At 48.9% G+C, this 57,671-nt stretch carries 35 protein-coding genes (1 of these 35 running past the window's edge); 30 read left to right on the forward strand and 5 right to left on the reverse strand.

Features of this window, described 5'->3' with window-relative positions; genetic code table 11:
* Window positions 1–459: 459 nt before the first annotated feature.
* A complete protein-coding gene (mfd, locus tag ACG2F4_RS14030; protein ID WP_395261511.1) occupies window positions 460–3,816 on the reverse strand; it encodes a transcription-repair coupling factor in 3,357 nt (1,118 codons plus the stop codon).
* 339 nt (window positions 3,817–4,155) lie between these two features.
* Between mfd and ACG2F4_RS14035 the strand changes: the two genes are divergently transcribed.
* Complete coding sequence (locus ACG2F4_RS14035; RefSeq protein WP_395261512.1) at window positions 4,156–6,138, forward strand: GWxTD domain-containing protein; 1,983 nt, start codon at window positions 4,156–4,158, stop codon at window positions 6,136–6,138.
* On the opposite strand, the gene ACG2F4_RS14040 is transcribed toward ACG2F4_RS14035, so the two are convergent.
* The 3 genes from ACG2F4_RS14040 to ACG2F4_RS14050 form a co-directional block, all read right to left on the reverse strand.
* Window positions 6,135–7,127: a VWA domain-containing protein gene (locus tag ACG2F4_RS14040; protein ID WP_395261513.1), complete on the reverse strand. Its 993-nt coding sequence runs from the start codon at window positions 7,125–7,127 to the stop codon at window positions 6,135–6,137. The two genes, ACG2F4_RS14035 and ACG2F4_RS14040, sit on opposite strands and share 4 nt — an antisense overlap.
* The gene (locus ACG2F4_RS14045) at window positions 7,124–8,164 is read right to left on the reverse strand and encodes a hypothetical protein (protein WP_395261514.1); all 1,041 of its coding nucleotides are present in this window, start codon (window positions 8,162–8,164) and stop codon (window positions 7,124–7,126) included. The genes ACG2F4_RS14040 and ACG2F4_RS14045 overlap by 4 nt, the downstream gene beginning before the upstream one ends.
* Before the next feature lie 137 nt (window positions 8,165–8,301).
* A complete protein-coding gene (locus ACG2F4_RS14050; RefSeq protein ID WP_395261515.1) occupies window positions 8,302–9,177 on the reverse strand; it encodes a DUF58 domain-containing protein in 876 nt (291 codons plus the stop codon).
* Window positions 9,178–9,380: 203 nt separating this feature from the next.
* On the opposite strand from ACG2F4_RS14050, the gene ACG2F4_RS14055 reads away from it, so the two are divergent.
* The 8 genes from ACG2F4_RS14055 (at window position 9,381) to tkt (ending at window position 17,966) form a co-directional block, all read left to right on the forward strand.
* Window positions 9,381–9,647, forward strand: a complete 267-nt coding sequence (locus ACG2F4_RS14055; RefSeq protein ID WP_395261516.1) for a hypothetical protein — start codon at window positions 9,381–9,383, stop codon at window positions 9,645–9,647.
* A 113-nt stretch (window positions 9,648–9,760) separates the two neighbouring features.
* On the forward strand, window positions 9,761–10,876 hold the full coding sequence (ald, locus tag ACG2F4_RS14060) for an alanine dehydrogenase (RefSeq protein ID WP_395261517.1): 1,116 nt from the start codon (window positions 9,761–9,763) through the stop codon (window positions 10,874–10,876).
* Window positions 10,877–11,366: 490 nt separating this feature from the next.
* Window positions 11,367–12,164 carry a ParA family protein gene (locus ACG2F4_RS14065; protein ID WP_395261518.1) on the forward strand — a complete coding sequence of 266 codons (798 nt, stop codon included), beginning with the start codon at window positions 11,367–11,369 and terminating at the stop codon, window positions 12,162–12,164.
* A gap of 26 nt (window positions 12,165–12,190) precedes the next feature.
* A complete protein-coding gene (locus tag ACG2F4_RS14070) occupies window positions 12,191–13,114 on the forward strand; it encodes a ParB/RepB/Spo0J family partition protein (protein WP_395261519.1) in 924 nt (307 codons plus the stop codon).
* Window positions 13,038–13,787, forward strand: coding sequence for a DUF5683 domain-containing protein (locus tag ACG2F4_RS14075; protein WP_395261520.1), 750 nt, complete (start codon window positions 13,038–13,040; stop codon window positions 13,785–13,787). The genes ACG2F4_RS14070 and ACG2F4_RS14075 overlap by 77 nt, the downstream gene beginning before the upstream one ends.
* An 11-nt stretch (window positions 13,788–13,798) precedes the next feature.
* Window positions 13,799–14,518: a TIGR00730 family Rossman fold protein gene (locus ACG2F4_RS14080; protein ID WP_395261521.1), complete on the forward strand. Its 720-nt coding sequence runs from the start codon at window positions 13,799–13,801 to the stop codon at window positions 14,516–14,518.
* A gap of 264 nt (window positions 14,519–14,782) precedes the next feature.
* Window positions 14,783–15,811 (forward strand): tetratricopeptide repeat protein, encoded by a 1,029-nt coding sequence (locus tag ACG2F4_RS14085; protein ID WP_395261522.1) that lies wholly within the window; start codon window positions 14,783–14,785, stop codon window positions 15,809–15,811.
* Between the two features lie 154 nt (window positions 15,812–15,965).
* A complete protein-coding gene (gene tkt / locus ACG2F4_RS14090) occupies window positions 15,966–17,966 on the forward strand; it encodes a transketolase (RefSeq protein ID WP_395261523.1) in 2,001 nt (666 codons plus the stop codon).
* Between the two features lie 163 nt (window positions 17,967–18,129).
* Here the strand turns inward: tkt and ACG2F4_RS14095 are convergent, their stop codons facing one another.
* On the reverse strand, window positions 18,130–19,278 hold the full coding sequence (locus tag ACG2F4_RS14095; RefSeq protein ID WP_395261524.1) for a PP2C family protein-serine/threonine phosphatase: 1,149 nt from the start codon (window positions 19,276–19,278) through the stop codon (window positions 18,130–18,132).
* Window positions 19,279–19,561: 283 nt separating this feature from the next.
* Here ACG2F4_RS14095 and polA point away from each other — a divergent pair, with 283 nt between their 5' ends.
* From polA to ACG2F4_RS14200, 21 genes are all read left to right on the forward strand, one after another.
* Complete coding sequence (gene polA / locus ACG2F4_RS14100; RefSeq protein WP_395261525.1) at window positions 19,562–22,345, forward strand: DNA polymerase I; 2,784 nt, start codon at window positions 19,562–19,564, stop codon at window positions 22,343–22,345.
* Window positions 22,346–23,000: 655 nt separating this feature from the next.
* Window positions 23,001–23,330: a hypothetical protein gene (locus tag ACG2F4_RS14105; RefSeq protein WP_395261526.1), complete on the forward strand. Its 330-nt coding sequence runs from the start codon at window positions 23,001–23,003 to the stop codon at window positions 23,328–23,330.
* A gap of 274 nt (window positions 23,331–23,604) precedes the next feature.
* A complete protein-coding gene (gene guaB, locus ACG2F4_RS14110; protein WP_395261527.1) occupies window positions 23,605–25,083 on the forward strand; it encodes an IMP dehydrogenase in 1,479 nt (492 codons plus the stop codon).
* Window positions 25,084–25,672: 589 nt separating this feature from the next.
* Window positions 25,673–27,139, forward strand: a complete 1,467-nt coding sequence (locus ACG2F4_RS14115; RefSeq protein ID WP_395261528.1) for a sulfatase — start codon at window positions 25,673–25,675, stop codon at window positions 27,137–27,139.
* Window positions 27,140–27,278: 139 nt separating this feature from the next.
* Window positions 27,279–28,646 (forward strand): sulfatase, encoded by a 1,368-nt coding sequence (locus tag ACG2F4_RS14120; protein WP_395261529.1) that lies wholly within the window; start codon window positions 27,279–27,281, stop codon window positions 28,644–28,646.
* A gap of 88 nt (window positions 28,647–28,734) precedes the next feature.
* Window positions 28,735–30,120, forward strand: a complete 1,386-nt coding sequence (locus ACG2F4_RS14125) for a sulfatase (protein WP_395261530.1) — start codon at window positions 28,735–28,737, stop codon at window positions 30,118–30,120.
* A gap of 193 nt (window positions 30,121–30,313) precedes the next feature.
* Window positions 30,314–31,342, forward strand: a complete 1,029-nt coding sequence (locus tag ACG2F4_RS14130) for a zinc-binding dehydrogenase (RefSeq protein ID WP_395261531.1) — start codon at window positions 30,314–30,316, stop codon at window positions 31,340–31,342.
* A 2-nt stretch (window positions 31,343–31,344) separates the two neighbouring features.
* Window positions 31,345–32,148: an SDR family NAD(P)-dependent oxidoreductase gene (locus ACG2F4_RS14135; protein WP_395261532.1), complete on the forward strand. Its 804-nt coding sequence runs from the start codon at window positions 31,345–31,347 to the stop codon at window positions 32,146–32,148.
* Window positions 32,149–32,291: 143 nt separating this feature from the next.
* Window positions 32,292–33,176 carry a sugar phosphate isomerase/epimerase family protein gene (locus tag ACG2F4_RS14140; protein ID WP_395261533.1) on the forward strand — a complete coding sequence of 295 codons (885 nt, stop codon included), beginning with the start codon at window positions 32,292–32,294 and terminating at the stop codon, window positions 33,174–33,176.
* A 394-nt stretch (window positions 33,177–33,570) separates the two neighbouring features.
* Window positions 33,571–34,131 carry an RNA polymerase sigma factor gene (locus ACG2F4_RS14145; RefSeq protein WP_395261534.1) on the forward strand — a complete coding sequence of 187 codons (561 nt, stop codon included), beginning with the start codon at window positions 33,571–33,573 and terminating at the stop codon, window positions 34,129–34,131.
* An 87-nt stretch (window positions 34,132–34,218) separates the two neighbouring features.
* Window positions 34,219–34,944: a DUF1080 domain-containing protein gene (locus ACG2F4_RS14150; protein WP_395261535.1), complete on the forward strand. Its 726-nt coding sequence runs from the start codon at window positions 34,219–34,221 to the stop codon at window positions 34,942–34,944.
* Between the two features lie 91 nt (window positions 34,945–35,035).
* Entirely contained in the window at window positions 35,036–37,645 is a 2,610-nt protein-coding gene (locus ACG2F4_RS14155; RefSeq protein WP_395261536.1) for a c-type cytochrome, read from the forward strand.
* Between the two features lie 572 nt (window positions 37,646–38,217).
* Complete coding sequence (locus tag ACG2F4_RS14160; protein WP_395261537.1) at window positions 38,218–42,414, forward strand: glycosyl hydrolase; 4,197 nt, start codon at window positions 38,218–38,220, stop codon at window positions 42,412–42,414.
* A gap of 133 nt (window positions 42,415–42,547) precedes the next feature.
* Window positions 42,548–43,591 carry an L-rhamnose/proton symporter RhaT gene (rhaT, locus tag ACG2F4_RS14165; protein ID WP_395261538.1) on the forward strand — a complete coding sequence of 348 codons (1,044 nt, stop codon included), beginning with the start codon at window positions 42,548–42,550 and terminating at the stop codon, window positions 43,589–43,591.
* Window positions 43,592–43,623: 32 nt separating this feature from the next.
* Entirely contained in the window at window positions 43,624–45,054 is a 1,431-nt protein-coding gene (locus ACG2F4_RS14170) for an arabinose isomerase (RefSeq protein WP_395261539.1), read from the forward strand.
* 67 nt (window positions 45,055–45,121) lie between these two features.
* Complete coding sequence (locus ACG2F4_RS14175; protein WP_395261540.1) at window positions 45,122–48,139, forward strand: glycosyl hydrolase; 3,018 nt, start codon at window positions 45,122–45,124, stop codon at window positions 48,137–48,139.
* 166 nt (window positions 48,140–48,305) lie between these two features.
* Entirely contained in the window at window positions 48,306–49,346 is a 1,041-nt protein-coding gene (locus ACG2F4_RS14180; RefSeq protein ID WP_395261541.1) for a FecR family protein, read from the forward strand.
* A gap of 71 nt (window positions 49,347–49,417) precedes the next feature.
* Window positions 49,418–52,795 carry a SusC/RagA family TonB-linked outer membrane protein gene (locus ACG2F4_RS14185; RefSeq protein ID WP_395261542.1) on the forward strand — a complete coding sequence of 1,126 codons (3,378 nt, stop codon included), beginning with the start codon at window positions 49,418–49,420 and terminating at the stop codon, window positions 52,793–52,795.
* 18 nt (window positions 52,796–52,813) lie between these two features.
* Window positions 52,814–54,313, forward strand: a complete 1,500-nt coding sequence (locus ACG2F4_RS14190) for a RagB/SusD family nutrient uptake outer membrane protein (RefSeq protein WP_395261543.1) — start codon at window positions 52,814–52,816, stop codon at window positions 54,311–54,313.
* Window positions 54,314–54,558: 245 nt separating this feature from the next.
* Entirely contained in the window at window positions 54,559–57,453 is a 2,895-nt protein-coding gene (locus ACG2F4_RS14195) for a DUF1549 domain-containing protein (RefSeq protein ID WP_395261544.1), read from the forward strand.
* Window positions 57,454–57,528: 75 nt separating this feature from the next.
* Window positions 57,529–57,671: the start of a DUF1501 domain-containing protein gene (locus ACG2F4_RS14200; RefSeq protein WP_395261545.1), read on the forward strand. The gene runs 1,276 nt beyond the window's last position; only the first 143 of its 1,419 coding nucleotides appear in the window; it begins with the start codon at window positions 57,529–57,531; its stop codon lies off the right edge, out of view.

The raw sequence follows: 57,671 nt of genomic DNA on the forward strand, positions 1-57,671 counted from the left end.
TTGGTACGTTGAGCAGGTGATTTGTCCTTCAACGCAGCTGAAAGGCCCATTTCGCAGCCTGTTACAGACTGTAATGATAATTTGGCAGTAAAAATGGAATAAGTTATGGTCATCCATGAAGTTACATGATTTTATCCAACATACGCGTGAGAAATCCGGGCTAGTGTAGTTATCGGTTAATTAGCGTAGTAGTTATTAGCTCGTCATTATTCTGCATTTACAACCTTATGCTGCATGTTATCTGTGAAAATCTGTGGCTAATTACTTTACTAATATTAATTTTAGTGGTAGTGACACCCGCTGGTATTGTTTTAAAGGACCTTAGCAGAGCCTGATATTTTGTTGGTAGGCGGTTGTATCACCGACCTTGTTAATCTTGTAAACGGGAGTACAACTCCCTAAGAACGAGAATTTGAGGTTTTGCAAAGTCCTCTTTAAGATTGTACTCACCTGAAAACGTTAACCCACCGCAGCCGTTTCCGCCTTATCCACCGTTGCTTCTTTCAGTGCTTTCAGAAATTCGGCAGCCGCTTTGATATCCGCAATCTCATGGATCACAAAGCGCACCCGTTCATCTTTCTGAATCACCTTGAAGCGATCCTCGGAATATTCCTGCAGGGCCTTAAGCAGCGGTTGAAATTTTGTGCCGTAAAACTCTTCCCCAAGCTCGGAACTGTTTTTCGGACATTTCAGCCACATGCGGTCGGCGCGAACCGTCACTTTGGTGATGAAGTTATGCGAGGCGAAAAGCTTGATCCTGGCCCCTGTAATCAGGTGCTGCCCCTCGCTTGGTATCGGGCCAAACCGGTCGCGCACCTCCTCTTCCCAATCGTCGATCTCCTCTTCCGTGGTGGCCTGCGCCAGTTTTCGGTAGAGATTGAGGCGTTCAATGTTGTCGGAAACATATCGGCCGGGCAGGAGGGCGGCAACGTCAAATTCAACAGTGGTTTCGGGCAGATCGGTTTCAACTTCCACGTCCTCAAACACATCGCTGAACTCTTCCTTCTTGAGCTCCTTGATGGCGTCATTGAGAATTTTGTGGTATAGATCAAACCCGACGTCGTTGATGAACCCGCTTTGTTCCGCTCCCAGGATATCCCCGGCCCCGCGAATGTCGAGGTCGCGCATCGCCAGGCTGAAGCCGGAACCCAGGTCTGAAAACTCTTCGAGGGCCAGCAGCCGTTTACGAGCTTCGTTGGTCAGCGTTTCGACGGGTGGGGTGATCAGGTAGCAGAACGCCTTGCGGTTGGAGCGCCCCACGCGACCGCGCAGCTGATGCAGTTCCGCCATGCCGAAATGATCGGCCCGGTTGATAATCATGGTATTGGCGTTGGAGATATCGATGCCGTTTTCCACGATGTTGGTTGAGACCAGCACATCAAATTTATGGTTGTAAAAATCGGCAATTATCTTCTCCAGTTTCTTGGAACTCATCTGTCCGTGTGCAAAACGTACGCGCACATCCGGCACCAGCTGGCGGACCATAGATGCCACTTCTTCAATATTTTTCACCCGGTTGTGGATGAAAAATACCTGTCCGCCGCGCGCCATCTCCTGCCGGATGGCATCGCTGATAAGGTCTTTGTCAAAACTGTGAATTTCCGTACGAACCGGCTGGCGGTTGGGGGGCGGGGTATTGATGATGCTGAGGTCGCGGGCCCCCATCAGCGAAAATTGGAGTGTTCGCGGGATCGGGGTGGCCGTAAGCGTGAGTACATCCACCGTGGCGCGGTACTCCTTGAGTTTTTCCTTGGCAGAGACCCCGAAGCGCTGCTCCTCGTCCACAATCAACAGGCCCAGGTCGTTGAACTTGATATCTTTCGAGGTAAGCCGGTGGGTGCCGATGATGATGTCCACCTTGCCCTCTTCGAGTTTTTTGATTGTCTCTTTCTGCTCTTTGGAGGATCGGAAGCGGGAAATCATGTCGACATTGACGGGAAAATGTTTCATCCGCTCCCTGAACGTGTTGTAGTGCTGTTCGGCAAGGATTGTGGTCGGTACCAGTACCGCAACCTGTTTGTGATCATTGACCGCCTTGAAGGCCGCTCGCAGCGCTACTTCCGTTTTGCCAAAGCCGACATCCCCGCAGACCAGGCGGTCCATCGGCGTATCGGACTCCATATCCTGCTTTACAGCCCTGATCGCCTCCATCTGGTCGGGCGTTTCCTCGAACTCGAAGCGCGCTTCCAGCTCGGTCTGCCACGAGGTGTCTGCCGAAAATTCAAACCCGTCCTTCGATTTTCGTTCGGCATACAGCTTGATCAGGTCACGCGCGATATCCTTGACTTTTTTCTTTGTCTGCGCTTTTTTGCGGGCCCATTTGGCGGAGCCGATTTTTGAGATGCGGGGCTGTGTTCCCTCCTTGCCTGAATACTTCTGAACCTTGTGCAGGCTCGATACATTCACGTACAGCACCGAATCTTCCTGGTATTTAAGGACGACCGACTCCTGCTCCACCCCCTTGACTTTAATTTTCCTGAATCCGGCAAATTTACCGATCCCGTAGTCTACATGCACCACATAATCGCCAATACTCAGGTCCCGCAGCTCCTTGAAAGAGATTCCGCCGTGATAGCGCCGTTTCTTTGTTTTGGGCCGGTGGTAGCGGTTAAAGATCTGGTGGTCAGTGTAAACGGCTGTTTTTTGGTCTCTGAGGACAAATCCCTGGTGCAGGGTGTTCACAGCAAGGGTGTAGCGGTAGGTATCCGTCGGCTCGTCGAGAAGCTCCGCAAAACGGTCGCGCTGACCCTCATTGTCGCACAGGATATACGTTTGGCAGCCCTCGTTGCTGAGTTCCCGTATATTCTCTTTGAGCAACTTGATACTGCCGTTGAATTCCGGTTGCGGCTCTGCAGGCAGGCGGAAGGTCCAGTCGAACTGCTCGCTGGTGGAAAACCCCCCGAAATGAACGGCCGCCTTATCCCGAATTTGAGCTTCAAACTCCCCGATGGAGATAAAGGCTTCGTGCGGGGGAGGGGATTCCCCGGGCTCCTCGAGATCCTTGTATGCCTCCTCTGCCTTGTGGAAACGTTTTTCAATATCGGATTTTACCAGGCTTTGGTTGAAAAAGACAAAAAGGGTTTCATCGTCAAAATAGGTCAGCAGGCTCTCTTTTTCCCCGGTACTCAAATTTGTGGCATCCGGCACGATGCGCACACTGTTCAGGTAGGAGATGGAGCGCTGTGTATCGGTATCAAACTGGCGGATGGACTCGACCTCATCCCCGAAAAACTCCAGACGCACCGGGTATTCCCCGGAATAGGGGAAGATATCCAGGATGCCGCCCCGGGAGGCAAATTCGCCGGGTTCGTCCACAAATTTCACATTCTTGTATTCCTGGTCCACCAGCTCCTCCTTCAGTTTCTCAAAATCCACCTGATCTCCCTTGTCAATAGAGATGGAGGATGTTGAGAATGTCTCAGGTGCCGCAATTTTTTCAAAAAGCGCGCGCGACGATGTTACGGTGACAAATTGTTCGGAGGCTTGGATGCGCTCCAGTGCCTCCGACCGCTGAACCATCAGGCCGCTGTCAATGATCTGCTGCTGATCGTACGGCTTGTGATTGGTGGGAGGGAACAGCAGGGGATTTTCGGTGGCCAGTTCCTCCAGGTCCGACTTGAGAAACTGGGCCGATTCAAATTCAGCAGATATGGCCACTATTTTCTTATACTCCCTGGACAACAGATGAACCATCAGCGAGGAGGTGGATCCTACAAAATGGTCCAGGTAGATCGCGTTGCGTTGATTGAGCTGCTCCCGGAGTTGGTCCCACGGGATCGTCTTTTTAACCGTATCAGTAATGTTCTTTAAAACCATGAGCGAAATGTATTAGAAATAGAACCCAGCCAAAATAACGGTTCCTCTGCAAACAGGCCATTTTAACGCAATATTATTTGTCACCATTTCTAAAATAGTTGTGGAATTAATTACGTTATACTAAATCAATATATTTCAGGCAGATCTGCATAAAAATGCAATAATATTTGTAGTTATATGTAATTTGTTTTTATATGCAATATATGCCTTCGTGATAGATCATTCGCTATTTACTACTAAAGTTGACGTGCTATGTGGGGAAGAGGCTTCATACTGTTTCTCATGCTCCTCTCATTGTTGTGCAGTCCTGTACCGGCGCAAACCGTTGAGGACTTCACTGTGGCACTGGAACAGGGAGAAAAAGCGGTAGAGAATGGAGATCCTGAAAAAGCACTGGAGTTGTGGAGCACGGAGGCGGAACGTGCACCAGAGGGGATAACTGATCCCCGGATCGGCATTTCCTACATTGAACTGGTGACCGCCCTGCAAAAAAACGAGCTTTATGAACAAGCGGTAGATATTTACTACTGGGGACTCGAGAATCCGTCTGACCCGGTATTTGAGGAGGTGTTGTCAGCTGAAATCAAACGCCTGCAGCCCATTGCCAAGCGCAGCCAGTACAGGGCATGGAGAGGCCTGCTGAAAGATAAACAATTCACGGAACTGGGCCAGGAGCTGCTCCATTTTTGGAAACTGACGGATCCCACCATCACAACCCGGTACAATGAGCGGCTCGTAGAGCACTGGAAGCGGATAGCCTACGGGCGGGAGCAGTTTACGCGGAATGATGTTTCTGCCTACGATGCGGATGAGCGTGCGGAAATATATGTCAAATATGGTTCGCCCGACCTTGTCCGCGACGGAATGATCCATTTCAGCTCCGGGCTTGTCCAGTCGTGGATACAGCAGGCATTTGATATCAGAATGACGGACCTTGGTCCGCTGCCCAGTGGAACCGATTCGGTATCGAGAGCGATGGCCCAGCAAATCATGGCTGCTCGTATCATGCAAAAGCAGCAACAGATTATGAATTATGAGCGGCAGGTTCGGTTTGCTCACAACTATCCCCGTTATGAAATTTGGGTCTACAGGGATATCCTCGATAATAATTTTACTCCCCTCATTTTTATTTTCGGAAATGACGGGAACACCGGGCAGTTCAGCCTGTTGAGCTCGGTCGAGGAGATGATGCCCAACTCCGCATTTCGGAGCTCGGGGACCCAGATGAAGGTGCCCCCGTCCTTTTTCCTGCAGCTGATGTATTATCAAAACCTGGTTACCATCGACAACTATTTTGAACGCGCCTACCAGAAGCTGGAGTCCCGCCTGTACAATTTACAGGGAGTCAACCAGTGGGATTCGCGCCAGCTTTATTACCAAAACCGGAGTACTCTCACGCATGCACAGATGAGGGCGCCCGAGGAGCGTTCCACACTGGACAGGGAGTTCCCGTCTATCGACCTGGATGTACACCAGTACCGCCTGCTCAATGAGCAAAATGAGCCCTTTCTGGCCACCTACGTGTTGAGCAACCCGTACCGGGCGTACCTGTACGACCAGCTGCGGGAAGATGACTTTAGCCTGTCATCTTACATGCTGGCGGGATCGGTATTGGGCGTGGATAAAAGCAACCAGATCGCCTTTCAGCAGGCTACCGATAACCAGCCCCTGAAAGGATTAGACGGTTTCCGCGGCAATATTGACCGGGTACAGCCGGAGATCACCTATTTTGAAGTTCCGAACAAAGAGACGATAAACACCCAGCGTTTTTCCATCGAGCTGCGGCATAAAAATAAAGACAGCATGCGGGTCAGCGAAAATGTGTTTAAAGAGAATATTCGCGCCATCGGTAACGTATCGGTGGAACAGAAAGAGCCGATATTGATAACTAACGGGGAACTTCAAATGGGAGATCTCATTGTCGGGGTCAGAGAGAATGCCATGGATGAAAAACTGCCGTTTGGATTCCGGGTGGAACCGGACGCGACTATTGACCAGGGAGAGAACCTGATCGTACATTTTGAAGTGTACAATCTTGAAGGTGAGCCGACCAGCCCGAAGCCGTTTCAAATCGAATATGTAGCCGTGGAAAAAATGGGATTGCTAAAGCGTATTTTTACAAAAAGAGACAAGGTGAGGTTGTCGCTTAATTTCGAGTCTCGGGGCCCGCACTTCAGGGAAAATCTCGAAATTGATACTTCCCCGTTTGAAGCCGGGGACTACAAACTTGAACTTACGGCAACCGAACCCGGCAGTGGACGCGAAGTGGAGCGGTCGATTGAGTTTACCATTGAAGCCCCTGAAGATGGGGAGGAGGGTTAAGCCAGTTCAGTCCTGAAAAACACCTTTTCGCACAACAGTCCGAGTATCAGGAGTGCTAAGGCGGGGATTAGAAAGCGCAGGTACAGGTCTTGGTAATCGGTGTAGATAAGTTCTTCAACTTCAGTCTTTTCCAGTTCATCAATGCGGTCATAGATATCCTGGAGACGTTCAGTATTGGTGGCGCGAAAGTATTCGCCCTCCGTCATATTGGCGATCTCGGTCAGCATCTCCTCATCAATATCGACCTTCACATTTTGGTAGCGGGTCCCGAAAACCGGGTCTTGTACGGGGTAGGGGGCCGTACCGCGCGTTCCAGCCCCGATGGTATAGATTTTAATGCCATAGGTTACAGCCAGATCGGCGGCCGTGACGGGATCAATTTCGCCGGAATTGTTCTGCCCGTCAGTCAGCAGGATGATAACTTTGCTTTCGGCCTGACTCTCCTTCAGGCGATTGACCGCCGTGGCGATACCCATGCCGATTGCGGTTCCATCTTCCACTATCCCCATCTGTACATCATCGAGCAGGCGCTTGAGCAGATCGTAGTCGAGGGTGGGAGGCACCACTGTAAAACTTTTTCGAGCAAAGGCCACAAGCCCGATCCGGTCTGAGACCCGCTTGTCGATAAAGTCGCTTGCTACATTTCGAGCCGCTTCAAAACGATTTGGTTTCAGGTCTTCGGCCTTCATGGAGGTGGAGATATCCAGCACCAGCACAATGTCGATCCCTTCAGCATTTCGTTCTACGGTCGTATTTTGGAGCTGGGGACGCGCCAGGGCCATGACAATCAGCGCGAAAGCGATCCACTGGAGGGCCGGTGCGATCCATATCCCGTAGCTGCGCCAGTTGCCCGGCAGGTCTTTCAGGCCCGAAACATCGGAAAAGGTGATACTGGGCTGGCGTTTTTTAAGTCGCCTCCATACCTGGATCCCGATTAGCAGGGGGATCAGCGTCAACAGCCAGAACCATTCGGGATTTGCCCAACTCATGCGTTATGCAGCTCTTTTGTTTCGGATTCTTCTTCATACTTTCGGCGCTGTTCCTCAATCTCGGACTGGTGCTGGCGACGCATCTGCTCGATCCGGGGGCCGTCATTTTTTCGCGCAACCTCTACAAAATCCTGGGCAATAGACAGTGATATCCTGGTTTGCTCCTCGGAGGGTTTAAACTTGGCAAATTTCACCATGTCCGCCTGGCGAAGCACTTTGCGGGTCTGGGTGATCATCCGTTCGTCGACCATCCGCTTTTCCAGCTCCAGGATAATTTCCCGGCTGGTGGACTCAAGCGCCGGAATATGGTACAGGGTTTCAAAATAGGTGCGGATGGCATCCCCTAGGTTGATATAAAACTGCTTGACATCCTCTTCCTCCTCAAATGAAAAGCTGCGCAGTTGTTTCAGGGAGTTTTCCAGCTGAACCAGCGGGTCCATAAACGGGGCGGGAGAAAAATCGGCACGCGGCTCGACTTCCGGCTCGGCGGACTTCTGCTGGTACAGCCGGTATAGGTACCAACTCAGCAATGCCAGAAGAATAGCCCCGAGAATATAGGCCCACCAGGCACGGGCGAAGTCGAAGATCGGTTTCAAGGGGCGGAACTCCTCATTTTCGGACTGCAGGACGGAGCTAAAATACACTGGAACCGGGTTGGTTCGGACGGTGGTGGTATCGGTGCCGGAGATCAGCCTGATCGGAAGAGCGGGGATGCGGGTGTCGGCCGTACCGAAATACTGCACGCGGTAGACCAGGCTGTCCTTGAAGTTGGTTTCCCTGTAATGCTGCCGGGAACGGATCTCAAACATCTCCCCGAAATGGGTGGAGTCCGGGAAGAGAATGCTGTCGTACTCCCGGTTTTTGCGAAGCGTTATGTTGTAGGTAAAGGTGTCTCCGACCCTGAGAGAGTCTACCGTCACATATTCGGTTACATCCTGCGCCTGTGCGGTGGGGTTCTCCGCGAAAGCTACCAGAAGAAGCAGCAGAAGGGGTGTTGTACTCCAGGTTGACCAGGTTGAGAATGTAGATTTCGTCATCTAAAAAAGGTTGCCTGCACTTGCTACTTACGTGAAATATTGTTGGATCTATGCTGAAACACCAAATTTGTTTGCCTGAAAGTATGGAAATTGTAAACCAAAAACAGGAATACTGTGATGCGTTCCCAGTCCCTCGATCAGTAGCGCTGCATTCGCCGGTGAAAGAAGTTCATCAGGGGCTGAATGTAGGAACGGTTGGTTTGCAGATCGATTGTGTCGATTTTTAATCGGCGAAACTTGTCTTTTAGTGCGAGCTTTTCCTTGATCTTTTTCTTGCGAAATGCCTGGCGCACTTTCTTGCTGGAGGTGTCTATGAGTACTTCATCCCCGGTTTCAGCATCCCTGAGGGGAACAATACCCAGGTCAGGCAGCTCTTCCTCCAGATCATCATTGATCATGATATTGACAAGATCGTGCTTGCGGCTGGTGATCTTGATCTGTTTTTCAAAATTGCGATCCTGGAAGTCGCTTGCCAGCACCACGATGGACCTGCGATTCAACAGCCGGTTGACATAGGAGAGGGCTTCGCTCAGGTCGGTGCCGGTGCCTTCCGGTTCAGTCGTATAGAGTTCCCGGATCAGCCGAAGCACGTGCAGGCGGCCTTTTTTGGGGGGCACAACTTTCTCAATAACATCGCTGAAAAGCACAATCCCCACCTTGTCATTATTTTTAATGGCGCTGAAGGCCAGTACCGCACAGATCTCAATAGCCAGGTCCATCTTCCGCTGGTCGTGGCTGCCGAACAGACCGCTCGGCGATATGTCCACGCAAAGCATCAGGGTCTGCTCGCGCTCTTCTTCGAAAAGCTTGATAAACGGGTCGCCGGTACGCGCCGTTACATTCCAGTCGATCTGCCGGATGTCATCCCCGTAGGTGTAGGCGCGGACTTCGGAAAATTCCATTCCCCGACCCTTGAATACCGACTGGTATTCACCGCCAAAAATATTGTTCACCATACCCTTGGTACGGATCTCCAGCTTGCGGATTTTTTTGAGTATCTCTTTTGAAATCATGAAACAGAAAGTGGGAGTGTTGACATTTCACAGACCCTAAGAAAAGGAATTTACAGAGAAGTTAAAATGAAAATGCACGAATTGATCCGGCAGAGAGGACCTGTATTTAACAATTCGTTAACATTTCGGTAACGGTTTGTTCAGATCTGTTTGTTCTATTGTTGTCCAGCGATTTTCAGGCTAATTAATTTGATCGGCACGTTATGATCATCGGCAGTGAATTCAGTGACAAAAGCAAGCTTCTGCTCGAACGAATTGGGCAGGTTGCAGGAGGCGAAGCGGGAAAAAAACTGTCTGTTCAAAAAATAAACGAAGAGTTGGAGCTGGATCGCACTGAAATAAAAAACTTCCTGGAATACCTGCAGGAGCTTGGCTACGTGGATATTGTGACAATTGGCGGACCGTTGCTGTATGGTCATATTAAAATAACCGAGAAGGGCCTCAAAAAGTGTGCTTCTTTCCGTGAATAAGGTCCCCTTTTTGGGATTATGTATTTCCGGTTCTGAGGAGCGGGAGGAGGCTTCTTTTTTGTGAAAAAATACCTACCTTGCGCAAAAATTGAAGCAAAAATGCGGGGTCAGCTATGAGAATCGGAGTACCGAAGGAGATTAAAACGCATGAAAACCGGGTGGCCCTCCTGCCCGGCGGGGTTAAGCAGTTTGTACAACAGGGACATCAGGTGTTGATCCAGAAAGATGCCGGTACGGCGAGCGGATATCCCGATGGACGGTATGCTGCAGAAGGGGCCCGGATTATCGATGATCCGGACGAGCTATGGGACCGCTCGGAGATGATCATGAAGGTAAAAGAGCCGATTGAAGAGGAGTATTCCCGAATGAGGAGGGGACAGGTTATCTTCACCTATTTCCATTTTGCCGCAAGCCAGCCGCTGACCGAGGCGGTGGTGGATTCCGGGGCGGTTGCCATCGCCTACGAGACTGTGGAGAAACCGGATGGTTCGCTACCGCTGCTTATCCCGATGAGTGAAGTGGCCGGGCGAATGGCGGCACAGGAGGGAGCCAAATACCTGGAGAAGCCGCTCGGGGGACGGGGCGTGCTGCTGGGCGGTATTCCCGGGGTTCCCCCGGCTAAAACGCTGGTTCTGGGAGGAGGCATTGTGGGCGTCAATGCCGCTAAAGTTACCGCCGGCATGGGGTCCAGCACCACCATCATGGATATTAATATTTCAAAACTGCGATACCTCGATGATGTAATGCCCCGTAATGTCTCCACCATGTTTTCTTCCGAAGTTAACATACGGCGGATGCTGCCCGATGTGGACCTGGTGATCGGGGCGGTATTAAAAACGGGTGCAAAGGCCCCTCACTTGATTACCCGGCAGATGCTTGAGATGATGGAGTCCGGTTCCGTGCTGGTGGATGTGGCTATCGACCAGGGGGGCTGTTTTGAAACTTCAAAACCCACAACCCATGATGCTCCAACGTTTGTGGTGAATGATGTGCTTCACTATTGCGTGGCGAACATGCCGGGGGCGGTTCCCCACACGTCAACCCTGGGGCTGACCAACGCAACACTCCCATATGCCTTAGCCCTGGCGAACAAGGGGTGGAAGCAGGCGGCCCGTGAGGATCCCGGCCTTCAAAAGGGAGTTAATATCGTGGAAGGGGATATTGTCTACGAAAATGTGGCTGATGCTTTTGGTGCGGACCATACTCCAATTGAGAGCCATCTCGCATGATGGCCGGAAAGTATGAATTTCGAAGGATAAAATATTAACAGGTTATAATACCAGAATTCAATCGGAAGAATTTCTGCCTGACGAGGGGACGGTGAAAAAAATCAACCTGCTCTCCAGGCCTTGAATGCAGCGGCTGCGGGGGGGGGTACCCATTCACCCGCCTGATCTTTTGATTCTCGTTGAATCAAGCCAAAAGGAACACCTCTTCTGTAAAAAGACTCTTTTTTTTGCATTCGGACATTCGAAACCCCAGGCTGTATCCCGTAAATCAGGGTATTAAATTGGCAAAATATTGAGATTGGCCAATTAACGGTGTTGCAACATCCTCTTACACAATGCTATAAAGTTATATTGCAATTATTTATTGATTTTTGAGTTTAAAAATATAAATCATCGTTGATAAGATGTGTATAAGTATTTTTGTTTAGCTACAGGTTGCACATTATATTTTTTCAAACTTCCTCTTTAATACATTAGTTAGAAATTTTACATGGGCAAAGTTATTTCCATAGCCAACCAGAAAGGTGGAGTTGGGAAAACGACGACCGCTATAAACCTGGCTGCAAGCCTCGCGGCGATAGAACACCCGACCCTCATTTTGGATATCGATCCCCAAAGTAATACGACCAGCGGCCTGGGAATCGATACCAAGACAGTCACACAATCTATTTATGAAGTAATGGTTGGCGGACAGGAGGCCACCGAAGCGGTACTTGAGACCGACCTGCCGTTTTTGGATCTGCTGCCTTCCCATATAAATCTCGTGGGAGCTGAAATTGAGATGATCGACCGCAATGAACGGGAGCGAATCCTTGAAAAGGCGATCGTGGAGCTGCGCGAGAAATATGATTTTATTATTATCGACTGCCCGCCCTCGCTGGGATTGCTGACCATAAATTCGCTCACGGCTTCAGATTCAGTTATTATACCGGTCCAGTGTGAATATTTTGCGCTCGAGGGGCTTGGCCAGCTGCTGAACACCATTAAAATTGTTCGGCAGCATCTCAATACTGAACTGGAGATCGAAGGGGTCTTGCTCACGATGTACGATACCCGCACGCGGCTGTCGGACCAGGTGGCCGAGGAGGTGCGAAAGTATTTCGAAGACCGCGTTTTTGAGGCCGTCATTGCCCGCAATGTGCGGCTGGCTGAAGCCCCCAGTTTTGGGAAGCCCGCGCTGCTTTACGATTCCACCAGCAAGGGGGCGAAAAATTACCTGGCGCTGGCCCGTGAAATTATCCACCGCAACAAGAGTATGTTTGAGAACAGCCCGGTGTTCGCTAATTAGATCAGCAGTTACAGGACAATACCGTTATGGCATCTAAAAAAGTTTTGGGACGAGGACTAGGAGCATTTTTCCCCGATTACAAAGAGGAGGGGGAAGAACCAGAAAATACGGGAGGAACGGAGTCATCTTCCGGTACGGTTGTAGAGCCAGAAAAGCGGGTCAATATTGTGCTGCATATCCCCGTGGGAGATATCCGCCCCAATCCGCATCAGCCGCGCAAAGAGTTTAAGGACGAAAGCCTGGAGGAGCTGGCCCAGTCTATTAAAAAACACGGGCTTATCCAGCCTATTACGGTCCGTTACATCGGGGACAAGCGGTTTGAGCTGATCAGCGGAGAACGCCGCCTGCGGGCCTCAAAACTGGCGGGACTCGATGAGATTCCCTCATACATACGCGAGGTCAATGACGAGGATATCATCTCGTATGCACTGATTGAGAATATCCAGCGGGAAGATCTGAATCCCATCGAAATTGCCATGGGGTACGAGCGGCTTATCGAGGAGTGTGACTACACCCAGGCCGAGGTAGCTGAAAAAGTGGGTAAAAACCGCACGACCATCACCAATATGCTCCGGCTGTTAAACCTGCCGCCCTTTATACAGGCCGCTCTGCGGGATGGCAGCATCTCGATGGGCCACGCCCGGGCGCTGATTAATATTGAGGATCCCGATGTGCAGGAAGAGATTTTTGAGAAGGCGGTAGAACATGACTATTCGGTCCGGCAAATTGAAAAAGCGGTCCGGCAGATCGGCAAAAAGCAAAAGAAGAGATCAACTGACAAACAGGAGGATGAAAACCGTGCCTTCTTCAACGAAATATCCAACCGGCTCAGACGTAAGTTTAGTACTAAAGTAAATATAAAACCCAAAAAGGATGGCGGAGAAATTCGCATCGAATATTATACAGACGAAGATCTGGACCGGCTTCTCGAGCTATTCGAATCTATTTAGCGTCCTGCTGTTCTGTTTCATTCTTTCGCTTTTTGCGGTGGTTCCGGCTACAGCTCAGCCGGCGGAAAATATTGGGCACGCTGATCACCTGCAGCGACAAACGGCGGAGGCCTTTCTGTCTCCCCGGTCGCAATATGCTATTAAAGGCTTCGGCCCCGTGCAGCCAGACACAACCGCCAATACTGAAAACGAATCTACTTCCCGGTATCCCGAACCCAAAAGCGTGCTCATGAAGTCGCTGATGATACCGGGCTGGGGACAGCTGGTTAACAAACAGGCGTGGAAAATACCGCTTGTGTACGGGCTTATTGGCGGGGTGGTGGGGTACAATATCTACCTGACCCACAGGTACTGGGATTACCGGGCTGCCTATTACAATGCTAACAACGATGATATGAGGTTTGGTCCAACGCCCGACTATATTCCCCCGAATACGAACGAAGAACAGCTGCGCAATACCAGGAACCGGTTACAGAACCGGAGAGATTTGACCTATCTTGGCATTGTACTGGCCTACGGGCTTAATGCGCTCGATGCCTACGTTTATGCGCACATGCGCTCGTTTGACGTGTCGGAGGACCTGAGCCTGAAAACCGATCTTAAACCTGCGCTCATAGCAGAATCCTCTCCCGGAATAACACTTTCGGTTCAGCTGTTTAATCATACCAAATAGAGCAGATTTTTATGGAAAAGGATAGTAATACAAATGATGCCCCCAAAAACGCCCGGTTGGTCCCGGAACAATTCGAACAGGAGCGGGATACCGACTTGTGGAGCATTTTCAAAATTATGGGGGAATTTGTCGATGGATATGACAAACTGTTCCGTATCGGGCCCTGTGTTTCCATTTTCGGATCGGCGCGCACAAAACCGGGCAGCACCTATTACCAGCAGGCCGTGGAGGCCGCCCGCGAGATGACCAAAAAGGGGTTTGGGGTAATAACCGGAGGCGGACCGGGAATCATGGAGGCGGCAAACAAGGGTGCCAGGGAACAGCAGGCAAAATCGGTAGGCCTCGGTATTGACCTGCCTTTTGAACAGGGGGTAAACGAGTTTGTGGATCCCGATTATACGATTATGTTCCATTACTTTTTTGCCCGTAAAGTGATGTTTGTGAAATACGCACAGGGCTTTATCGTCTTTCCCGGGGGATTCGGAACGCTGGATGAATTTTTTGAGGCGATGACGCTGATTCAAACGAATAAAATAACGCAGTTTCCCGTCGTACTTATCGGCACGGAATACTGGGGAGGACTGGTTGACTGGATTAAAAACAAGATGGTGGAGGAGGGAACGATTTCACCGGAGGATATCAACCTGTTTCACCTGACGGATGACCACCTGAAGGCGGTTGATATTATCTGTTCATTCTATCAAAAACATTCCGTCAGTCCCAATTTTTAGCGAATCGACCTGCCTTGCGAAACCCGGGAAGTGCCGGATGGTGCGGCATTCGATTCCATGTTTAAAATAGATTAGGGAACATTAATCCATTTTATGGATCTAACCTATGTTGATATATTGATAACCGCTGGTGTAACGGGAATTAAGATCGGCATTTCAACCAATAGTACAATATTTCAGAGGTAATTGAGTTTTTCATTTAAATAAATTTTTTTATTCATTACTTTCTATCGCTCTGAACGTTCACTCTAAAAATATGGGAACATGAAGTATTTAAAATACAGTGCAACACTTTTTATGGCCGGTATCCTTACGATCGGGCTTTCTACGCAGGCCTTGGCACAAAGTGACAACTACTCAAAGGCGGTTGCTGCTTTCAACAAGGCATTGGAACAAGCCAAGGCAAATGAATTTGAAAGTGCCATCAACATGTACAACCAGGCTGTCTCACTAGCTGAAGAATCAGATAATGAGAAAGCCGGGGATCTGGTTGACCGGGCACAGAGTCAACTGCCTTCTATCTATTTTCAACTCGCGGTAACCAAGTACAAAGCGTTCCAGCAAAGCCAGAATATTGCAGGACTGGAGGAAGCGATGACCGCATTCCAGGAAGCCGCTGATATTTCCGAAGAATATGGCAATGGACAGGTTGCACAAAAGGCGAGCAATATTGTAACCCAGCTGCTGTATACGCGCTCTATTATTGAGTTTAAGTCGCAGCAGTACGATGCGGCAATTGCTTCGCTGGATGAAGCGATTGAGCGGAATCCCAATTATGCAAAAGCCTATTATCAGAAAGGGCTGGTCATCAAAAATCAAAATGATGAAGACCTGGATATAGCACTTGAGATGTTTGATCAGGCCATTGAGGTCGGAAAACAGGTCAACGACAACCAGATTGTGCGGCAGGCCACCGAAGCAGGCCGCGACAACCTGATTTACCGGGGCGTGCAAAATATGGAGGATAAAAATTTTGCGCGGGCTGAAGAGCAGTTGAACCGGGCCCTTGAGTATGATGCGGAATCTGCCAATGCTCACTACAGGCTGGCTGAACTGCACAACAAGCAGACCAACTGGGACCAGGCGATTTCTCACGCCCAGAAAGCGCTTGACCTGGAGACCGGTGGAAAGACGGAACTGGCAAAAATCTATTTTGAGCTGGGAACGGCTCTGAAGGCACAGGGACGAAAAGCAGAAGCCTGCTCCGCCTTTAAAAATGCGGCTTTCGGTTCTTTCCAATCTCCGGCGGAACACGAGATAGAGTTTGAGCTGGAGTGCGAAAGCAGCACCTGATAATAACAAGTTCTATTTGTGATTTTTTATAAAAGCCTCTCGGAAGAGAGGCTTTTTTTGTACCAATTTTTAGTTTCAAGTAATGTTGGCATTAACTATTTTCATTGCGCAAAAACCAAACGTAATGTGAATAAGAGCCACAAATTACTTTAGCATGTCAACTCAATCACTTGATGATCTTTGTGTAAATACGATTCGCACGCTGTCTATGGATGCCGTACAGGCTGCCGAATCCGGGCATCCGGGTATGCCGATGGGAATGGCCGACGCCGCTTATGTATTATGGACCCGGTTTCTCCGCCATGATCCTACCAACCCGGACTGGTACGACAGGGATCGATTTATCCTTTCTGCGGGGCACGGCTCTATGTTGCTCTACAGTCTGCTTCACCTGACCGGCTATGATCTTTCACTTGAGGAACTGAAGAATTTTCGCCAGTGGGACAGTTTGACGCCGGGTCATCCTGAATATGGCTTGACACCGGGAGTAGAAACTACGACAGGTCCGCTGGGACAAGGGTTTGCAACCGGTGTGGGAATGGCGATTGCGGAAGCACATCTTTCATCGCTGTACAATACCGGGGAGTTTGTGCTAACCGATCACTATGTCTACGGTATTGTAAGTGACGGTGACCTGATGGAGGGCATCTCCCACGAGGCCGCCTCCCTGGCCGGCCACCTGGAGCTCGGGAAGCTTATATATCTGTATGATTCAAATAATATTTCCATCGACGGCAGCACCGATCTTGCATTTACTGAAAATGTAAACGAGCGTTTTAAGGCCTATAATTGGCATGTGCAGGAAATTGACGGGCACGATCACCAAGCGGTGGAAAACGCCATAAAACACGCTCAAAAATCGGACAAGCCCTCCATTATTGTATGTAACACCCACATCGGATTCGGAAGTCCCAACAAGCAGGACAGTGAAGCCTCGCACGGGGCCCCGCTTGGAGAAGAGGAAGTGCGCCTGACAAAAGAGAACCTCGGATGGGATCCGGATAAGAAGTTCTATATACCGGAAGAGGTCGCAAAACACATGGCGGAAGCTGTTGAAAAGGGTAAAAAGTTGTCAAAACAGTGGGAGCAGCGGGTGGAGGAGTACCTGTCGGTGCATCCCGAAAAGGGCGCTGAATTCAAGGCGCGGATCAGCCGCGAGCTTCCCGCCGATTTTGATTCCAGGCTGCCCGTATTTCCGGCAGATGAAAAGGGATTGGCAACCCGAGCTTCTTCCGGCAAAGTATTAAATGCCATTGAAGGCTACCTGCCGGCACTGCTTGGCGGTTCGGCTGACCTGCACGGAAGTAACAAAACCTGGATCGATTCCTCCGGACCGTTCAGCGCGGAAGATTATACTGCCCGCAACATGCACTACGGAGTGCGGGAACATGCCATGGGGGCAGCTATGAACGGAATGGCCCTCCATGGGGGCATTATCCCGTACGGAGGTACTTTCCTTATTTTTTCAGACTATTGCCGGCCCGCGATCCGCATTGCCGCCCTGTCTGAAATTCCCTCCATCTTTGTGATGACCCACGACAGTATCGGCCTCGGGGAAGATGGTCCCACCCACCAACCGGTTGAACACCTCTCCTCGCTGCGGGCCATGCCCAACCTGCTGGTGCTGCGCCCCGCCGACGCCAACGAAGTTTCCTGGGCGTGGAAAGCTGCCATTGAACACGATGAGGGTCCGTCGATGCTGGTTTTGACTCGTCAAAACTTGCCGACGTATGACCGTGAAAAATATGCCGCTGCAGAAAATACGCTGAAGGGTGCATACGTACTTTCCGACAGCGACAGCAAGCCCGATATTATCCTTATCGGGAGCGGTTCCGAAGTGCAGTACGCGATGGAAGCCCAGCAGACCCTTGCTGAAGAGGGTATCGCAGCGAGAGTCGTGAGCATGCCCTCGTGGTCACTGTTTGAGCAGCAGAGTAAAAAGTACAGAGATCAGGTACTGCCGCCGGATATCAAGGCACGGATATCCATTGAAGCGGGTTCAACCCACGGCTGGCACAAGTGGATCGGCTCGGAAGGGGTGGCCGTGGGAATCGATCATTTCGGCGCCTCGGCTCCCTATGAGACGATTTATCAGGAGTTCGAGCTGACACCGGAACGCCTGGTAGAAGAGGCCAAAGACCTGCTCGGCAAATAGGTAATTCGCAGCGAATTATTAATTTGGAGCCTTTGCAGATCTACTGCTATGGCGGGAGGTGGTTGTACTACCGACCTTACCGGGTGCCAAGCGGGAGTACCCCCCTCATAAAGTGGAATTGAGGGTTTCGTAAAACCCTCTTTTACCCGTACTTAGTCACAAATTAATCCTCCGGGTGATGTACGCACGTAAATGTGATATCATCCGGGGGTTTTTCTTTGCCGATAAATCCCTCCAGGGAAGCGTGAATTTTCCGAACAATGGTTTTGGCGTGTAGCGAACCGTAGATACTCATCAGGGAATCGACCCGCTCTTCCCCGTATTGTTCCCCGTACTCGTTACGGGCTTCGGTGAGACCATCGGTGAAAAAGAGAACACTGTCTCCTTTCTTGAAATGGAATTTCTTTTCCTGCATGAAATTTTCCAGGTTTTGGGAAGAGGTCATGCCCAGCGCAAAACCGTCGGAACGGAGTTCAAATGTGGCATCGCGCTCCCGGCTGTAGAATATGGGCGCGTTGTGGCCGGCGCGCGCAAACGTAAAGTGACCTGCTCCATGAGGAAAAAAGGCCGCACAGGCGGTGACAAAAGTCTTGTCAGCCGCCCCCGACTTTACATAGTCATTCAGTTCTACAAGCAGTTTTTTTGGAGGAGGCTGTTCTTTTTCGATCAGGAGATGAACCAGCGCCTGCATGCGAACCATATAAAGAGCGGCGGTGAGCCCCTTGCCGGAGACATCCGCTATAACGATGTAGGTGCCCGCCCCGGTCTCGATCATATCCACGTAGTCGCCGCCCACCTCCTGGGCGGTATTGGCAAATGAGTAGATCTCAAGGTGATCCCTGACCAGCTCGGTGGCGGGCAGCAGACCCAGTTGAATTTCTCTTGCCAGGTCGATCTCCCGCTTTACATCCGATTTTTCCAGCAGTTCCACAAGCAGCAACAGCAGCATGGTGCCAAATGAAAACGGCAACAGCAGATCATAAAAGAGCACAAAATCGGATATTCCCACAAATCCCGCCAAATAATACAACACGAACGAAATGGTGGAGAGCCCGAATGCGAGCCTGCGCGTTGGGTTCAGCCGCTGGGTAAGAGAAGAGAACAACCGGAAAAATTTGACGTGACCGGGCAGCGCTGCTCCCTGCTCTTGCTCTTCCTCCTGGCCGATCGCCTCGTGGTAAAGCTGTTTCAGCCGGTCGGTGTCTTCATATAGCTCCTTCCCCAGCCGTTCCCGCGTCATCCCTGACACATATTCCCTGTAAAACGACTTGGTACTTTGTAAGGCCGACTGTGCTTCGTTTTTTAATCCCATCTATAAAAGGTTTATCTAAATTGACAATACAAGCTTATTCGAATTCTGAATTAAAAAGTTTACCTTCACGGTTCATGGACAATTATCAATGATCGCCGGCAGTTAGTCAATATTAAAAGCCGGATGTAACACGAGTGCCGTAAAAAGCTGGATTCTGAACACAGGTTCAAACGGCGGTTCACGGGTAGCGACCCTATTGAGTAGTTGAAGGATTATAATACGCTGGGTGAAAAAACCTCTGTCGCAAATTGAAAAGGAATATAACTGAATTCACGGATTTATTATGTCTAAAAGTCTCCTGTTTTTATTGGATGGAATGGCGCTGGCCTATCGATCCCATTTCGCATTTATCAACAGCAATTTAAGGAATGCGGAGGGTATCCCCACCGGACCCATCCTGGGGTTCGCCAATACACTCGAAAAGATGCTGGAAGAGGAGCAACCCACCCATATTGCGGTAGTCTGGGATACCGACGCTCCCACCTTTCGCCATGAGATGGATGAGGAGTACAAGGCCAACCGCCCGCCGCAGCCGGAAGAGCTGAAAGTGGGCATTCCGCTTATTAAAGAGATGCTGGAGGGATACGGCATCCCGAATATTGAGCAGGATGGATATGAGGCAGATGACATTATCGGCACTATCGCCGATCGGGCCAATGCCGAAGATGTGGATGTCTTCCTGGTGACGCCGGATAAAGATTTTATGCAGCTCGTGCACGACCATATCAAAATGATGAAACCCGATAACCAAAATGGCGGATTTAATATTATCGACCGCGAGGGCGTGAAGGAGTATTTTGGGGTCTATCCCGAACAGGTTGTGGATGTGCTGGCGATGCTGGGGGATAAATCTGACAACATCCCCGGCGTGCGTGGTATCGGTAAAAAGGGGGCGCCCAAGATCATAAAAAATTACGGCTCTCTCGAAAAAGCGATCGAGGTTGCCCCCGATATCAAGTCAACCCGCTACGGCAATGCCCTGGATAAACAGGCCGAACAGGCGCTGCATGCCAAAAAAATGGTGACTATTAAGACGGACGTCCCCGATATCATCGACTGGGAGGACCTGGAGTGGGAAGGTCCGCAGGAGGAGGAACTTGGCGCATTTTTTAAACGGATGGAGTTTCGTTCGCTGACCAAAAAATACCTGGGCGAAGAGGTCAAGCGGTGGGTCGATCGCGATGTATCGGAGGAGCACAAGAACCAGGGCGACCTGTTTGTTCCCAATGAGACCGATAAAGAGGAGAGGAGGGGCTTCGCCAGCTATGCGGAGGAGAACGTGAGCTATGAGCTGGTGGATACGATCTCAAAAGTTGAGGCCCTTGTCGACAAGTTGAGTGGCCGGGATGCCGTGAGCTTTGACACCGAGACAAGCGGTACCGACCCGATGAGGGATCGGCTTGTGGGCATATCCGTTTCTGCGACCCCCGGCGTTGCGTATTATATCCCGGTAAATGTTGAAGGTGGTCTGGAGCAGGAGAAAGCCCTTGAGGCCGTGCGCCCGATTTTTACAGATCCGGACAGTCTAAAAATTGCCCACAATTTTAAATTTGATTACATGATACTCCGGCGGGCCGGACTCGAGGTGGAGGGACCTGCCTTTGATACCATGATTGCGGCCTACCTGATCGATGCCGGTCAGAAGCTGAAGATGGACGCCCTGGCGAAAAAATACCTCAAGTATGAGCCGATCCCTATCCAGGAGCTGATCGGGAAGGGACGAAAACAAAAAAGCATGGATGAATTTTCTCCTGAAGAGGTAATGGTGTACGCCTGCGAGGATGCCGACATCACACTGCGGCTCCATAACATCCTGGACAACATTCTCAGGGATGATGAGCTGAAAGAGATTGCAGAGACGCTGGAATTCCCGCTTATGGAGGTACTTGGCAAGATGGAGATGCATGGTATCCGCCTGGATGTAGAGATGTTAAAGGCGTTTTCTGAGACATTAAGGCAAGACCTGCAGCAGCTCGAACAGGATATTTTTGACAAGGCCGGAACAGAATTTAACATCAACTCTCCGAAGCAGCTGGGGGAGGTACTATTCGACAAAATGGGACTGCCCGCCGGCAAGAAGACCAAAACCGGGCAGTATTCAACCTCTGAATCGGTTCTGTCCAAGCTCGAGGGTGAATATGAGGTACCCGGGCTGATTCTCGAATACCGGGCGCTCAGCAAGCTGAGGTCAACCTATGTTGAGGCGCTGCCCAAGCTGATCCACGAGAAGACCGGTCGGATACACACCGACTTCAACCAGCATATAGCAGCTACCGGCAGGCTTTCCTCCTCCAACCCGAACCTGCAAAATATTCCGATCCGTACCAAGCGGGGACGGGAGATCCGCAAGGCTTTTATTGCCGATGAGGGATTCAAGCTGCTCTCAGCGGATTACTCCCAGGTGGAGCTGCGCGTGATCGCCTCTATATCTGAAGATGAAAATATGATAGAGGCGTTTAAGAATGATGAGGATATCCACGCACGCACGGCCAAAGAGGTATTTGATCTTGAATCGCTTGAGGCCGTTACCGGCAACCAGCGCCGTAAAGCCAAGGAGGTGAACTTCGGGATTCCGTACGGCGTAAGTGCATATGGACTGGCCAACCGGCTGGGCATCGAAAATTCGGAGGGGAAGGAGATGATCGACCAGTATTTTGAGCGGTTTCCCGGCATCCTTCGCTATATCAACGAAACCAAGCAGTTTGCCAAGGAACACGGCTACGTGAAGACGCTGATGGGGCGCCGGCGTTACATCCCCGACATCAATGCCAGTAACTGGAATCGCCGTGCATTCGCCGAGCGTACGGCCATCAATACCCCGATACAGGGTACTGCCGCTGACATTATTAAGCGGGCGATGATCAATATCCAGCAATTCCTTGAAAAAAACGGCCTGAAAACCCGCATGCTGCTGCAGGTGCATGATGAGCTGATTTTTGAAGTGCCGGAAGAGGAGCAGCAGTCCGTTCCTGCAAAAATATTGGAGCTGATGGAGACCGCCTATTCGCTGAAAGTGCCACTTAAGGTTGAGATGGGCCTGGCAGATAACTGGCTCGATGCCCATTAATACTTGGTATCAGAAAAAGCGTATTTACCATTGTTGGATTATACGCGTAAAAAAATCTCCAAAGTCCCACTTTTGAATGGGGGGCAGGGGGATAACCTGTCAAAATGAGCGTAAAAAATGTATGTAACAATTACGCTGAATGTTGAGTATAAGCGTCAGTGCAGGTTCCTGGCTTATCAGTCCAGCGGTAATTTAGGGAGGGAAAGGAGCGTAATTTTCTGACGTGTACTCCGTCTGTCGGAAACATCCTAAGCCAGGCCTTTTGCAAAATGATCGGCTTCTCGTTGTAGGGGAGGTACTCCCGCTTGACACCCAATTAGTTCGGTGGTACAACCTCCTCCCAACAAAACAGGAGGTTTTGTAAAGCCTCTTAACTTGATGAATGGCCCAGTTTACTGGTAGCTGTATACCCCTTATTTCACAAACAGGCTGCTTAGTGCATATTTTTTTCAAGATTATGTCTTGCATACCGTGCAGACCTTCAGGAATGTCACTTTCACTCTGACTGTGAGCAGGTTTGGGGGAAACTTAAATCCTAAAAGACGGAAATAAGATGCCAGAAAAAAGAGGGAAAATTTTTTGACAAGGGGTGACACGGGGATGTCACTCCCGGTTAGTATCCTTATTACAGATGATAAAATAAACACAATGAATAATGGAGAACACCATGAACACCGCTGTAAAAAACGATACCTTTCAAATCGAACCGGTACTTCGCAAGGTCTTGGTTGACGCTGAGCAGGATCACCAGGAACTCCAGGAGATGTTTCAACTGATGGGCTGGGGCGATCTGCCGGACAAGTTGAAGATCGAGATCAAGGATGACGTTTCAGCGATGATCGAGGAGCTGCGGGGGCAGTACTCCACCTGCGATTCCTTTGTACAGAAACGTCGCCAGAGCGTGACATACTGGGTAAGCTGTTATCGAGACGGGATCTGCTCTCTTGAGACGGCGATACAGGCACTTAAGGTGAGAAAGCTGTAAAATATGTGAGACGCCAGAAGTGAGACGGCAGACGTGAGACGATGGAGGTGAGATATATGGCGGACCCCAGCTCACTATTGAAATTATGCTGCGCGAGATAATTCTTGCGGTACATTGTAAAAAAGATGACAAATTTGAAATAATACTCGTCTCACATCTCACTTCTGGCGTCTCAGTATTACAAAAAATTAATCCGGGTTTGGTTACGCACTTCGTTGGCAAATTTTTTATCTTTGCCCAAATCTGAAACCAAATACTGCGAGCAGAGTCAGCTATGAATAATTCCTCTCCCTTTGATCGGATATCACGGCAAGGACTAACCTATGATGATGTGCTACTGGTTCCGGCCTATTCCGAAACACTGCCACGAAATGTTGATACAAGCGTACGCTTGACCCCAAACTTGAAGCTGAACGTGCCCGTTATAAGTGCGGCGATGGATACCGTCTCCGAGTACCGGCTGGCCATTGCGCTGGCACGTGAGGGCGGTATCGCCATGCTGCACAAAAATATGAGTATCGAGGAGCAGGCTGACCAGGTGCGTATGGTGAAGCGCAGTGAAAGTGGCATGATCGTAGATCCGGTGACCCTGCCCGAATCGGCAACCGTTCGTGAGGCACGGTCGTTGATGAAAAAACACAAGATCGGGGGAATTCCGATTGTGGAAGAGGATAATACGCTGATCGGTATCGTAACCAACCGTGATCTTCGGTTCGAGCATTTTGTGGACAAGCCGCTTGATACCATTATGACGCGTGATAACCTGGTCACTGCGCGAGAGGGTACGACGCTTGAGGAAGCAGAAGAGATCCTGCAGGAACACAAAGTGGAAAAACTGCCGATCGTGGACGACCAAATGAAACTGGTGGGACTCATCACATTCAAGGATATCGAAAAGAAGATGAATTTCCCCAACGCCTGTAAAGACGATATGGGTCGCCTGCGCGTGGGTGCGGCTGTTGGGGTAACGCCTGATACGATGGAACGGGTAGAGGCACTCGTTGATTCGGGTGTGGATATCATTACGGTCGATACCGCCCACGGTCATTCGGAAGGAGTACTTGCCAAAATAAAGGAAATCAAGGAGGCATTTCCCGATCTGGATCTCATCGCCGGAAATATTGCCACCAAAGAGGGAGCCCAAGCTATTGACGAAGCAGGCGCGGACGTGGTCAAAGTGGGCGTTGGACCGGGTTCAATATGTACCACCCGCGTGGTAACCGGCGTTGGCGTGCCCCAGCTGAGTGCCATCCTGGAGGTTTCCGAATATGTGAAGAAAGCGGGTGTGGGGATGATTGCCGACGGAGGTATTAAGCAGACCGGCGATATTGCCAAGGCTATTGCTGGAGGCGCGCATGCGGTAATGATGGGTTCCATGTTTGCCGGGGTGGACGAAAGTCCGGGCGAAACAGTGATCTACGAATCCAGAAAATACAAGTCCTACCGCGGAATGGGGAGTATCGGGGCCATGGAGAAAGGCTCAAAGGATCGCTACTTCCAGGATGTGGAGGATGACATCAAAAAGCTGGTACCGGAGGGTATTGAAGGACGCGTTCCCTACAAAGGATACCTTTCAGAGGTGGTATACCAGATGACCGGCGGTTTGCGTGCGGCCATGGGCTACTGTGGGGCAGCAAGTATCAAAGAGCTGCAAACGGCCGAATTTGTACAGATATCTTCCGCCAGCTACAAAGAGAGCCACCCGCACTCCGTCCAGATCACGAAGGAAGCTCCCAACTACTCCGTCAGTTAAACGGGATTTTGGGTGAGGTCGGACTTCTTTTCTCTGAGAGTGAAACTCCGGCCAGTGTTCGATTGACAGGGACAAGGCAACTGTCAATACATAAAAATAATGACAATGAGATTTCCCGTTATCCCAATCTTTTGACGGGATAAATCAAAAGAGGGCTTTGCAAAACTGTTTATTGGGGCCAATATCGTCATTTTCATGGGTTCGAAGTCCTCATTTATGGAATATAAACTGCGGTTCCGAATCCACTCAGGGGTTGATCTTGATCACAACTCCTGGTTTTTCAAAGCCCTCTCAAAAGAGAAAATTTCACATCCTCCTGTCCCCCCTCAATAAGATAGTACCATATCCGGGTCTGCTAGTACATGCCAGTGGTTGGATTCCAAAATCAACAGCTTGGCGTATCCGCGTAGTACTAAGCAGCCTGAATTTCCGAGCCTGCCAGTCTTATCTGATTCCATACCGGCTGTAAGCGTAAAATGTGTACTACTTCAAGAGAGTTTTTGCTAATAAGCTGAGTATCTGTTACAATAGTTCTCTTGAAAGCCGATCTTCCATTTCATTTTTAACTAAAAAAGGGATAGAGTTTATTATGAAATTAGCGGGAAAATGCTGTTTGATACTCCTTATGAGCCTGTTCTCGATCTCTTCACTTCGCGCCCAGCCTGAAAATATAATTTTTATTCTGAGTGATGACCACCGTTATGATTATATGGGATTTCATCCTGACGGGCCGGATTTTTTGAAGACGCCGGGCATGGACCGCATGGCGGCTGAAGGCGCTCTCCTGGCAAATGCCTTTGTAACGACCTCCCTCTGTTCTCCCAGTCGCGCTTCTATCCTCACCGGGCAGTATGCCTTTCGCCATGGCGCTGTCGACAATTCAAATCCAATGAAAGAGGGTACAAAATTTTTCCCTGAGCAGCTGCAGAACGAGGGATACCAGACCGGCTATTTTGGCAAGTGGCATATCGGGCACGCCCACGATGATCCCAAACCGGGATTTGACAAGTGGGTAAGCTTCAGGGGACAGGGCGTGTACTACAATCCCACCCTGAATATTGATGGGGAACGCCGGCAGGTGGAGGGATACATTACCGACCTGCTAACAGAATATGCCATTGAATGGCTGGACGAAGATCGGGATGAAGACAAGCCGTTTTTTGTGTACCTGTCTCATAAAGCAGTGCACGCCGAGTTTTATCCCGCAGAAAGACATGAAGGGATGTACGCCCAGGCGGATATTCCAAAACCGCAGTCAATGAAAAATATTGAGCAAAATTACCGGGGAAAGCCCGACTGGGTCCGCGAGCAGCGCTACAGCTGGCACGGGGTAGAACATATGTATCATAACCGGGATGACCACCCGCAGAGCCTGGACGAGATCATTACCGATTACAGCGAATCCCTGATGGCCGTGGATGAAAGCGTAGCCCGCGTCATGGACTACCTTGAACAGGAGGGACTGGCAGAAAATACGCTGGTCATCTATATGGGAGACAACGGGTTTATGCTGGGTGAACACGGGCTGATAGACAAGCGCCAGGCCTATGAAGAGTCGATGCGCGTACCGATGCTGGCCTGGGCCCCGGGGTATATTGAGCCGGGTACAACCATCGAAGAAAATGTGCTGAATATCGATATCGGGCCAACATTCCTTGATATCGCGGATGGAAACATGCCCGGAGATCACACGGTTGACGGGCGCTCATTTCTGCCATTGCTTGGAGGAGAACAAGTGGATGACTGGCGTTCTACCTTTGTATATCAATATTTTTGGGAACACGCCTTTCCCCACACGCCGACGACTTATGCCATTCGGGGTGACCGCTACAAATATATTTACTACCACGGGGTGTGGGATCAAAATGAGTTGTACGATCTGAAGACCGACCCCAATGAGATGGTCAACCTGATCGATGTTCCTTCTCAACAGCAGCGTGTCCGGGATATGCATGAGCGGATGTTCGACATATTTGAGGAGAACGGGGCAACTGACGTACGGTTCCGCCGGCCTTCTGTCAACCACGCCGATGAAAGAGAAATACATCCGGACTAGTGGTAACAGGGGCGGGTTCATGTAACGATCACAGGAAAGTCAAGTTCTCTGATTTTGGGCAGTGACAGTTGGAGACAAGCTAATTAAGTTAACAGCCAGATTTACCCGTAATAATCAACAAATAACAGCTGGGAAAACAATGAAAGGACCCGTGCTCCGTATTAACTTCTGTGCAGTTGCATTTCTGTTATTGCCGGCAATGTTGTTTGCCGGTGATCTACAGGAAGATCACCCGAATATCCTGCTTATTCTAACCGACGACCAGGGATATCATGACATTTCCTACTACGGGACGGAGGATATCCAAACGCCCAATATTGACCAGATCGCCTCCTCCGGAATCAGGTTCGACAACTTTTACGCCAATAGTCCTGTCTGTTCGCCCACCCGTGCGGCTCTGCTGTCGGGTCGATACCAGGATTTTGTAGGAGTTCCGGGAGTAATACGTACACACCCGGACAACAGCTGGGGCTACCTCCACCCGCAGGCGACCCTGATGCCATCGGTTTTGCAGGATCACGGGTATCACACAGCATTAATCGGGAAATGGCATCTGGGACTGGCCCCGCCCAATATCCCGAATGAAAGGGGATTTGATTATTTCCACGGCTGGCTGGGGGATATGATGGACGATTATTGGTCGCACCGCCGCCATGGTATTAATTATATGCGGTTAAACAGGAAAACGATCGATCCGGAAGGACATGCCACGGACCTGTTTACTGACTGGTCAATAGATTACATTAATGATCGCGCCAACAAGGAAGTCCCCTTCTTTCTGTTTTTGTCGTATAATGCTCCGCATTTTCCGGTACAACCACCAAAAGAGTGGCTGGAAAAAGTGAAGGAGCGAGAATCTGACATCGATCAAACGAGAGCGGAACTTGTGGCCTTCATCGAACATATGGATGCAGGAATAGGGCAGGTACTGCAAGCACTAAAAGATACCGGTCAATATGAAAATACCATCATAATATTTACCAGTGACAATGGCGGTCACGGTCCAAGCATGGCCGATAATGGTCCTGCAAGAGGTGCCAAGCAAAGTATGTATGAGGGCGGATTGAGAGTCCCCGCGGCCATTACCTGGCCGAATCATATTAAATCAGGGACGAGCACCGATCGTGTGGCCCTGACAATGGATATTTTCCCCACTCTTTTTGACCTGCTGGGAATTCGTTATGAGGGACCCCTGGAAGGAAAAAGTTTTTTGCCAACTCTTTTGGGAAAGAAACAGCCTGAAAGAGATGAACCGCTGTATTTTTCCCGGAGAGAAGGGGGAACCCGGTATGGCGGACTAACCATCCAAGCAGTAAGAATGGGCGATTGGAAACTCTTGCAAAACAGTCCATTCAGTTCACCGGAGCTTTACAACCTGCAGGAAGACCCGATGGAAAAGAACAACCTGATCGGGGAGTATCCAAAAAAGTACCGGGAGCTAAACTCAATAATGATGAATTTTATTCAAAAGGGCGGTGCGGTGCCGTGGCAAAAATCAAGCTATTAATGGCAAGCTACACGAAATGGGTAACGGAGGCAAGGTGAATAAGAGATTAAAGAAAAAGTATTTCGGAACGATAAACAGAGGAAAGTCCATGTATAAACTATATGTGTTCCTGCTTGTGACAACTGTATTGGGACTTGGTTTCGGCGTCGATGCGCTGGCTCAAAATAAGGGTAGCGATCGCCCAAATATTGTCATCATATTTACGGACGATATGGGATATGGTGATGTGGGTGTCTACGGGCACCCAACTATACGAACGCCCAACCTTGACCGGATGGCTGAGGAAGGGATGAAATTCACCCAGTTTTATACGGCTGCTTCCGTGTGTACTCCCAGCCGGGCCGGACTTCTTACGGGACGGCTGCCGGTACGCAGTGGGATGATGAGTGAGGAATTTCGTGTTCTGTTCCCGTTTTCAGCAAAAGGGATGCCACCAGAAGAGATAACGATAGCGGAAGCCCTGAAAGAGCAAGGGTATGCAACAGCCGCCGTTGGTAAATGGCACCTCGGTCACCAAACTCCCTACCTGCCAACCGACAACGGTTTCGACAGCTACTACGGGATTCCATACAGCAATGACATGGATAACAAAGCCTGGCAGCCCGTGCCGTTGATGAGGGACAAAGAGATTATTGAACAACCGGCCGAGCAGCGCACGCTCACTCCCCGGTATACGGAAAAATCCCTGGAGTTTATCCGGGAGAATCAAGATAAACCGTTCTTTTTGTACCTCGCTCATACCTTCCCACATGTGCCACTGTATGCTTCGGAGGACTTTCGTGGCACCAGCACGCGTGGCCTGTATGGGGATGTGATAGAAGAGATCGACTGGAGTACCGGCCAGATTATGGATGAGCTGGAACAGCGGGGACTTGCCGAAAACACCCTGGTCTTTTTTACCAGCGACAACGGTCCGTGGCTGACAATGGATCAAAATGGTGGATCGGCCGGATTGCTGCGGAATGGAAAGGGCACTACGTGGGAGGGAGGAATGCGGGTTCCGGCCCTGGCATGGTGGCCCGGGACAATCTCTCCGGGACAGGTTACCCAGGCGTTGGGAACCACGATGGATCTGTTTAGTACCTCGTTGGCCCTGGCGGGTGCCGAGCAACCCGATGATCGTATCATCGATGGCGTGAATTTGATGCCTGTGTTAACCGGCAAACAGGAAAACGTTCGGGATGCGGTATTTTATTACCGGTCAGAAAAACTGTTTGCGGTTCGCAAAGGCCCCTGGAAAGCGCATTTTATTACACAGTCGGCTTATGTCGGGGACAAACCTGTTTCGCATGAGCCACCTCAGTTGTACAACCTGGAAGAAGATCCATCCGAAAAATACAACCTTGCCGAGAAGCATCCGGAAGTGATATCAGAAATTATGGATTTGGTAGAAAAGCATGAGAATAACCTTATTAGAGGCGAAGATCAGCTGGCACCTGTCAGAGAGGATGGTACCGTACCGTGGCAAGACTAGGGAACCGGTATGTATTGTAAAACCCTTGCTGGATTTTTCCATGAAATTACAGATACAAATAGACAAGAAACAAAGTGCCACACAAATATGTATGTGTTCATCTTATATCTTTGCAGCTTTGTGACTTTGTAGTAGATCTGGGTGACACAATCGATACAGATAACAAATAACAAGTAACGAATAACAAGGTTTCATGAGTACTTTTCCCGCCGTCGTTAATTATGCCCCAAAAGAAGGATCTGTTGAAATACGTGAAATACCCAAACCCGAGATCGGGGATGAGGATGTATTGCTGGATGTGGCCAATATTGGCGTGTGTGGCAGTGACCTTCACCAGTGGACGGCCGATCACAGCTGGCCGGTGAATTATCCCGTTGTGTTGGGACATGAATTCGGGGGTCACGTAGCCGAAGTTGGAAATCGGGTGGAGAATTGGAAAGAGGGCGATAGAGTTGTAAGTGAAACAGCTGCGATTATCGATCCCGATAACCCGATGAGCCGACAGGGACTCTACAACCTGGATCCTACACGCAAGGGTTTTGGATACGGCGTGGATGGGGCCATGACCAGGTATGTGAGAGTGCCGGCCCGCTGCCTCCACAGGGTACCGGAAACGCTGGATTTTCAGCAGGCCTGTCTTACCGAACCGTGCTGTGTGGCGTATAATGCCGTGATCGGGAATTCGAATCTTAAGCCCGGCGACCGGGTGATCGTGTTGGGGCCCGGAACCATCGGTATTCTATGTGCTGCCATGGCGAAATTGAGTGGAGCCGAGGTCGCTATTGTGGGACTGGAAAGTGACAAAAATCGCCTGGAAATTGCAGAACAATACGGATGTACGCCAATCATCGGGGATGCTACCGGCTGGGCGCAAGAACGTGATGGCCTGGGAGCAGATTGCATCGTGGATGCGGCAGGCGTGAGTGCGACTCTTGAAATTGCGTTGGAGCTCGTCCGACCAAATGGTCACATTGCCAAGGTCGGATGGGGGCCAAAACCTCTTGGATTTTCACTGGATCCTCTCGTCCAGAAAAACGTAACGCTCCAGGGAAGCTTTAGCCATAATTGGCCGATCTGGGAGCGGGTAATTGCTCTTCTGGCGTCGGGAAAACTGGATGTAAAGCCCATCATTGGCGGCGTATGGCCGATCACAAACTGGAGAGATGCATTCGAAAGAATGCATGAAGGAGAAGTTGTCAAAAGTGTACTCAAACCCGAATAACAATGCGCCTTAAAGGAAAAGTTATTATCGTCACCGGCAGTACCATGGGAATCGGGAAGGCGATAGCCCTGAGATGTGCCGAGGAAGGGGCCCGGGTAGTGATCAACGGGTTGGAGGAAAATCTGGGTAAAGAGCTTGTTTCCGAAATCGGCAGGAAGCAAGCGGTAGCTCATATCGAGGATATAACCAGGGATGGTGCTGTGCAGCGACTTGTCAATAGTGCCCTGCAAAAGTTTGGCAAACTCGATGGGGTGGTAAATAATGCAGCGATGGTTGCTACCTCGAATGTCCATACTACAGATCTGGACTTTTTGGAGAATATCTTCCGGGTAAACACCTTTGCTCCATTTCAACTGATTAAGTCGGCGCTACCTCACCTCTCCAAAACCGATGGTTGTGTATTGAATATCGGGTCTGTAAATGCCTGGTGCGGCGAACCGGATCTGCTGGCCTACAGCATGACCAAGGGGGCCCTGATGACCATGACGCGCAATCTCGGGGATACATTGATGCGGCAAGAGGGGGTACGGGTCAACCAGATCAACCCCGGGTGGGTACTTACCGAAAAAGAGATTGAACGAAAGCGTGAACAAAATCTGGATGAAGACTGGCATACCCGGCTGCCCGAGACCTATGCGCCGGCGGGACGCATTTTGCAACCCGAAGAAATAGCTTCTGCTGCGGTTTACTGGCTTTCCGATGAATGCGGGCCGGTCAGCGGACAGGTAGTAGAGCTGGAACAGTATCCCCTCATCGGGCGAAATCCCCCTAAAGATGCGACCACTATTCCCCAAAAAGAAGAATGAGCCAGAATCTCAGAAAAACATGCAAAATAATCGCATCTTTTCCGAAACCTAACCTGCAACCTGCAACCTGCAACCTGTAACCTGTAACCTGTAACCTGTAACCTGTAACCTGTAACCTGTAACCTGTAACCTGTAACCAATTTATGCCCAAACTAGCTGCTTTTCCCAAGGCGTACATGCAAGAGCTTTGTAAAGATGGAACCATGAGCGTTTCTGAGTGGATAAACATGGCTGGAGAATTAGAGGTCGACGGACTGGAATGGTATTCGGGATTTCTGGAAATGGAAGACCGGGAGAACTGGGCCAGGTTTCGAAAAGAAGTGGAAGAGCAGGGAAAGGAGATCCCGATGCTGTGCTGCTCCCCGGATTTCACGCACCCGGACCCGGAATTTCGGGCAAAAGAGATTGAAAAGCAGAAACACTGGATTGATATGATTGATGAGCTGGGCGGGAGGTATTGCCGTGTACTCTCGGGACAACGGCGCCCGGATCTTTCCAGGGAAGAGGGCATACGCCTTGCGGCAGAGTCGATTGAAGAATGCCTGCCCTATGCCGCCAAGCGCGGTATTACCCTGATTTTGGAAAATCACTATAAGGATGATTTCTGGAAGTATCCCGAGTTTGCCCAGAAAATGGAGCTGTTTTGTGAGCTGGTCGATCGGATCAATCATCCCAGTTTCGGGGTGAATTACGACCCCAGTAACGCTTTTTTAGCGGGAGATGACCCGGTTGAACTCCTCAAAAAAGTGTCAGACCGCGTGGTGACGATGCATGCCAGTGATCGATACCTGAAACAGGGGACGATAGAAGATTTGCGAAATGAGGAGGCGGGGGTAGAGGGCTACGCCGAGCGTCTGCAGCATGGCGAAATTGGCCGCGGACTCAACGATTATGACGCCATTTTTGCCGAACTGAAGCGGGTCGATTTTGACGGCTGGATCAGCATTGAAGACGGTGTGGAAGGGATGGACCAGCTGGAACGCAGCGTAACTTTCTTGCGGGAAAAATTGGATCAATATTGGGGATAAAATAACCGCGAATGGTGGGCCTGGAAATGGGATTTCGGAAGACCAGATGGCCAAACAGTAGTTGGCTGGATTTTTTATCGCTTTTCATTCCCCTCTGATCTGGTGGCAAGAGGAACTGTATTTTTCTGAGTAGATATTGACGGTTGGAGTCTCTATAAAATCAAAGGGATATATTTTAAAATAAATTTTAAGGGTTGAGCTATCCCCTGCTGTAAAAGCATGCTCTCACTGTTAGCTGGAATTATTCTCCGAAGCAGGTATCGACCGGAGTATAAGGATATAACTTCTGGATAAATCTATATTCGATTAGCAGGTTGGCTAATCTGCATTTTTAGCCAAAGAATGGGTTTGCATGCAAGTTAGCTGAATTTAAATATAAAAAGGGATGAGTTAGGTGGCCGGCATTCGCTCCGCAGAAGATATCCGTTTATGGGAAAAGCTTCAGAATGGTGATAAACATGCAATTTCCGCCCTCTTTGAAAAATATTACACGCCGTTGCTAAATTATGGTTTAAAGCTGATCCCTGATGAATCGCTCGTAAAAGATAGCATCCAAGAGCTTTTTTATGTCCTCTGGGAGCAGCGTGAGAACCTGTCAGAAGTAGAATATATTCGTTCTTATTTGTACGTATCACTCCGCAGAACGGTATTCAGGCAGGCAGAGATTAAAAAAACAAGGTATGAGCGGGATAAAGCGTATACTGACGAATTTTTCAGCCGCGTGGTAAATTACGAAGAGCTGAACAGAAAAGAGACGTTTGAAAAGGAGCAAAAAGAGCGACTGAAACAGGCGTTGGAATCCTTGAGTAACAAGCAAAAGGAGGCTGTGTTTTTAAAATTTTACAGCGGTCTGACCAACACGGAAATCGCGCAGGTGATGGAGGTAAATCGTCAGAGCGTCTATAATTATATCTACCGGGCAATTCAATCGCTGCAGTCTTATCTCGTGGAGTAGCCGTACCCTTTTAGATTACGTTGGAAAATATTGATTTATGATATCGTCGGAAGAATAAAATATGGCACAAATAGCAAAAAGCCTGTTATGAAACAATTCATATGCATATTAACATTTCTGGTTTTCATCTTAGGGAGTTATTCTTTTGCATTTGGTCAATCTTCAAAATCAGATCCGGATCAGGGGTTTAGGCGCATCCTGACGGAAGAAAAACGGGAGAACTGGGAGGGAAATCCTGAGTACTGGCAATTTGAAGACGGGATACTCATTGGAGAAGTGCCGGAAGCATCTCCCTTGAGGGGGAACATCTTCTATCGGTGGGAAAAGGAAGTGACCAATTTTGAGCTGAAAGTGGAATATCGAATCTCCAGCAAAGGCAATAGCGGAATCTACTACAGAAGTACCGCCTCCAAAGAAAATGAGAATGTATTACTTGGATACCAAGCCGATATCGACGGTGCGAACACCTACAGTGGAATTGTGTATGAGAACTATGAAGACCGGGGGCACCAGATTCTGGCCAACCGGGGACAGGTGATACAGGTGAGCGAGCAGGATGTCCCGGCCGAGATCGGATCAGTGGGCCAGAGCGAAGCACTTGCCACGAAAATCAATAGTGACGGGTGGAACTCCTACCATCTGATTGTCCGCGGCGATACGATCATCCAGATGTTGAACGGGCAGGTAATGTGTATACTGATTGACAGATATACCAACCGGGTAAAGAAGGGAATGCTGGGCGTACAGCTGCACCAGGGACCGCCCATGAAAGTGGAATATCGCAATTTCAGATTTAAGAAGTTACCCGGTTAGTTTTGAAAATCGGGATAATAGGGATCCCTCATTTGAGGTGGATCTTAATCAAAGCAAAAGAAAAGCACCAATGAATTTAGAACGGATTTTTATGAAAGCCAGATCGTTTATCATCGTATTATTAGCTCCATTGGTTCTGTCATCATACGACTCAGCATCCACCAATACCGAAGGGGTGAATTCAGGGGGAGATACCGAGCAGGATTCGGTATCGGAATCGATCCAATCCCTGCCGAACTTTGAAGTGCAGTTGCTGTACGAAGCGCCCCTTGAAGAACAAGGATCGTGGGTTTCCCTCGCTGTTGGTCCCCGTGGAGACCTGTTTGCTTCCGATGAGAACCAAAAGGGGACGTACCGCATCAGGATTGACGATACCACTGGTAATGCCGAGGTACAGGTGGAGGAGGTCCAGATGCCCGCCACCGGGGCCCAGGGACTTACCTGGGCTTTTGATCATCTGTATGCCAACATGCACCGGAAAGGGCTGTTCCGCATGCGGGACAGGCAGGGTGACGGACACTTGAACATAATGGAATATCTTGGCGGGCCTACCGAACAGGGCGACCATGGCAATCACGCGGTACTCCCCACGGAAGACGGCGACGGGTTATACGTAGTAAATGGCAATCACACCCCGCCGCCGGAGCTCACCTCCAGCCGCCTGTCGGGCTGGGAGGAAGATATTCTATTATCGCGGCAGTGGGACGCCCGCGGCCATGCACGAGGGGTATTTGCGCCCGGCGGGTATATCGCGCGCATCAATCCCGGGGCTACAGAATGGGAGATGATCAGCATCGGGCACCGGAATACCTACGATGCGGCGATCAACCCGCATGGAGAGCTGTTCACCTACGATGCCGACATGGAGTGGGATATGGGGATGCCGTGGTATCGCCCCACCCGGATTGTGCATGCCGTCAGTGGCAGCGACTACGGCTGGCGCAGCGGAAGCGGCAAATGGAAACAATATTATGAAGACAGCCTGCCCCCGGTGTTGAATATTGGTCCCGGATCTCCTACCGGACTGCTATTTGGTACGGGAGCCCAATTCCCCGCCCGCTACCAACGCGCCCTGTTTGGACTCGACTGGACGTTCGGGACCATGTACGCCTTCCACCTGGAACCCAAAGGAGCAAGCTACACCGCTACGGCCGAAGAATTTTTATCTGGCAGCCCCCTGCCGCTGACGGATGCTGTGATAGGAAAAGACGGGGCGCTCTACTTCATAACCGGCGGTTGGGATAATAAGACCAAGCTGTACCGCGTGATTTATACGGGAGACAAGTCCACGGCTCCGGTGGATGCCATCGATAATCCAAAGGCCCGGGCCGCCCGGCAGGAGCGTCAGAAGCTGGAAGCGTTTCACGGAAAGAGGGACCGGCGTGCAGTAGAGGTGGCCTGGCCCTACCTTGCGGATGAGGATCGGTTTTTGCGGCATGCGGCCCGCGTGGCGATCGAATCGCAGCCGGTGCAGTGGTGGGTGGACAAAGCATTAACCGCCGAACGCCCCCAGGCCCGGATTACCGGGCTGGTGGCCCTCGCGCGCACGGCCCCGGAACACTATCGGGAGGAAGCGATTGCATCTCTTCTAAATCTTGAGCTGGCTTCCCTGGATACCCGGCAGCAGCTCGGATACCTGCGGGCAATGGCCCTGGTGTGTATGCGCCTGGGAGATCCGGATGAGCAGGAGCGTTCAGAAATCACGGATACCCTGCAGGAACTTTTGCCCGCCAACGATGATCGCGTCAATGTAGAGCTGGTCCGCTTGCTGGTGTACCTGCAGGATGAACGCGTAATTGAAAAGGCCCTGGCGTTAATGCAACAGCAAGAGAAGCCCACATTGCCGGATTGGAGCGAGTTGGTCGCTCGAAATGAACACTATGGGGGTACCATTCAGCAGATGCTTGACGACCCGCCGCCGACCAATAAACTGGAATATGCCTTTATGCTCCGGAACCTGCAGAGCGGCTGGACGATAGAACAGCGGCGCGAATATTTTGCCTTCATTAACAATGCCGCCGATGCCATGGGGGGAGCCAGCTATACCGGCTTCCTGGAACGCATGCGGAACGAGGCCTTGCAAAATGCATCGGAAGCCGAGCGCAAGGCCGTAGCCGATATCGCGGGCGTTAATTTGTCGCAGGAGCCCGACTTCGAGATCAGTCCACCGGAAGGGCCGGGACGCAACTGGACCGTGGAGGAGGCGACAGAGGTCGTCTCGGATGGGTTCAGAAACAGGGACAACCTGGACTTTGAGAAGGGACGAAACGCCTTTTTTGCTACGGGTTGTGCAAGCTGCCACCGTTTTGCCGGCTATGGAGGAAATATCGGCCCGGACCTAAGCACCGTGGGCCAGCGCTTTTCTACCGAAAAGATGCTCAATGCTATCATAAGACCGAGTGATGTAATTTCGAGTTTGTACAATACCACACAGGTAACCTTAACAAACGGTGAGATTGTAACGGGACTGGTTGTGGATCAGCAGGACTCTATAAAAGTGTACAGCCGGGATCCCAATCAGGCCGCTGATGTATTTGCCGCCCGGGAAGTGGCATCCATGGAGCCGGTGGATATCTCCCAGATGCCACCGGATTTGATAAATCCACTAAATGCTGCAGAGCTCCAAAGCCTGGCCGCCTATTTAATTTCGGGCGGAGATCCAGGGAGTGAAATATTTAAGAGCGATAGCTCAGAGGATTAATAGGAATCAAAGATTGTTATTTCTTGAATTAAGAATCGGTTTACCCATGAATAAATGTCTGGGTACCAAAAATATATGGGCAAAGTTTTAGGCTAGATTGCGGGTGGGAAACATCATACTAAAGTAAAAAAAGTATTTTCACTAACGAATAGAGTTATTTCTATGTGATGGGAGCAAGATATCCAGCTCTTTATGATCTGATTTTTACGATCAATAATTGATCTATTCATCAAAAAGCCTAACAAGAAATTATATCAGTAAAACTGAAATCACGAGTTTGCAACTGGAATATGCCAAGCCTGGAAAAGTTTATGTGAGTAGATCTCTGTGATGCCTTCCTTTATATAATTGAAGCCTCTAAACCAATATGGGAACTGTAGAATTATGCAGATTAATTTGCTCTGGAGGTTTTGTTCACCTTTACAGGAGTGAAATGGTTCTTATATGTATGAGAAGAGGATAATTTTGCTATAAATACAAAGCTCATACTGCCAAAATTCCCAAAACGTCCTGTCAATAGAGATGAGGGTAATGCCATTTTAAAAGTGTAAAATAAATCAGGGGTTATTACGATGATTGCCGATGTCCGAAGCATTGTTATAAATATGATAGTGGTATTGATCCTGCCAGTAGGAGTCTCATTAGCCCAATCCCCAAAGGTGCCCAGCTATGAAATTTTGCGAACCAATTTTGTATCTCCTGATTATGCTGAATATGGGGAAGTCCCGCTCTGGTGGTGGGAGGCTGATAGTCTGACTGAAAAGAGAGTAACCTGGCAGCTGGAAACGCTTGCAGAGAAAGGGGTAAAATCTGTTAATCCAATTCAACGATCACCCGGTAGGACATATCCAGCCTCTTTTACTGATGAGTGGTGGAATATGATCCGATATACCAATGAGGAAGCGCAGCGTCTGGGGATGCATCTCTGGATATATGATCAGATCGGCTATGGCCATTATGGCTGGCTGGAAAAAGCCTCTGCTGAAGTAGAAGATCCAAAAACGAGTCGGATTGAATTCTATTCTGAAATGGTTGACGAAGGGAAAGCCTTGAGAATAGAACTACCTGAGGGGAAAGTGTTGGATGCAAGGGCTTATCCCATGAAAGACTCTATAGCAGTTGATGAGAAAAGCAGAGATATATCGGGGCACATAGGTAATAATATTCTTTCTTGGAAGCCGGAACAGGGAATTTGGAAAGTTGCAGTTTCAGTAGCTGTCCCCTACCGTTCGTTTTATCTGAATGAGGCTTCAACGGATACCTTCTTGGATCAATTATATGAAAAAATGGAGGAAGTGGTTGGTAAAGATGCGATGGGAAATAGTTTGCGAGGAGTTTTCCAAGATGAACATCCTCCAACTCCGCGGAACATATATACCGAAAAACTTGCCCGCGATTTTAAGAATAAATTCGGGTATAACATGGGCCGGGCGATTCCTTCTTTACATTTTGATGTAGGGGCTAAAACCCCTAAGTATAGGACCGATTTTTTTGATGCATACATTTCCGAAGTTGAAAACACATACTGGAAAAAAGTATATGACTGGACTCATAGTAGAAATCTCTTAACCAGTTATGATAATTGGGGCAGGAAAGATATTTATGACCAAAGTTTTGGATATATGGATTATTTCAGAACGCAACGATGGTTTTCTGCTCCTGGAATGGATGATTATCTCCCCTATTCTCTTGAGAATAGAAATTATTATGATACTAAAATTGGAGCCTCTATTTCTCGACTGTATGATAGGGAACGAGTGTGGGCCGAGGCGTTTCATACGTCTGGGTGGGGGCGAACTACAAACCAGACACTGACATGGTTGTCTACCCTGTTTACATGGGGAGCTAATTTGTATAATGAACACGGTTTGTATTACTCCATAAATGCAAATACGTGGGAGCATGCGGCCCCAGATCCCCATTGGCGTCAGCCGTACTGGGAGTATTACCAGGAGATTTCAGATTGGGTAGCACGGACGAGCTACGTAATTACCCGGGGCACCCATGTGACGGATGTAGCGGTCCACTATCCAGTGACGAGTGTGTTGGCAGAGCTTGCATTTGATGAGGATGAAAGAACTCAAGATGATTTGAATTATAACCTCTATATGGAGCTCTCACGCCATATCTATAACGACGGTATCGACAATGATATCATCGATGACCAGTCAATACTGGAGGCGGAGGTGAAAAACGGACGAATGCATGTAGCGGGAAATGATTACCAGGCACTGGTCTTCGGTCCAGAATCAACTTTTAGGCTTTCGGTTCTGGAAAAGGTAAAGCAGCTGGTGGAAAGTGGAGGCACAGTGTTGTTTTATGGTAATCTCCCCACAGCCTCGGCGGAAAATGGAAGAATAGATAGCGAACTTTCGGCCAGTTTAGCGGAGATGCTGGGAGTCTCATCCGTTGAAAAAAGCGGGAACAATATTATTGGTCGTAATTATCAGAGTGGGGGGTATACAGCCTTTGTACCTGATACGCCCGAGCTCCTGCCTTCGTTATTGTCTTCCCATATCGACAGGGACTTTATAGCCGCAAATGGACAGGTGTATTATCAGCATCGGAGCATTGGAGAGGTAGATGCATACCTCTTGCAGAATACGGGGAATAAATTGCTGAACATGGAGGCTCGTTTCAGAGTTGATGGGGTTCCCGAAATATGGGATCCATTCACTGGACAGATCCATAAGGTATCCGGGTTTAAAAGAAATAATGGATATACACGTGTAAATATGGAGCTGGAAGGGAATGTTGGTAAACTCTTAATTTTCAAACCTTCAGATCAGCAATCAGGGCAAAATGCAGAAACGAAACGGTTCCAAAGCATCGGTCCCTGGGTTTCAAACGAAAAGGAGCTCTCAAAATATTGGAACTTTTCAGTTAAGCCTACTCGTGATAACACCTGGGGTGCTTTTCGGTGGCCTCCATCTGATGAAAAGATTGGCCCGGAAATTCGGCAGTTTAAATACAAAGAAGAAGCCGGTGCATCGGGAATAACCAAAGGCTGGCACAGCTCCAGCTTTGATGACAGGGGATGGGAAGAGGTATTATACAGCAAAGGTCCATATTGGCTTACGTTGCAGGGTATGCCGGAAAATGAGAATTTTATTGAGCATATAACGAACAATACAGATGATATTAGCCTTGGAGGAAGTGAACACAGAGAAGGAGAACAGTTTCAGTGGGAGGCGATATCTTTTTCACAAAAATTAGGTAAACCTGCGTTTGCAGGATGGGGTGGACATTCGGGCTATCCTGATGGACATATTGATAGAAATTTCATAGCCCTTGATGAGGGCCCAAAGCTGCTTTATACAAGACTTTATACGCCCAAAAAACAACGGGTGGGCCTAAAGGTAGAGTTGAGAAATTCTTCAGCACGACTCTGGGTAAATGGAGCTGAGCAGTCATTTCAAGGAGCAGTGGGTAATTTGCCGTTGAAAAAGGGCTACAACAGTGTACTTTTGCACCTACCTGATGGCACCGGGGGCAGGTTATATGTCCAGAGAGAACCTCCTGTAGTGGAAGAACAGGGACAAGCACGCGGGAAAATCCAGCCTGATTTACGTAATGCTTCCTGGATATGGTCAGGCAGCTCCGATGGCACCTACCTTCGAAAATCGTTTGAACTCAATGAGACACCTACTTCAGCAAGTACCGTTGTTACAGGATTAACTGGTTTTATGCTATATGTAAACGGCCAAAAAGTGGGGGAGGAAATTGGGCCATGGGTTGATTGGAAGTATCCTGAACGAATTGACATTAAACCCTATCTGCGTGAAGGTGAAAATGTGATTGCGGCTTGGGGACAATATTATTCAGGACAGCATTATAAGCCTGAATATTCCGATCAATACAGCGCTGTGGCCTTGGCACTTAAAGCTGTGTTTGAAAACGGAAACACTTTTACACTGGAAACAGACCATTCATGGAAGGGGAGCTTCGAACAGTCTGATGGTTGGGAAACAATAGATTTTGATGACTCAGAATGGCATAATGCAACGGTAAAAGGCGAAGTCGGTGATGATCCCTGGGGAACTGGACTTTTAGAAAATATTGGTTCTTCAACAACTCCGTATCGCCCTTTGTCCATTAGTTTAAGTTCCCCTTATATCACCGCTTTTGACGAGGTCCCAGAAGTCCGCTACGATATAAAACCCCGATCAGATAAACGAGTGGGCTGGTATCGGTTTGAGGCCCCTCCGGGTATAAGTCAACTTCAACTTGATACCGGGGCAAAGGCTACAGTATGGGTTAATGGCGAGAAAGTCCCAATTAATAATGGCATTGTCTCTATTGAGGAGCCACCTTTGGATATGTCTATTGTTGCTATTCGTCTGGAGATGGAGCCTGGCAGGTATGCAGGTGCAGCATTTGAAAATCCCATAGCCTTAAACCTCGAGGGAGGTCGAATTAGAACCGGATCCTGGACCGAGTTTGGTCTTCCAACCTATTCGGGTATTGGAGTTTACCAACAAGATGTTCAATTCACACCTGAAGAAGCACGGAAAAATGCTATTCTGGATCTTGGTAAAGTAGCAGTGGCAACTGAAGTGTTTGTTAATGGTACATCTGCCGGCGTACGTGTTGCGGAACCCTTTAAATTCAATATTTCTGATCTGGTTAAACCCGGTAGTAACAATATTGAAATTAGGGTGGCCAATACGTTAAGTCCACATTTAACCATACCTAAAATGACACTCCATCCGGGGCCAACAACTTCAGGGTTAATTGGACCCGTTACTTTGACCTTACATTCGAAGTGAGAAATATCGGTGTTTATGGAAGAGTGTGAAAGAAAAGTCATTTCTTTTACTTAATGAACGGCTCAATAATTTTTAAATAACCCATATTGTAATCTGCAAACTAACATCATAAAAAATAAAATAAATATTGTACATGAATCCGATTTTAGGTGTGTTACTTCACGCTGTCGGTGGGTTTGCGGCTGGTAGTTTTTACCTTCCTTTAAAAAAAATTAAGTCTTGGGCTTGGGAGAGCTATTGGCTTGTCAACGGTTTTATTTCCTGGATTATCATGCCATGGCTGGTGGCTTGGCTTACAGTTCCGGAATTGGTTGACCTATTGGCAGGAGCTCCCCAGAGCAGTATGATTTGGTCCTATTTTTATGGAGTTTTGTGGGGCATAGGAGGGTTGACCTTTGGCCTAACTATGCGCTACTTGGGACTTTCGTTAGGTTATGCCATGGCCCTGGGATTAACGGCCATGTTCGGCACTATTATTCCACCAATTTACTTTGGAAATTTTGTGGAAATGCTGGTCCAATCCTCCGGACAGGTTACCATCGCCGGGATTATAGTAACGCTGGGAGGTATTGCGCTTACGGGTTGGGCCGGCTTTAGGAAAGATCAAGAAGTCTCAGAAGATGAAAAAAGAGCTGGTGTTAAAGAGTTCGACCTTGCCAAAGGGATTTGGGTGGCAGTATTGGCCGGTATTATGAGCGCGTGCATGGCGTTTGGGATTCAGGCTGGAAAGCCAATAGCTGAACTAGCCATACAGTATGATACACCTACTCTTTTCCAAAATTCTCCAGTGTTCATTGTAATTTTTGCCGGTGGATTCACCTCCAACTTACTTTGGTGTGTGTATCTGAATGTTAAAAATGGTACTATCTCGGACTATTTCGACGGAAGCACTCCAATTTTAGTCAACTATATTTTTTCTGCACTAGCCGGGATAACATGGTACTTCCAATTCATGTTTTATGGGATGGGAAGTTCACAGATGGGGCAATACGATTTTGCCAGTTGGAGCATCCACTTTGCTTTCGTGATTTTCTTCAGCAATATGTGGGGACTGCTGACCCAGGAATGGAAAGGGTCTGGTAAGAGGACGATGCGAATTATCTACATGGGGCTGTTTATACTTGTTTTATCGGCCTGTATTATCGGATATGGAAACTACCTGGCTGGTGCAGAATAGTTATATAATATTCAACTAGATAGATAAATTTTATGCAAGATACTTATCCTTTTAAAATAGGTCTGTTTGGAATTGGTCTTGACACATATTGGCCGCAGTTTGACGGGTTGAAAGAACGACTAAAGGGGTATCTCCAAACAGTAGAGCATCGCCTGAATACATACGGTGCAGAAGTGGTAAATGCCGGGTTGGTAGATGCTCCGGAGAAGGCGTTCAAAGCGGGCCATTTTTTTCGACAGCAGGATGTAGATTTGATATTCCTGCACGTCACCACATACGCCCTTTCCTCTACCGTACTCCCGGTGGTACAGCGGGCTGATGTACCTGTAATAATTTTAAACCTGTCGCCGGAATCATCAATCGATTACGAATGGTTTAACAGTATCGATGACCGTACCCGGATGACAGGAGAATGGCTGGCTCATTGCGGAGCCTGCCCTGTGCCTGAAATAGCTAACGTTTTCCGGCGTGCCGACATTGACTTTCATCAGGTTACCGGAATATTGGATGAAAATGACTCCTGTTGGGAGGAAGTTCGTGAGTGGGTTGAAGCTGCAAACGTAGCACACACGATGTTCCACAATCGATTGGGTTGTATGGGACATTATTACAGTGGAATGCTGGATATTTATTCTGATATGACGCTACAATATGCTACGTTTGGTGGACATATTGAGTTGATTGAGGTGGACGAATTAACGAAAATTAGACTCGATGTATCTGATCAGGAGATTAAGAAACGAGTACAGTTGTTTCAAAAAGAATTTGATGTTCAGGATGACTGCTCGCTAAATGCTCTCCAGGAATCGGCCCGCACCTCTGTAGCCCTTGACAAAATAGTAGATAAATATGAGCTGGGTTCATTGGCGTACTATTACAAAGGCACCGGTGTACCAGAAAACGAAGCTACAATAGCAACTATCATCCTGGGAACTTCACTTCTAACAGCCAGAGGGATACCGGTAGCCGGAGAGTATGAGGTTAAAAACGCCCAGGCTATGAAAATCATGGATAGTTTCGGGGCAGGCGGTTCTTTTACCGAATATTATGCTATGGATTACGATTCTGATGTGGTACTCATGGGGCATGATGGTCCGGGACATATCAAAATTGCTGAAGGGAAGACGAAAGTAAAACCATTGGATGTGTATCATGGGAAGGTGGGCCAGGGGCTTTCGGTTGAAATGTCTGTGAAGCATGGACCCGTGACATTGTTATCGGTAGTAGAGGATGGAGGTACGATAAAATTACTGGTAGCTGAGGGAGAGTCTGTTCCGGGACCTATAATGGAAATAGGGAATACCAACAGCCGCTATCAATTTTCTACAGGAGCTCGAGATTTTGTTGAACAATGGAATAGTGAAGGTCCTGCTCATCATTGCGCCGCAGGGATAGGTCATATCGCTTCAAAGATTATGAAATTGGGCAATCTCCTTGATATTGATGTCACAAAAATTTGTTAATGGGAAATTTCATTGTTCGACTTATCCAGTATTACTGAACATCCGTGTTAGCTTAAGATGAACTATCATGAAATACGATCTAAGAAAAAAGTATTTATATATCGGGTTAATCATTTTGTTGGGAGCCTGTAGCAACGGCCCCAACAACTCTGTTTACCAAGAGTTGAGATCGAATTTTAAGACTCCTACTGCCTCTTCACATCCTGGAGTATATTGGTACTTTATGGACGGTAATATGTCAAAAAAGGAGATGACAAAAGATCTGGAATCCATGAAGGCGGCTGGTATTAGTCATCTTATATTTCTCGAAGTTAATGTTGGAATACCAAGGGGAGAGGTTAACTTCATGAGTGAGAAATGGCTAGACTTGTTTGAGCATGCCGAAAGTGTTGCAAGAAGACTGGATATTGCCATCACATTGGGAGTAGGACCTGGCTGGACCGGCAGCGGAGGACCCTGGGTTGAGGGAGAATCTTCAATGCAACATCTGGTTGCTAGCGAAACGAAAGTTGATGGGCCTGTTGAATTCAAGGCAAAATTGGAGGTACCACCTCCACACAAACCATTTTTTGGAGAGAGTTGGTTCACGGAAGATTTAAAATCAAGGTGGAATACATACTATCAGGATGTTAGGGTTCTGGCCTATCCGACACCAACTTATAATAAAAAGGTCCATTTATTGGATGAAAAATCGTTGGTATACCGATCACCGTATACCTCAGACACAACAACCAGGCCGCATTTGCCCGCACCTTCTTCAAAACAGTTTAAGGGCCTCGACAAAGCAAGTATTATCGATATTTCAGATCATTTAAATAAAGAGGGGATTCTGGAATGGAGTGTTCCCAAGGGTAAGTGGATGATATTAAGATTTGTAAGTCGAAATAATGGCAATGTAACAAGGCCGGCACCCTTGCCCGGGGTAGGGTTTGAAGCGGATAAGTTCGATTCAACGGCACTGAAAAACCACCTGGATAATTTCCTTGGTAAAATTTTTGAAAAGATTGAACCCCTGAACACACAGGGTAAGGGTGGGCTAAAAATGCTGCACATGGATAGTTGGGAGATGGGAGCCCAGAATTGGACGCAGGATTTCCGTGAGGAATTCGAAAAACGGCGAGGATATGATCCCCTGCCATATCTCCCGGTGTACAATGGGGAAATTGTTGGGAGCCTTGAGGAAAGTGAACGCTTCTTATGGGATCTAAGAATGACCTCCCAGGATTTAATATTCGATGAACATGTTAAATTCATAAAAAAATATGCTCAAAAACGAGGATTGGGGTTGTCCATTGAGCCTTACGATATGAATCCCACCTCGGATCTCGCTTTAGGGTCTTTTGCAGATGTGCCAATGGCAGAGTTTTGGACGAATCGATTTAATTCCTCATTCAGTGTAAACGAAGCGACCTCCATTGCGCATGTCCAGGGCAAAAAAGTGGTCCAGGCAGAAGCTTTTACCTCTGATCAGGAAGAGAAGATGCTGCATCATCCGGCTTCTATTAAAAACCAGGGCGACTGGGCCTTTTCGTTGGGAGTAAACAGGCTTTTTTATCATACGTTTGTACACAAATCGCTGGGGGACACACTGAAACCTGGGATGACAATGGGACCTTATGGCGTGCATTGGGATAGAGGGCAAACCTGGTGGCCGATGGTTGCTGATTACCATACCTATATCGCCAGGAACTCATACATGATGCAGCAAGGCACGAATATAGCCGATATTTTGTATCTGACTCCGGAGGGCGTACCCCACGTATTCCTGCCTCCTCCTTCCGCTGTTACCGGTACCGATAGGCTTCCCGACCGCAAGGGGTTTGACTTTGATGCCTGTTACCCGGCAACATTAATAGAAGATGCTAGTGTAAAAGATGGTAGCATTGTCTTTCCTGGAGGGGCTTCCTACCAGGTGTTGGTGTTACCGCTGAGGGAAACAATGTCCATACAGCTGTTGACTAAAATTGAACAATTGCTGAGAGATGGCGCGACCGTTATTGGTTCACCCCCCACAAGATCTCCGAGTTTAAGCGGATATCCTGATGTTGATCACAAAATCAAACAAAAAGCTAAAGATCTATGGGGTTCTGATGCAGATACCTCGAAAAAAAATATGGTAGAAGTTGGAAAAGGTCGATTGGTGTTTGGCGGAGAGTTGTTAGAACGGGATGGCGAGAGCTTATATCCCGGATACCCAGAAGTTGCCTCGATTTTAGGTAATGAAGGGATGATCGCTGACTTTTCCACATCGGCTGAAATCAGGTATGGCCACAAAAAGGTTGGTGATATTGACCTGTATTTTGTCTCCAACAAAACGGATGACCCAATAAAAACAGAAGCCACGTTTAGAGTTCATGACAAAGTACCTGAACTCTGGAATCCACAAAATGGAAATACATACGTTCTTCCTGAATACGAGTCGAATGCTAAATCGACGACTATTCCTTTAAAATTTGAGCCTCACCAGAGTTATTTCATCGTGTTTGGGAGCGGAGCATCAAATGGTATCAGAAATCAAAATTTTCCAGAACTTATCAAACAGAGAGAGATAGGTGGTCCCTGGAGTGTTTCCTTTGACACAAGCTGGGGTGGTCCTGCTACTGCAATGTTCGATAGCTTGATAGACTGGAGCACAAGCGCCAATGATCAAATCAAATATTATTCAGGTATAGCTAGCTATAAAAAGGAATTTAGCCTACCGTCCGATTTTGAAAAAGGCGAAAATAAGCAGATCAGATTGAACCTGGGGGATGTGAAAAACATCGCGCGAATTAGTATTAATGGAAACGAAGTTGGAGTTGTTTGGTCCGAGCCCTGGGAAATTGAAATCACAGATGAGGTAAGGGAAGGGATAAATAAGATTGAAATTGACGTCGCCAATTTATGGGCCAACCGGCTTATCGGGGACCAGCAATTTAAGGATGATGGAATCGATAATGGCCAATGGCCCGAATGGCTGATAGCCGGAGGCCAACGGCCATCCGGGAGATATACCTTTGTTACCTATCCCTACTTTGAAAAAAAATCGCCTCTCCAATCCTCTGGATTACTCGGTCCGGTAACGATCGAAAATCAGGCTTTGTAAATAATGATTTTGAAAATCATTTCATGAATGCGGGTTTTAGTATGCGCCATTTCACCTTTTTAAAAAAAGTTCAAATTATTTGAGTAGATCCCCGAAATGCCTTGCTTTATATAAGTGAATGATCAACTAAAGGGGAAATTACGTGCCTGAATATGAACAAAAATTGATGGATCTATTTGATGATCCTTCTTTTATTCGCTGGCTAAAAGGGGAGGCTCCGCCCATGGAAGAGGAAAGATGGGAGCAATGGGAGGCAGAAGAGCCAGAGCATCAAGAGATTAGGAAGAAAGCTCAAAAACTGTATGACTTGCCTTTTGAAGAAAGCAGGGCAAATGATCTTCAAAGGGAATTAACGCAGTTTCAGTCACGTCTGAATGATTATCCTCACATTTTTAAAATGGAAGACAAGGAGCGACAGGTCCGTTCGGGTTACCGTTGGGCGGTTGCCGCGGCTGTTGCTCTCCTACTTACTACGGTCACTGTCATAGCGTATTACACCCAGCAACAGCCAAAAGAGGTCGAATCGACTCCGCTATTTTCAACGATTGAAGTGGGGTACGGGGAAAAGGGGGCACTGAAGATCAGTGACGGATCAACAATTAAACTTAATGCAAATTCGACACTGCGTTATAGTCCGGAACAGTTCAACCGATCGAATGTAGAGGTCTGGCTTAAAGGAGAAGCCTATTTTTCTATTGTTCGGGATCCGGATGGAAAGAAAAGAAATTTCACAGTACATACTCCTGATGGGGATATTCAGATACTGGGCACCCGGTTTAATGTAAATACCCGGTACGACCGCACTGGGGTTGTGTTGGAAGAAGGCAGTATCGAGATTTTACTTAAAGATTCGGCGAAGGGGGTAGCTGGTCGGTTTAAACTGAAACCGGGGCAACGCGCCCAGTTTTCAGTTAACCAGCCGAACGTACAAATACAGGAGGTAGACACCCTGCTTTATACCGCTTGGCTGGATGGTAAATTTGTATTTGATGATATTCCATTTATTGAACTCGTGCGGGATGTAGAACATATTTATGGTATAACGATCCAGGTAACGGATGAAAAACTGTTGAATCAAAAGGTTACAGGAACGCTTCGAAATCCGGACCTGAAAACACTTATGGAAGGAATTTCAGCAATACTCCACGTAGATGTGATAAAAGAAAAACAAGGATTGTACTCAATAGAAAGAAAACGGGATAAATAACAAACGGGATAAACTATGCTTGAAAAGCAATTAATATCTGAAACCAGGAATAATAAAAAAGGGGAAAACGTATGATGAGTAGGCGGATACACAAATGGACATTGATAGTACTGTTTATGCTGGCCGAGATGACGGTCGTTCAGGCTCAAAATAAGGGGCAGGCTAACACACTGGCACAGCTAAAAGTAGCTGAAGGAACTGATTTTCATACCGGTATTGATACGGGAGTCAAGTTTACTTCTGCCCTGGAGCAGCTGGAAAAGAAATTTGATATCTCGTTTATGTATAAAACGGGACTGCTGGACGGCGTATACGCCCCTTCCGATGTTGGGCAGACCGATAACCTGACCTATGAACTTAACAGGTTGCTTGACCCCTACAGTCTGAAATATACCCGGCTGAACAACCGCACATTCGCTATTTCGCTGGATTTTTCAAAATATGCGCAGACTGTGAAAAGGGAGAAAATCGAGCAAATTCAGGGCACCGTCACCGATGCGAATACCGGTGAGACCCTGCCCGGGGTAAATGTGGTTTTCAAAGGTACAGCAACGGGGACGGCAACAGATTCAGAAGGAAATTACAGCCTGCAGGCTACAGGGGAGCAGGATACACTCCTGTTCTCGTTTATTGGATATCAAACCAGGGAGGTTCCTGTCAATGGCCGAACCACGATTGATGTAGCCCTCTCGCCCCAGGCATTGGTCGGTGAAGATGTCGTTGTCGTGGGATACGGATCACAAAGACGGGCCGATATAACGTCGGCAGTGGCGGAAGTGGACCTGGAGAGTGCCCAGGACCGACCCGTAACAAATCTCACAAACCTTATGCAGGGGCAGGCACCGGGGCTGGTTGCCAAACAAACTTCTGGAACTCCCGGGGAGGAGCTGCAGGTCAACATTCGGGGGATAAGTTCTCTCGGCGCCGGCAGCGAACCGCTCTATGTTATTGACGGGTTTCCAGTGGGAACATCGGTTGGCCAGAATATAAACCCGTCAAATATTGAAAGTATTTCCGTCCTGAAGGATGCTTCTTCAACGGCTATTTACGGGGCCAGGGGATCTAACGGGGTTATTCTTATCACAACCAAGTCGGCTGAGGAGGGAGCAGTTGATATCTCGTTTAATGCCACCTCCGGTATTCAGAATATTCCCGATTCCAGAAGGACAGAGATGATGAACGGGGAGGAATTCGCACGATTCAAAAAAGAGGCCTTCATGGATAAGATTCGTTATTTCGAGAACAGGGAGCCGAGTATTGATGAGGTGCCGGAAAGCTATCGGAACCCGGAGCAAACACAACATTCGACCGACTGGGTCGACCAGATTCTTAATCAGAATGCTCCCTTTCAGCGATATAACATCTCCGTCGGCGCGGGCAGAGGACCGGTTCGGTCATTTGTGTCTGTCGGTTATCTCAATCAAAAGGGAGCTGTGATCGAAACCGGATTTGAGCGGTTTAATGTACGGGCAAACCTGAGGGGCGACCTCCATGAGAAAATCACGATGGGCTGGAACCTGGCGGGATCTTTTTCCCGGGAACAATATGCACCCACAACGGGTCGCGATGCTATTATTGGGTCGGCACTGTGGGCAGATCCCCGGGAGCCGGTCTACAATGAAGATGGAACTTACAACGCTTATATCGGGGGTAGAGACGGGGTCTTTGGCACGCCCAACCCGGTGATGGAGTTGACGGAGATGGACAGAGACCGTGATACCGGGAATTTGACGACCAATGGATACCTGGAATTTTCTATCCTGGAGAACCTTTCGTTTAAATCGTCGGTCAACGCCAGTATTGAGAACAACAGCCAAAAGGAGTTTCGTCCTTCTTACTTGGCGGGAAGAGGGTTTAACAATCCGCCTCCCAGGGAAGCATACCTGAATGAATGGGATTCCGAGGTCTATAATTATGCCACTGATCAACTTCTCACCTATATGACCAGCCTCGGTGATCATGACATCACACTGATGGGTGGTTTTTCTGCACAGGAGGAAGTTGTGAAAAATATTTCGACTTCAGGCGACGAGTTCCCGAATGACATCGTGCGGTATCTTGATGCCGCCACAAGAGTGGAAGCAGGTTCTTCTGAAGCTGACTGGAGTCTGCTGGCCTATTTCGCCCGGCTGAACTACAATTTTGATAACAAGTACCTGGTATCGGCTACATTCCGCCGGGAGGGGAGTTCCCGGTTTGGTTCCAATAACAGGTGGGGCGACTTTCCGGCCGTGTCGCTGGGTTGGAGAGTCTCCGAAGAGTCATTCGTCCCTGACTACAGCTGGCTGTCGGACTTAAAACTCCGGGGTAGCTGGGGCGTTACCGGTAACAACAGCATCGGGAATTACAGGAGCTTGTCTACCATGAACCAGGCGAATTACATACTGGATGGAGAGTTCGTGAACGGGCAGGTATTAAGTTCATTTGCGAATGCCAATTTGGGATGGGAGCAATCCAACCAGGTCAATCTGGGCATGGATCTGGCTCTCCTGAACAACCGGGTAACGTTCACGGCCGAGGCGTACAGGAAAGTCACCAACGACATGCTGCTGCCGACCGAAATTCCCGTAGTCTCCGGGTTCCAAACCACATTTACGAATATCGGTGAAGTTGAAAACAAGGGCCTGGAATTTTCTCTCGGATATCGGAAATCGGGCCAGGACTTCAGTTATAACGCCGATTTCAATATCTCGTTCAACCGCAATGAAGTACTTGCCATCGGCGGGAATAATGACGAAATCAGGAATGGCGGATTTTATGGAGCCTACAATGTTTCAAGACCCGGCCGCCCGATTGGCATGCTGCACGGCTACAAGTGGCTCGGAATCTTCAATACCGAAGAGGAGATCGATAACCACGCCACACAAGACGGTGCAATTCCGGGTACCTTTAAATATGCCGATACCAACGGAGACGGCGTCGTTTCCTACGACACAGAGGATATGGTGGAGATCGGGAACCCGCATCCCAAATTTGTTTGGGGCCTGACCCTCGGGGCGGATTACAAAAACTTTGATTTGAGCGTGTTGGTCACCGGAGCCCAGGATTACGATGTGATGAGGCAGATCGAAAAAACCACGCTCAACATGGATGGAGTCTTTAACATCCTCGCGGCGGGCAAGGACCGATGGAGATCGCCGGATAACCCCGGGAACGGGCGTATTCCCACTTCAAACACCTGGAAGTGGCAGCGAGAGTCAAACTCAAAATATGTGTACGACGCCAGTCATGCCTGGTTTAAAAATGTGACGCTGGGCTACACCTTCTCGCAAATTCCCGGCATAAGCAATGTCCGGGTATATGTCAGTGCTGACAACCTGTTGCTGATCTCAAGTTATCCGGGCAACAATCCCGAAGTGGACCAATACGGGGGAATAAGGCCTGGTGTTGACGATCAGACATACCCGGTTCCCCGGACATTTTCTCTCGGTGCTGCAGTCAATTTTTAAACTAATATTTGGATAGCCATGAAATATTTTATCATAACATTAAACTCGTTGTTGTTGCTGACGCTGGTTTCATGCAGTGATGATTACCTTGTCAAAACAGATCCGACCAGTCTTGTGGAGGATGAGTTCTATCAAACCGAGGAGCAGATGGCGCAGGCTGTCAATGGGGTTTACTCCCAGCTGCAGGATATCATACATGATCAATGGCAGTACAATGAGTTCATTACGGATAACACGACCCTCCATTTTAATGTTGCAAACCGCGGACAGGGTCCGGCACTGGAGGCGATTGAATACTGGCAGATAAACCAGTCGACGCCCAATATTACAAACTTGTACAACAGCTACTACCAGGCGCTGGTGAATATCAATACCGCGCTTTCCAAGCTGGAAGGGGCGACCTTCGATGAGACAGCGATTCAGCAGTTTGAGGGAGAGCTGAAATTTCTGAGGGCCTACTACTACTTCAATTTGGTTCAGTATTTCGGTGATGTGATTATTATGACCGAACCACTCGACACGCCGGAAGAAGCATGGTCATATGCCCGGCAGCCTGTTGAAGAGGTCTATGATCTAATCGAAAGTGATCTCAATGCCGCCGTTTCTGGTGCGCCGGACTATGGAGAAGCCGCGGCCGGACGGGTGACCAAGGGAGCGGCCCTGAGTTTATTGGGAAAAGTCTACCTTACCAGAAAACAGTATGGACAGGCAATTAGTACACTTGAGCAGGTTCTTCCCATGGGATACTCACTGTTAGCCTCTTACGAAGACGTTTTTGATCCGGCAAACAAGAATCATGAGGAGTCAATCTTTGCAGTTCAGTTCCAGGGCGGAAATGACCTGGGGGAACACAGCAGTTTTATCTACACGTTTGCCCCCCGGGAATCCGAGGGAGCCGTGATCGATTTTCCGGGTGAAAATGGAGGGGGATGGAATACTCCCACGTTAGACATTATCAACTCTTATGAAGATGGTGACCTTCGCAAAGAGGTATCCCTGAATGAGGGATACACAAATAATGAGGGCGACTGGGTGCCGGTTCCGTATATCACGAAGTATCATCACCCTCATTCGATCCGGGGCCGTACAGACGACAACTGGCCCGTGCTGCGGTATGCCGATGTTCTGCTGATGCTCGCCGAAGCGATAAATGAAGAAGAAGGCCCCACTACCGAAGCGCATGGATACCTGAACCAGGTGCGGGAACGGGCAGGACTGGATCCGCTAAACGGCCTGGACCAGGAAACCTTCAGGGATACGGTACTTCACGAACGGCGCATGGAGCTGGCGTTTGAGAATCATCGGTGGTTTGACCTCAAACGAACCCGTACGCCCCAGGAGTTGGCGGACTTTTTAAATGCCCACGGGCAGGAGGAGCGTGATAATCCCACCACCAGCCGGGGAGGCATCCCGTTTACCGAGGGAGACTATGTGTTTGAACCCTATGAAGCGTTATTCCCGATTCCTGCGGATGAAATACTGATTAACGGGGATTTAACCCAAAATCCGGGGTATTGATTTTAATCAACACATTTAGCATCTAGCATAAACAAAAGAGGCGGGCAGGGGATCACCGTTAGATGCTGAATTGTTGAACTTTATTCTGTGAGACCTTTGCAGAGCCTGCTATTTTGTTGGGAGGTGGATGAACCACCGACCTTGTTGACCTTTTAAACGGGAGTACAACTCTCTCAGAACGAGGAATTGAGGGTTTTGCACAGCCCTCTCATATACATAAATAAGAAGCCAAAAGTATTGAGCTAATGTTTTTAGACACCCTTTCAGAATTGTGGATCTGGCAATTGCTGGGTCGGTTGCATCCACTGATTGTTCATTTCCCGATAGGGGCTATTGTAATCGCCTTTTTACTTGAAATGCTTACAATGGGGGGCAAGCGTCCTGACCTGCGTTCAGGCATCCGATGGCTTATCTACATTGGGGCCGGAACCGCTTTGGGTGCCGCCATTGTCGGCCTCATGCTCGCTTATGGCGGCAACTATTCGGAATCAACTATTTTTTATCACCGGTGGGGTGGTATTCTTACCGTGGTGCTGTCCCTTTCTGCATGCTGGTTTCTGTACCGGGCAGAAACACGTGACACCCGGAAGGATCTCAATATCTACCGGGGTGCGCTTGCAGCAACAGTGCTGGTGCTGACAGTAACCGGCCATTTTGGGGCAAATTTGACGCATGGCAGCGACTACCTGACATCGGTCTTGCCCTGGAACTACGAAACCCTCTCGGACGACGAATTTACCGAACTGGTGGAGGAGGTCAACCAACACAGGGAGATGGGGACACTGGCAGAAACCCACAAAACGAAACTTAATGTCGGGGTCCGCCGCATCTTTGCCCAGACATGCTACCGCTGCCACGATTCCAATGAAGCTGAGGGCGGACTCGTCCTCAACAGCGAGGAAGCCGTAATGAAAGGGGGAGATGACGGTCCGATAATTGTACCCGGCGAACCCGGCGAAAGTGAACTGATGCGTCGACTCACACTGCCGGAAGGCCATGACGACGTGATGCCACAGAAAGGAAGCTCATTAAGTGCGAGCCAGATTGAGCTGGTACGTACATGGATAGAAGTGGGCGCTCCCTGGTCTGACGAGGAGGTGGAAACGTTCCGCGAGTCTCCCATGGCGCTGTACAAACCTGAACTTCCGGAGACTGGATCAGATCTCGAAAATCCCATTGACAAGTTTACCGACGCCTATTTCAAGGAGCATAATATCAGCTGGCCGGAACCGGTGGACGACGTTACGTTTATGCGCCGTGCCTATATGGATGTGATCGGCTTGATGCCCAGTCCTGAAGAACTCCAGGCATTTGTCGATGACAGTTCGCCCAATAAAAGGGATCGGTTGGTCGATTCCCTGCTGGGCCGAAAACATGCCTATGCCCAGCACTGGCTGACCTTTTGGAACGATCTGCTGCGCAATGATTACACTGGAACCGGCTTTATCACGGGAGGAAGAGAGCAGATCACAGACTGGCTGTACGACGCACTCTATAATAATATGCCTTACGACCAGATGGTCAGGGAACTGGCGAATCCCAATGAGCGTTCGGATGGTTTTATCAGGGGTATTGAATGGCGCGGTGCGGTTAATGCAAGCCAGACTACGGAGATGCAGGCCGCACAAAATATATCCCAGTCGCTGTTGGGCACCAATCTCAAGTGTGCCTCCTGTCACGACAGTTTTGTAAGCAACCTGACGCTGGATGATGCCTACTCTTTTGCCCAGATTTTTTCCGATTCGGCTATTGCGATCCAGCGGTGCGACGTTCCCACCGGTGATACGGCCAAAGCAAGCTTTGTTTACAGTGAGGAGCTCGGCGATGTCGATTCGGAAGCTTCCCTGGAAAAACGACTGGAGCAGCTGGCGGAGGTTATCGCGGACGAGCAAAACGGGCGCCTGTATCGGACGATTGCCAACCGCTACTGGGAGCTGCTGATGGGAAGAGGCCTGGTTGAACCGGTAGACAATATGGATAACATCCCGTGGAGCCAGGAGCATCTCGACTGGCTTGCCGCTGACCTGATCGACCACAAATATGACCTGAAGTACCTTCTGTCCACTATATTAAAGTCCCGCACCTACCAGCTGCCCTCGGTGGGTATGAGTGAAGAAGAGGCCGGCTCTGAGGATTACGTGTTTGAGGGACCACTCAGAAAGCGGATGACGGCTGAACAATTTGCCGATGCGGTTTCCCAGGTGGCCGCTCCCTTCTATTTCTCAGTGGCGTATGATCCCTACGAAACGCCTCCTGCCGAGGCCGACTGGATCTGGTTTAATACCACCGAAAACGGGCGGCGAAGCCAGCCGGCCCCGGGCATGTATTATTTCCGACATCAATTTGATCTTCCGGGTAGTCGGAAAGTGGACCAAGCCAACATGCTGGTAACGGTGGATGAATCCTATAAGCTCTATCTGAACGGAACAATGGTCGGTCAGGGAGATGACTGGAGGCGGGTTGAACGCCTGGATGTAACCGAATACCTCAGATCAGGGCGAAATGTACTGGCACTGGAGGGAGAAAATGGAGGTACGATACCCAATCCGGCCGGCATCCTGCTTAATCTGAAAATACAGTTCACCGGCAGTGATGATTCCCTCGTGGTTACCTCCAATGAAAATTGGAAAGCCCTGCAGGATACGCCCGCTGAAGGGTGGGAAACCTTGGATTTTGATGATAGTGAGTGGGGAGCAGTTCGGGCGTTTGGAACCAGTGCCGGCAGTGATCACTGGGGACAGCTGTTGGGCTTTACGCACGATACCAGCCATCAGATGGATTTTGTCCGCGCATCACTGGTCGAAAATAATGATTTTCTTAAGGAGATGGGCCGGCCTACACGGGAGAATGTAATCACCAACCGGCAGACGGAAGCTACGCTGCTTCAGGCGCTGGAGCTGACCAACGGTGAGAAGTTGAATGAAGTGATGGCCCGGGGAGCGGAGCGGCTGATAAACGAATACGGGACCGCTACAAACCGGATGATTGAACACCTTTATCTTACCGCGTATGGTCGCTCCCCAAGTGAAACCGAAGAAAAAATATTAAGTGAGAAGCTCTCATCAGACCCGCGCAGGGAAGCAGTACAGGATCTCTTGTGGGCCTTGGTGATGAATCCCGAATTTCAATTGATTTACTGATCATATGGTATGGCGACATATATTCGTAAATTAGATCTGTTAATACACAGGTAACCCAGGAGGTTAGTTAATACTATGAAAAGACGCGATTTTCTTAAAAATACTTCGGCTGCAGCTCTTGCAGCAATGGGAGCAACGATTCCGGGAACCTCTTTTTTGAGTAGCTGCAAGCGGGCGGGCAACGAAATTGAATCAACTGCGGATACGGTAATATTACT

It is taken from the genome of Halalkalibaculum sp. DA3122, from assembly GCF_043951865.1.
Lineage (GTDB): Bacteria > Bacteroidota > Rhodothermia > Balneolales > Balneolaceae > JAMQKA01.

Coding starts and splice junctions, on each gene's coding strand:
- ACG2F4_RS14070 (WP_395261519.1), top strand. CDS start 12,191: ATGGCATCTAAAAAAGTTTTGGGACGAGGACTAGGAGCATTTTTCCCC.
- ACG2F4_RS14075 (WP_395261520.1), top strand. CDS start 13,038: ATGGCGGAGAAATTCGCATCGAATATTATACAGACGAAGATCTGGACC.
- polA (WP_395261525.1), top strand. CDS start 19,562: ATGTCTAAAAGTCTCCTGTTTTTATTGGATGGAATGGCGCTGGCCTAT.
- ACG2F4_RS14105 (WP_395261526.1), top strand. CDS start 23,001: ATGGAGAACACCATGAACACCGCTGTAAAAAACGATACCTTTCAAATC.
- ACG2F4_RS14135 (WP_395261532.1), top strand. CDS start 31,345: ATGCGCCTTAAAGGAAAAGTTATTATCGTCACCGGCAGTACCATGGGA.
- ACG2F4_RS14155 (WP_395261536.1), top strand. CDS start 35,036: ATGAAAGCCAGATCGTTTATCATCGTATTATTAGCTCCATTGGTTCTG.
- rhaT (WP_395261538.1), top strand. CDS start 42,548: ATGAATCCGATTTTAGGTGTGTTACTTCACGCTGTCGGTGGGTTTGCG.
- ACG2F4_RS14045 (WP_395261514.1), bottom strand. CDS start 8,164: ATGACGAAATCTACATTCTCAACCTGGTCAACCTGGAGTACAACACCC.
- ACG2F4_RS14185 (WP_395261542.1), top strand. CDS start 49,418: ATGATGAGTAGGCGGATACACAAATGGACATTGATAGTACTGTTTATG.
- ACG2F4_RS14195 (WP_395261544.1), top strand. CDS start 54,559: ATGTTTTTAGACACCCTTTCAGAATTGTGGATCTGGCAATTGCTGGGT.
- ACG2F4_RS14140 (WP_395261533.1), top strand. CDS start 32,292: ATGCCCAAACTAGCTGCTTTTCCCAAGGCGTACATGCAAGAGCTTTGT.
- ACG2F4_RS14040 (WP_395261513.1), bottom strand. CDS start 7,127: ATGAGTTGGGCAAATCCCGAATGGTTCTGGCTGTTGACGCTGATCCCC.
- ACG2F4_RS14170 (WP_395261539.1), top strand. CDS start 43,624: ATGCAAGATACTTATCCTTTTAAAATAGGTCTGTTTGGAATTGGTCTT.
- ACG2F4_RS14080 (WP_395261521.1), top strand. CDS start 13,799: ATGGAAAAGGATAGTAATACAAATGATGCCCCCAAAAACGCCCGGTTG.
- guaB (WP_395261527.1), top strand. CDS start 23,605: ATGAATAATTCCTCTCCCTTTGATCGGATATCACGGCAAGGACTAACC.
- ACG2F4_RS14180 (WP_395261541.1), top strand. CDS start 48,306: ATGGATCTATTTGATGATCCTTCTTTTATTCGCTGGCTAAAAGGGGAG.
- ACG2F4_RS14190 (WP_395261543.1), top strand. CDS start 52,814: ATGAAATATTTTATCATAACATTAAACTCGTTGTTGTTGCTGACGCTG.
- ACG2F4_RS14050 (WP_395261515.1), bottom strand. CDS start 9,177: ATGATTTCAAAAGAGATACTCAAAAAAATCCGCAAGCTGGAGATCCGT.
- ACG2F4_RS14160 (WP_395261537.1), top strand. CDS start 38,218: ATGATTGCCGATGTCCGAAGCATTGTTATAAATATGATAGTGGTATTG.
- ACG2F4_RS14175 (WP_395261540.1), top strand. CDS start 45,122: ATGAAATACGATCTAAGAAAAAAGTATTTATATATCGGGTTAATCATT.
- ACG2F4_RS14120 (WP_395261529.1), top strand. CDS start 27,279: ATGAAAGGACCCGTGCTCCGTATTAACTTCTGTGCAGTTGCATTTCTG.
- ACG2F4_RS14095 (WP_395261524.1), bottom strand. CDS start 19,278: ATGGGATTAAAAAACGAAGCACAGTCGGCCTTACAAAGTACCAAGTCG.
- ald (WP_395261517.1), top strand. CDS start 9,761: ATGAGAATCGGAGTACCGAAGGAGATTAAAACGCATGAAAACCGGGTG.
- ACG2F4_RS14130 (WP_395261531.1), top strand. CDS start 30,314: ATGAGTACTTTTCCCGCCGTCGTTAATTATGCCCCAAAAGAAGGATCT.
- ACG2F4_RS14115 (WP_395261528.1), top strand. CDS start 25,673: ATGAAATTAGCGGGAAAATGCTGTTTGATACTCCTTATGAGCCTGTTC.
- ACG2F4_RS14150 (WP_395261535.1), top strand. CDS start 34,219: ATGAAACAATTCATATGCATATTAACATTTCTGGTTTTCATCTTAGGG.
- ACG2F4_RS14065 (WP_395261518.1), top strand. CDS start 11,367: ATGGGCAAAGTTATTTCCATAGCCAACCAGAAAGGTGGAGTTGGGAAA.
- mfd (WP_395261511.1), bottom strand. CDS start 3,816: ATGGTTTTAAAGAACATTACTGATACGGTTAAAAAGACGATCCCGTGG.
- ACG2F4_RS14125 (WP_395261530.1), top strand. CDS start 28,735: ATGTATAAACTATATGTGTTCCTGCTTGTGACAACTGTATTGGGACTT.
- ACG2F4_RS14055 (WP_395261516.1), top strand. CDS start 9,381: ATGATCATCGGCAGTGAATTCAGTGACAAAAGCAAGCTTCTGCTCGAA.
- ACG2F4_RS14085 (WP_395261522.1), top strand. CDS start 14,783: ATGAAGTATTTAAAATACAGTGCAACACTTTTTATGGCCGGTATCCTT.
- tkt (WP_395261523.1), top strand. CDS start 15,966: ATGTCAACTCAATCACTTGATGATCTTTGTGTAAATACGATTCGCACG.